The 56,907-nt window shown below is 66.3% G+C and carries 51 protein-coding genes (1 of these 51 only partly in view); 22 read left to right on the top strand and 29 right to left on the bottom strand.

The genetic code is table 11. The annotated features are described in order from the left end of the window. Positions 1-120: 120 nt before the first annotated feature. Positions 121-519 carry a rhodanese-like domain-containing protein gene (locus ACQR1X_RS04990; RefSeq protein ID WP_434893229.1) on the bottom strand — a complete coding sequence of 133 codons (399 nt, stop codon included), beginning with the start codon at positions 517-519 and terminating at the stop codon, positions 121-123. A 96-nt stretch (positions 520-615) separates the two neighbouring features. Here ACQR1X_RS04990 and ftrA point away from each other — a divergent pair, with 96 nt between their 5' ends. After that, positions 616-1,647 carry a transcriptional regulator FtrA gene (gene ftrA / locus ACQR1X_RS04985; protein ID WP_434893230.1) on the top strand — a complete coding sequence of 344 codons (1,032 nt, stop codon included), beginning with the start codon at positions 616-618 and terminating at the stop codon, positions 1,645-1,647. On the opposite strand, the gene ACQR1X_RS04980 is transcribed toward ftrA, so the two are convergent. Further along, positions 1,621-3,834, bottom strand: a complete 2,214-nt coding sequence (locus ACQR1X_RS04980; RefSeq protein ID WP_434893231.1) for a putative bifunctional diguanylate cyclase/phosphodiesterase — start codon at positions 3,832-3,834, stop codon at positions 1,621-1,623. The genes ftrA and ACQR1X_RS04980 overlap by 27 nt on opposite strands. A gap of 394 nt (positions 3,835-4,228) precedes the next feature. Here ACQR1X_RS04980 and mepA point away from each other — a divergent pair, with 394 nt between their 5' ends. Both mepA and ACQR1X_RS04970 read left to right on the top strand, forming a co-directional pair. After that, the gene (gene mepA, locus ACQR1X_RS04975; RefSeq protein ID WP_316216777.1) at positions 4,229-5,170 is read left to right on the top strand and encodes a penicillin-insensitive murein endopeptidase; all 942 of its coding nucleotides are present in this window, start codon (positions 4,229-4,231) and stop codon (positions 5,168-5,170) included. Between the two features lie 189 nt (positions 5,171-5,359). Next, on the top strand, positions 5,360-5,878 hold the full coding sequence (locus tag ACQR1X_RS04970) for a hypothetical protein (protein WP_315800512.1): 519 nt from the start codon (positions 5,360-5,362) through the stop codon (positions 5,876-5,878). A gap of 3 nt (positions 5,879-5,881) precedes the next feature. Here the strand turns inward: ACQR1X_RS04970 and ACQR1X_RS04965 are convergent, their stop codons facing one another. Further along, the gene (locus ACQR1X_RS04965; protein WP_434893232.1) at positions 5,882-7,675 is read right to left on the bottom strand and encodes a potassium/proton antiporter; all 1,794 of its coding nucleotides are present in this window, start codon (positions 7,673-7,675) and stop codon (positions 5,882-5,884) included. A 209-nt stretch (positions 7,676-7,884) separates the two neighbouring features. Between ACQR1X_RS04965 and ACQR1X_RS04960 the strand changes: the two genes are divergently transcribed. The 3 genes from ACQR1X_RS04960 to ACQR1X_RS04950 all read left to right on the top strand — a co-directional run bounded on the left by ACQR1X_RS04960 (position 7,885) and on the right by ACQR1X_RS04950 (position 11,028). Beyond that, positions 7,885-9,204: a mechanosensitive ion channel family protein gene (locus ACQR1X_RS04960; RefSeq protein WP_315800514.1), complete on the top strand. Its 1,320-nt coding sequence runs from the start codon at positions 7,885-7,887 to the stop codon at positions 9,202-9,204. Positions 9,205-9,302: 98 nt separating this feature from the next. Further along, positions 9,303-10,127: a type I methionyl aminopeptidase gene (gene map / locus ACQR1X_RS04955; protein WP_315800515.1), complete on the top strand. Its 825-nt coding sequence runs from the start codon at positions 9,303-9,305 to the stop codon at positions 10,125-10,127. A gap of 97 nt (positions 10,128-10,224) precedes the next feature. Continuing rightward, on the top strand, positions 10,225-11,028 hold the full coding sequence (locus tag ACQR1X_RS04950; RefSeq protein ID WP_434893273.1) for an intradiol ring-cleavage dioxygenase: 804 nt from the start codon (positions 10,225-10,227) through the stop codon (positions 11,026-11,028). On the opposite strand, the gene ACQR1X_RS04945 is transcribed toward ACQR1X_RS04950, so the two are convergent. Together ACQR1X_RS04945 and mddA are read right to left on the bottom strand one after the other, a co-directional pair. Next, positions 11,029-12,219, bottom strand: a complete 1,191-nt coding sequence (locus tag ACQR1X_RS04945) for an MFS transporter (protein WP_434893233.1) — start codon at positions 12,217-12,219, stop codon at positions 11,029-11,031. A 213-nt stretch (positions 12,220-12,432) separates the two neighbouring features. Beyond that, a complete protein-coding gene (gene mddA, locus ACQR1X_RS04940; RefSeq protein ID WP_434898438.1) occupies positions 12,433-13,212 on the bottom strand; it encodes a methanethiol S-methyltransferase in 780 nt (259 codons plus the stop codon). 147 nt (positions 13,213-13,359) lie between these two features. Here mddA and ACQR1X_RS04935 point away from each other — a divergent pair, with 147 nt between their 5' ends. From ACQR1X_RS04935 to radC, 3 genes are all read left to right on the top strand, one after another. Then, positions 13,360-14,913, top strand: coding sequence for an alpha/beta fold hydrolase (locus ACQR1X_RS04935; RefSeq protein WP_434898437.1), 1,554 nt, complete (start codon positions 13,360-13,362; stop codon positions 14,911-14,913). 60 nt (positions 14,914-14,973) lie between these two features. Beyond that, positions 14,974-15,513 (top strand): MAPEG family protein, encoded by a 540-nt coding sequence (locus ACQR1X_RS04930; protein WP_315800519.1) that lies wholly within the window; start codon positions 14,974-14,976, stop codon positions 15,511-15,513. Positions 15,514-15,583: 70 nt separating this feature from the next. After that, positions 15,584-16,297 carry a RadC family protein gene (gene radC / locus ACQR1X_RS04925; RefSeq protein WP_315800904.1) on the top strand — a complete coding sequence of 238 codons (714 nt, stop codon included), beginning with the start codon at positions 15,584-15,586 and terminating at the stop codon, positions 16,295-16,297. Positions 16,298-16,386: 89 nt separating this feature from the next. Here the strand turns inward: radC and ACQR1X_RS04920 are convergent, their stop codons facing one another. Next, positions 16,387-16,872: a Crp/Fnr family transcriptional regulator gene (locus ACQR1X_RS04920; RefSeq protein WP_434898436.1), complete on the bottom strand. Its 486-nt coding sequence runs from the start codon at positions 16,870-16,872 to the stop codon at positions 16,387-16,389. 560 nt (positions 16,873-17,432) lie between these two features. Here ACQR1X_RS04920 and ACQR1X_RS04915 point away from each other — a divergent pair. Both ACQR1X_RS04915 and ACQR1X_RS04910 read left to right on the top strand, forming a co-directional pair. After that, complete coding sequence (locus ACQR1X_RS04915; protein WP_316239339.1) at positions 17,433-19,106, top strand: methyl-accepting chemotaxis protein; 1,674 nt, start codon at positions 17,433-17,435, stop codon at positions 19,104-19,106. Between the two features lie 90 nt (positions 19,107-19,196). Then, positions 19,197-19,910 (top strand): hypothetical protein, encoded by a 714-nt coding sequence (locus ACQR1X_RS04910; RefSeq protein ID WP_434898435.1) that lies wholly within the window; start codon positions 19,197-19,199, stop codon positions 19,908-19,910. Between the two features lie 11 nt (positions 19,911-19,921). On the opposite strand, the gene ACQR1X_RS04905 is transcribed toward ACQR1X_RS04910, so the two are convergent. Continuing rightward, positions 19,922-20,782, bottom strand: coding sequence for a DMT family transporter (locus ACQR1X_RS04905; protein WP_316183135.1), 861 nt, complete (start codon positions 20,780-20,782; stop codon positions 19,922-19,924). Positions 20,783-20,885: 103 nt separating this feature from the next. Between ACQR1X_RS04905 and ACQR1X_RS04900 the strand changes: the two genes are divergently transcribed. Then, on the top strand, positions 20,886-22,343 hold the full coding sequence (locus ACQR1X_RS04900) for a PLP-dependent aminotransferase family protein (RefSeq protein ID WP_434898434.1): 1,458 nt from the start codon (positions 20,886-20,888) through the stop codon (positions 22,341-22,343). A gap of 3 nt (positions 22,344-22,346) precedes the next feature. On the opposite strand, the gene ACQR1X_RS04895 is transcribed toward ACQR1X_RS04900, so the two are convergent. The 7 genes from ACQR1X_RS04895 to ACQR1X_RS04865 all read right to left on the bottom strand — a co-directional run bounded on the left by ACQR1X_RS04895 (position 22,347) and on the right by ACQR1X_RS04865 (position 28,884). After that, entirely contained in the window at positions 22,347-22,676 is a 330-nt protein-coding gene (locus ACQR1X_RS04895) for a hypothetical protein (RefSeq protein WP_316183137.1), read from the bottom strand. A gap of 106 nt (positions 22,677-22,782) precedes the next feature. Beyond that, positions 22,783-24,435 (bottom strand): PAS-domain containing protein, encoded by a 1,653-nt coding sequence (locus ACQR1X_RS04890; protein ID WP_316183138.1) that lies wholly within the window; start codon positions 24,433-24,435, stop codon positions 22,783-22,785. 158 nt (positions 24,436-24,593) lie between these two features. Beyond that, complete coding sequence (locus ACQR1X_RS04885; protein ID WP_315800906.1) at positions 24,594-25,190, bottom strand: AprI/Inh family metalloprotease inhibitor; 597 nt, start codon at positions 25,188-25,190, stop codon at positions 24,594-24,596. 86 nt (positions 25,191-25,276) lie between these two features. Further along, positions 25,277-26,263, bottom strand: coding sequence for a 2-hydroxyacid dehydrogenase (locus tag ACQR1X_RS04880; protein ID WP_315800526.1), 987 nt, complete (start codon positions 26,261-26,263; stop codon positions 25,277-25,279). Then, positions 26,263-27,069 carry an ABC transporter permease gene (locus tag ACQR1X_RS04875; protein WP_315800527.1) on the bottom strand — a complete coding sequence of 269 codons (807 nt, stop codon included), beginning with the start codon at positions 27,067-27,069 and terminating at the stop codon, positions 26,263-26,265. The genes ACQR1X_RS04880 and ACQR1X_RS04875 overlap by 1 nt, the downstream gene beginning before the upstream one ends. A gap of 2 nt (positions 27,070-27,071) precedes the next feature. Continuing rightward, a complete protein-coding gene (locus tag ACQR1X_RS04870; protein WP_315800528.1) occupies positions 27,072-27,869 on the bottom strand; it encodes an ABC transporter ATP-binding protein in 798 nt (265 codons plus the stop codon). 25 nt (positions 27,870-27,894) lie between these two features. Further along, positions 27,895-28,884, bottom strand: a complete 990-nt coding sequence (locus ACQR1X_RS04865; RefSeq protein WP_434898599.1) for an ABC transporter substrate-binding protein — start codon at positions 28,882-28,884, stop codon at positions 27,895-27,897. 109 nt (positions 28,885-28,993) lie between these two features. Here ACQR1X_RS04865 and ACQR1X_RS04860 point away from each other — a divergent pair, with 109 nt between their 5' ends. The 6 genes from ACQR1X_RS04860 (at position 28,994) to ACQR1X_RS04835 (ending at position 37,817) form a co-directional block, all read left to right on the top strand. Continuing rightward, on the top strand, positions 28,994-29,836 hold the full coding sequence (locus ACQR1X_RS04860; RefSeq protein ID WP_410053196.1) for a creatininase family protein: 843 nt from the start codon (positions 28,994-28,996) through the stop codon (positions 29,834-29,836). A 147-nt stretch (positions 29,837-29,983) separates the two neighbouring features. Then, positions 29,984-30,265 (top strand): hypothetical protein, encoded by a 282-nt coding sequence (locus ACQR1X_RS04855; protein ID WP_315752260.1) that lies wholly within the window; start codon positions 29,984-29,986, stop codon positions 30,263-30,265. 349 nt (positions 30,266-30,614) lie between these two features. Next, a complete protein-coding gene (locus ACQR1X_RS04850; RefSeq protein WP_316183141.1) occupies positions 30,615-32,600 on the top strand; it encodes a carbohydrate porin in 1,986 nt (661 codons plus the stop codon). 396 nt (positions 32,601-32,996) lie between these two features. Beyond that, entirely contained in the window at positions 32,997-34,307 is a 1,311-nt protein-coding gene (locus ACQR1X_RS04845; protein ID WP_315800530.1) for a hemolysin family protein, read from the top strand. 460 nt (positions 34,308-34,767) lie between these two features. Next, complete coding sequence (locus tag ACQR1X_RS04840; RefSeq protein ID WP_315800909.1) at positions 34,768-36,501, top strand: ABC transporter permease; 1,734 nt, start codon at positions 34,768-34,770, stop codon at positions 36,499-36,501. Positions 36,502-36,515: 14 nt separating this feature from the next. After that, complete coding sequence (locus tag ACQR1X_RS04835) at positions 36,516-37,817, top strand: ABC transporter ATP-binding protein (protein WP_434898433.1); 1,302 nt, start codon at positions 36,516-36,518, stop codon at positions 37,815-37,817. A gap of 11 nt (positions 37,818-37,828) precedes the next feature. Here ACQR1X_RS04835 and ACQR1X_RS04830 read toward each other — a convergent pair whose 3' ends face one another. From ACQR1X_RS04830 to ACQR1X_RS04805, 6 genes are all read right to left on the bottom strand, one after another. Then, positions 37,829-38,146, bottom strand: coding sequence for a cupredoxin domain-containing protein (locus tag ACQR1X_RS04830; RefSeq protein ID WP_434898432.1), 318 nt, complete (start codon positions 38,144-38,146; stop codon positions 37,829-37,831). Positions 38,147-38,155: 9 nt separating this feature from the next. Continuing rightward, positions 38,156-38,677, bottom strand: a complete 522-nt coding sequence (locus tag ACQR1X_RS04825) for a DUF4142 domain-containing protein (protein WP_315800533.1) — start codon at positions 38,675-38,677, stop codon at positions 38,156-38,158. 96 nt (positions 38,678-38,773) lie between these two features. Continuing rightward, positions 38,774-39,460: an RNA polymerase sigma factor gene (locus ACQR1X_RS04820; protein ID WP_434898431.1), complete on the bottom strand. Its 687-nt coding sequence runs from the start codon at positions 39,458-39,460 to the stop codon at positions 38,774-38,776. An 81-nt stretch (positions 39,461-39,541) separates the two neighbouring features. After that, positions 39,542-41,167, bottom strand: coding sequence for an FMN-binding glutamate synthase family protein (locus tag ACQR1X_RS04815; RefSeq protein ID WP_316183146.1), 1,626 nt, complete (start codon positions 41,165-41,167; stop codon positions 39,542-39,544). A gap of 213 nt (positions 41,168-41,380) precedes the next feature. Further along, on the bottom strand, positions 41,381-42,946 hold the full coding sequence (locus ACQR1X_RS04810; RefSeq protein ID WP_434898430.1) for an acyl-CoA synthetase: 1,566 nt from the start codon (positions 42,944-42,946) through the stop codon (positions 41,381-41,383). 210 nt (positions 42,947-43,156) lie between these two features. Further along, positions 43,157-43,930 carry a ferredoxin--NADP reductase gene (locus ACQR1X_RS04805; protein ID WP_434898429.1) on the bottom strand — a complete coding sequence of 258 codons (774 nt, stop codon included), beginning with the start codon at positions 43,928-43,930 and terminating at the stop codon, positions 43,157-43,159. A 288-nt stretch (positions 43,931-44,218) separates the two neighbouring features. Here ACQR1X_RS04805 and ACQR1X_RS04800 point away from each other — a divergent pair, with 288 nt between their 5' ends. The 3 genes from ACQR1X_RS04800 (at position 44,219) to ACQR1X_RS04790 (ending at position 48,034) form a co-directional block, all read left to right on the top strand. Next, complete coding sequence (locus ACQR1X_RS04800; protein ID WP_434898428.1) at positions 44,219-45,172, top strand: ATP-grasp domain-containing protein; 954 nt, start codon at positions 44,219-44,221, stop codon at positions 45,170-45,172. Positions 45,173-45,284: 112 nt separating this feature from the next. Next, positions 45,285-46,424, top strand: coding sequence for an FAD-dependent monooxygenase (locus ACQR1X_RS04795; protein WP_434898427.1), 1,140 nt, complete (start codon positions 45,285-45,287; stop codon positions 46,422-46,424). Next, on the top strand, positions 46,421-48,034 hold the full coding sequence (locus tag ACQR1X_RS04790; RefSeq protein ID WP_434898426.1) for a benzoate-CoA ligase family protein: 1,614 nt from the start codon (positions 46,421-46,423) through the stop codon (positions 48,032-48,034). The genes ACQR1X_RS04795 and ACQR1X_RS04790 overlap by 4 nt, the downstream gene beginning before the upstream one ends. Positions 48,035-48,072: 38 nt before the next feature. Here the strand turns inward: ACQR1X_RS04790 and ACQR1X_RS04785 are convergent, their stop codons facing one another. Together ACQR1X_RS04785 and maiA are read right to left on the bottom strand one after the other, a co-directional pair. Further along, positions 48,073-48,582, bottom strand: coding sequence for a MarR family winged helix-turn-helix transcriptional regulator (locus ACQR1X_RS04785; RefSeq protein WP_434898425.1), 510 nt, complete (start codon positions 48,580-48,582; stop codon positions 48,073-48,075). Next, on the bottom strand, positions 48,572-49,204 hold the full coding sequence (gene maiA / locus ACQR1X_RS04780; protein WP_315800910.1) for a maleylacetoacetate isomerase: 633 nt from the start codon (positions 49,202-49,204) through the stop codon (positions 48,572-48,574). Before maiA ends, ACQR1X_RS04785 begins: the two co-directional genes overlap by 11 nt. A gap of 102 nt (positions 49,205-49,306) precedes the next feature. On the opposite strand from maiA, the gene gtdA reads away from it, so the two are divergent. Beyond that, the gene (gene gtdA, locus ACQR1X_RS04775) at positions 49,307-50,344 is read left to right on the top strand and encodes a gentisate 1,2-dioxygenase (RefSeq protein ID WP_434898424.1); all 1,038 of its coding nucleotides are present in this window, start codon (positions 49,307-49,309) and stop codon (positions 50,342-50,344) included. A gap of 10 nt (positions 50,345-50,354) precedes the next feature. Here gtdA and ACQR1X_RS04770 read toward each other — a convergent pair whose 3' ends face one another. The 7 genes from ACQR1X_RS04770 to ACQR1X_RS04740 all read right to left on the bottom strand — a co-directional run. Further along, positions 50,355-51,182, bottom strand: coding sequence for an ABC transporter permease (locus ACQR1X_RS04770; RefSeq protein WP_316216798.1), 828 nt, complete (start codon positions 51,180-51,182; stop codon positions 50,355-50,357). Continuing rightward, complete coding sequence (locus ACQR1X_RS04765) at positions 51,175-51,948, bottom strand: ABC transporter ATP-binding protein (RefSeq protein ID WP_434898423.1); 774 nt, start codon at positions 51,946-51,948, stop codon at positions 51,175-51,177. Before ACQR1X_RS04765 ends, ACQR1X_RS04770 begins: the two co-directional genes overlap by 8 nt. Before the next feature lie 42 nt (positions 51,949-51,990). Beyond that, positions 51,991-52,992 carry an ABC transporter substrate-binding protein gene (locus tag ACQR1X_RS04760; protein WP_316239352.1) on the bottom strand — a complete coding sequence of 334 codons (1,002 nt, stop codon included), beginning with the start codon at positions 52,990-52,992 and terminating at the stop codon, positions 51,991-51,993. Positions 52,993-53,099: 107 nt separating this feature from the next. Beyond that, entirely contained in the window at positions 53,100-53,561 is a 462-nt protein-coding gene (locus ACQR1X_RS04755; protein WP_316183155.1) for a hypothetical protein, read from the bottom strand. A 25-nt stretch (positions 53,562-53,586) separates the two neighbouring features. Further along, positions 53,587-54,069, bottom strand: a complete 483-nt coding sequence (locus ACQR1X_RS04750; RefSeq protein WP_316183156.1) for a hypothetical protein — start codon at positions 54,067-54,069, stop codon at positions 53,587-53,589. A 109-nt stretch (positions 54,070-54,178) separates the two neighbouring features. Further along, the gene (locus tag ACQR1X_RS04745) at positions 54,179-54,871 is read right to left on the bottom strand and encodes an alpha/beta hydrolase family protein (RefSeq protein WP_434846517.1); all 693 of its coding nucleotides are present in this window, start codon (positions 54,869-54,871) and stop codon (positions 54,179-54,181) included. A 59-nt stretch (positions 54,872-54,930) separates the two neighbouring features. Continuing rightward, positions 54,931-56,907, bottom strand: the 3' portion of a protein-coding gene (locus ACQR1X_RS04740) for a methyl-accepting chemotaxis protein (RefSeq protein ID WP_434893274.1). Its footprint extends 39 nt past the window's final position; only the last 1,977 of its 2,016 coding nucleotides appear in the window; its start codon lies off the right edge, out of view; it ends in the stop codon at positions 54,931-54,933.

Below are 56,907 nucleotides of genomic sequence, written 5' to 3'. Positions count from 1 at the left end.
GCCACCGGCTGGCGTGAGGCAGACAACTGCCAGCCCCCGTCCCTCGATAGCTCCCGCGGTATGGATCCCGGCGTTCGCCGGGACGACACGGAGGATGGCGTAAGAACCGGGTGCTCAGGTTCAATCGCCGGCCGTGAGCGCAAAGCCCTCGTCGAGCCAGCCGGTGATGCCGCCGATCATCATCTTCACGGGCCGTCCCTGCCGCGCAAGCCGGATCGCGGCGCGGTTGGCGCCGTTGCAGTGCGGGCCGGCGCAGTAGACCACGAACAGCCTGTGGTTCGCGTACTCGGCCATCCGCTCCGCGGTCATGGTCCGGTGCGGGATGTTGATGGCGCCGGGGATATGCCCCCTGGCAAACGAGGCCGGGCCCCTGACATCCACCAGGATGAAGTCCGGAGCTGCTGCATGCAGACTCTCGTGCACGTCCCAGCAATCGGTCTCGAAGGAGAGCATCGCCTCGAAATGGGCGAGCGCCTGGGCTGACGGGGCTGCGGGCACCTCGGTGACATGGGTCGTCATCGTCTCTCTCCTGCGACGTTGCGTGAGCTCCAATCTCGCGCGCTACGCCGGGCGACCCAAGTGACGGATCGGACAAAGTCCGGTAGGTTTCCGCCAATGCAGTCAGCCGCAGCCAGCAGCCCTCCGCACGATCCCGGCCTCGTCGCGGTCATCGCCTATGACGGGCTGTGCACGTTCGAGTTCGGCATCGCGGTCGAAGTCTTCGGGCTGCCACGGCCAGAGTTCGATTTCCCGTGGTACCGGTTCAAGGTGGTTTCGGCCGAGGGACGAAGGTCACGCGCCATCGGCGGCATCGTGGTGGAGGCCGGCGCGCCGCTTGCGCGGCTGAAGGATGCCAGCACGATCATCGTGCCGGGGTGGCGCGATCGCAATGAGCGGCCGCTGGAGCGCCTGCTGCGCGCCATCGCGCAGGCGGCGGCGCGCGGGGCGCGGTGCCTGTCGATCTGCTCGGGCGTGTTCGTTCTGGCGGCGGCAGGGCTGCTCGACGGCAGGCGCGCCACCACGCATTGGCGGCACATCCCCGACCTGAAGCGACTCTATCCGAATATTCGCATCGAGGAGGACACGCTCTACGTCGACGAGGGCAATGTCGTCACCTCGGCCGGCAGCGCGGCGGGCATCGACGCCTGCCTGCATCTGGTCCGGCGCGACTTCGGCAGCAAGGTTGCGAACAGCGTTGCCCGGCGGCTGGTGATGCCGCCGCACCGGGACGGCGGGCAGGCGCAATACGTCGTCGCCCCGATCCAGATCCGCCCGGGACGGACGATCGGCGACGTCATGGATTGGGCACGCGCGCGACTGGCGCAGCCGATCGCGATCAGTGCGATGGCCAAGCGCGCCGGGATGAGCGAGCGATCCTTGCTACGATCTTTCAAGGACAGCACGGGCGCCGGCCCCGCGGCCTGGCTGCAGCAGGAGCGCATGGCGCGGGCGCGGGAGCTGCTGGAGAACGCGACGCTTTCCCTGGCGGACGTCGCGGCGCAGTGCGGCTACCGGTCGCTCGAAACCTTTCGCGTCGCTTTCCGGCGCATCGTCGGAACATCACCCGCGGCTTATCGGCGGCGCTTCGAGGCGCGTCCAACTGCGGCCAGCGTCGCTCGCTCAAGCCACCAGCGCGTTGCCGGGTGAGGCGCCGTCCATGGCGTCCCGCTGCGCCTGCAACAGCCGGACGATGTCGGCATTGGGCCGGGGCCGGCTGAACAGATAGCCCTGCCCTTCATGGCAGCCCTCGGCGCGCAGACAGCGCAGCTCCGCCTCCGTCTCGACGCCCTCGGCCGTGATCGTCACGCCGAGCCCCTTGCCGAGGCTGACGATCGAGCGGACGATCGCCTGCGCCTCGCGATTGGCGGCGAGACCGCGGATGAAGGACTGATCGACCTTGATCTTGTCGAACGGAAAGCTGCGCAGATAGCTCAGGCTGGAATAGCCGGTGCCGAAATCGTCCATCGAAATGCGGACGCCCAGCGCGCGCAACGCATGCAGGGTGGCCAGCACCTGGCCGCTCTTCTCCAGCACCAGCGTCTCGGTGATCTCGAGCTCGAGCCGGCTCGCCGGCAGGCCCGACTGCTTGAGCACGTCCATCACCAGCGACAGCACATTGCCGACGCGGAACTGCAGCGGCGACATGTTCACGGCGACACGGACGTCGTCCGGCCATTTCGCCGCGTCGTTGCAGGCCTGGCGCAACATCGCGCGGCCAAGCGCCGAGATCAGGCCGGTCTCCTCGGCGACCGGGATGAACTCCGACGGCGGGATCATGCCGCGCTCGGGATGCGGCCAGCGCGCCAGCGCCTCGAAGCCGGTGATGCGTCCGGTCGAGAGGTCGATCAGCGGCTGATAATGCGGCTGTAGCACGTCGCGCTGGATGGCCTCGCGCAGCTCGGATTCGATCTTGCGCCGGCTCTGCGCCCGCGCATCCATGCCGGATTCGAAATAGCTGAAGGTGCCGCGCGTCTCGTTCTTGGCGCGCGACAGCGCCATGTCGGCATTCTTGAGCAGCTTCTCGGCGTCGTCGCCGTCGTTCGGCGCCATGGCGATGCCGATCGTGGCGCCGATCGTCACCGAGCTGCCGTCGATGAGATAGGGATCGGCGATCGCCTCCAGCAGCCGGCGGCAGAGCTGGGCCGCATCCTCCGGCCGCGCCTGCCCTCCCTGCACCACCGCGAACTCGTCGGAGTTCAGTCGCGCGACGATGTCCTCCTGACGCAGGACCGAGCGCAGCCGCTTGCCGACCCCGCGCAACAGCCGGTCGCCGACCGCGTGGCCGAGGGTATCGTTGATCGACTTGAAATTATCGAGGCCAAGCACCAGCACAGCGATCTTCTCGGAGCCGCGCCGCATCTGGGAAAGCTTGTCATCGATCTTCTGGCGCAGCAGGTTGCGGCTCGGCAGGCCGGTCAGTGCGTCGTGCTGGGCGAGGAAGGCGAGCCGCGCCTCGGCGCGCTTGCGCTCGGTGATGTCCATCAGCGCCAGCAGCACCGCGGGCTGGGCGTTGTGGACAAGATGGCGCGAATAGATCGCGAGATCGATCAGGGCGCCATCGGCGCGGACATGCTTCCAGGTGCGCGCCGCCTGCTCCTCGCTGGACTGCTCGCCTGCCCAGGGCGGCTCGCTGTCATAGGCCTGCAGGCTGCGGATGCTGAGCCGCTCGAAGGCGTCCCGGCTATAGCCGTAATGCTGGGCCGCCGCTTCGTTGACGCCGAGCACGCGCCCATCATCCGTCGCGCAGACGATCATCGGCACCGGATTGCCGTCGAACAGCAGGCGGAACGACTCCTCGCGCTGCTTCAATTCGGTAATGTCGACGCGCAGGCCAACGATGCCGCCATCGCCGGTCAGACGCTCCTCGATCAGGATGGTGCGGCCGTCCGACAGCTTCTGCTCGTGGCGGCCGCTCGGATGAAACAGCTTTTCGAGCCGTTCGGCGATCCACTCCTCCTCGCGGCCGGCGGCTTCCGGATAGTCGCCGCGGGCAACGCCGATCCGGATCGTGTCCTGCAGCCGGGCGCCGGATTCGAACAGGTCCGAGCTGCGGTTGTAGATTTCGGCGTATTTCTTGTTCCAGAGGATGTAACGGCCGTCGGCGTCGAGGAACACGATCCCCTCGGGAAGAAGGTCGATCGCTTCGATCAGCCGATCATGCGCCTTCTTCGCCTCCGCCATCGCCATTTCGGCGCACTTGCTCCCATCGCCAGGGCCAAGCTTGCGCAGGTTGTGCCGCCGCAATTTCGGGCTTGGCTTGACCGGGTGAACTGCATCGCGGGCGCTTGGCACGCGATTGCGCTTTTTTGCCGTGGGTGGCCGAACGGGCCGCATCGCGTGCCTCACTCTCCTTCTCAAAAGGCAGTTTTCAGCCACGTTTCTGAAAAAATGGTATCTTGATGCAGAACACGACAGCCATTGGTTACGGGAATAGGGAGATGCACTCGCGTATTTGGAGAGTTGAGCCTTGCGCCGAGGATCAACCAAGGGCTGCGGTACAACCAGCGATATGTGACGTCGGTTGCCACCGGCCAGAAAAGACCCGCATACCGTGCAGTGGCCTTGCGCTTATTGTTCATTTACCGAACGAACTCACGCAATTGAACCGAGTTCAGCCAGTTCCGCCAATCCGGCAGCAGGGTTAGAGCCAGGTTAAAATAGCTTGAATGACCTGCTGTTGACGTAGAATTGGGCAACTCGGCCGGTCGGCAAACGCTACACTGGCTTCATGCATGTCCGCCTGATTCTGGTCGCCATCATCAGTTCGGCCGTCATTGCCGCGGCGACCCCGGCCCATGCCCAGGACAAGGGCAGCGTCGAGCCAAAGGCCCTGCCGCCATTGGCGCATCCGGACGATCCGAATACGCCGGCCAAGGAGCTGTTCGCTCGCAGGATCCTGCCGTCGGCGCAACCGACCAAGGTGATTGGAACCTACAATCGCGGCTGCATCGCCGGCGCCGAGCGAATGCCGATCAATGGCGAGGGCTGGCAGGTGATGCGGCTGTCGCGCAACCGCAATTTCGGCCATCCCAACCTGATCGCGCTGCTGAAGCGGCTGGCGACCCGCGCGCACAAGGATGCTGGCTGGCCCGGCATCCTGGTCGGCGATATCGGCCAGCCGCGCGGCGGTCCGGCGCTGAGCGGCCATGCCAGCCATCAGATCGGGCTCGACGCCGACATCTGGCTGACGCCGATGCCCGACCACAGGCTGTCGCGCAACGAGCGCGAGGAGATGTCGGCGGTCATGATGGTTCGGCCCGATCGCCTCGATGTCGATCCGCGCGTGTTCACGAAGGGCCACCTCGCCGTGATCCGGGCCGCCGCCCAGGAGCCGTCGGTGCAGCGCATCTTCGTCAACGCCGCGATCAAGAAGGCGCTGTGCCGGGACGCCAGGGGCGACCGCAGCTGGCTCACCAAGGTGCGGCCGTGGTGGGGACACGACTATCACTTCCACATCCGCATGGTGTGCCCGCCGGGCAACCCGGACTGCCACGGCCAGACCAACCAGGAGGGCGGCGATGGCTGCGGCGACCTCGACTATTGGTTCTCGGACGCGGTGCTGCATCCGCTGCCGCCGAAAGAGCCACCCAAGCCGCCGCAACCGATTACGATGGCGCAACTGCCGCCTGGCTGCCGAGCGGTGCTGCATGCGCCGGACGCCAAGAATTGATTCAGCGACGGCTGACGCGGCGCAGGAATCGCAGTAAGGCTGAATCGCAGTAAGGCTGGATTGCTTTAGAATGACATCGTTCGCGCCGTGAGCGCGACGATCGAAGGGGATGACGGTCCCTCCACCTCCTGTTATCGCGGTATCGAAATGCCGCGCGCCGCTGCGCGGCGCAACAGTCGCGAGTCCGTCATGATCCTGATCCGTCCCGCCACGACTGCCTTCCTCCTCACGCTGGCCGCGAGCTCGGCTGCGGTTGCCGCCGAACCGAGCGGCTGCGACAAATTCAAATGGGACATCGCGCGCGAGCGTGCCGCTCTGACCGCGGCCAACCGCGAGAAGCTGGTATCGGGCGCCGAGATCGCCGCCATCCCGGCCACCGGCATGGTGCTGGAGCTGCGTCCGACGGCCGAGGCCAGGCTGGCGATGCCACCGGAACGCGCGCCCAAGGACGGCACCTTCGCCGGCCTCACGCGGATCACCGCAGCGCCCAAGGCGGGCGTGTACACGATCAGCCTGTCGGCCGCGGCCTGGATCGACGTCGTGCAGGACGGCAAGATCCTCAAACCCGCCGGCTTCAGCGGCGCCACCGATTGCGACGGCATCCGCAAGACCCTGAAGTACGAGCTGGGATCGCATCCCCTGGTGTTGCAGGTCAGCGGCGCGCCGGACAATGCGATTTCGATCGCGGTCCTGCCCGCGGCAGAGTGACGCTCACACTCCCGCAACCGACGACCAGACTTCGGCCAGTCTGCGCTTCATCCGCTCTTTGCGCGTCAGCACCGGCACCTCTTCTTCGTCCTCCGGCAGGCGCAGGCCGACCACGTTGACGCGGCCGCCGGAGATCGAGCGGGCGACCAGCACGATGGTGTCGAGCGCCACGGTCGCGCCTTCCTTCGGCGCGTTGTCGAGGTGAATGTCGAAATAGTCGGCCAGCGTCAGCTTGTCCTCGCCCTCGCCGAGCTTGACGCCATAGATGCCGGCGACCTCGTCGAGCGTATGCTCGGCCGAGACCATGAAGTCGCCGAGCAGATGCGGGTCGGGCGCCGCCGACGGCGGCATGTCGACGAAGAAGCGGTCGAGCGACTCGGCCTTTTCCGGCGGCGCCAGCAGATAGAGGTAGTCACCCGGCGCGATCGGCTCGGCCTCGGGCGGCGACAGGATCTGCTGGTTGCGGATCACCAGGGTCGGCTTCGACCAGGACGGGATCAGGCCGCGGCGGAAGTACAGGCTCTTGGAGCGGATCGAATAGCCGACCAATTGCTGCTCGAGCTGGCCGGGCAGATCGAGCTCGATGCGGCGCGGGCCGCGATCGGTGCGCGGCAGCGCCACGTGCAGCTTGCGCGCGGCAATGCCGAGCGTCCAGCCCTGCGCCAGCAGCGAGATGATCACCACCACGAACGCGACGTCGAAATAGAGATAGGCGTTGGACAGGCCGACCAGCAGCGGGATCGAGGCCAGGAAGATCGCGACCGCGCCGCGCAGGCCGGTCCAGGCGATGAACGCCTTCTCCCGCCAGTTGAACCGGAACGGATAGAGGCAGAGAAACACCGCGACGGGTCGCGCCACCAGCATCAGCATCAGCGCGACGGCAATCGCCGGCAGCAGGCTGTCGAGCAGCCGCTGCGGCGACACCAGCAGCCCAAGCAGCACGAACATCACGATCTGGGCAAGCCAGGTCGCGGCATCGAGGAAGGTGACGACAGAGTTGTGCGCCCGCGTCGGCCGGTTGCCGACGATCAGGCCGGCGAGATAGACCGCGAGGAAGCCGGAGCCGTGGGCGATCTGCGCCATGCCGAAGATGACCAGCGCAGCGGTGGTCACGAACGGCGCGTGCAGCCCCTGCGGCAGCGAGACCCGGTTGAGGCCGATGACGACGAGGCGGCCGCCGACGATGCCGAACAGCGTGCCGAGCACGGCCTCGCGGACCAGCTCGAACACGAAATGTCCGATACTGCCGTGGCCGACCGAGATCAGCTCGACCAGCATCAGGGTCAGGAACACCGCGAACGGATCGTTGCTGCCGGATTCCGCCTCCAGCGTGGCGCCGACGCGCGGGCGCAGCCGCAGGCCCTGGGCGTGGACCAGCAGGAACACGGCCGCCGCATCCGTCGAGGCAATGACGGCGCCGACCAGCGTCGCCTCGGTCCAGCCGAGGTCGAGGGCATATTTCGCCACCGGTGCGGTGATGAAGGCGGTCATCAGCACGCCGACGGTCGCAAGCATCATCGAGGGCGCCAGCACGGTGCGGATGCTCTGGAAACGCGTGCGCAGGCCGCCGTCGAACAGGATCAGCGCCAGCGCGACGGATCCCACCAGATAGGTGGTACGGACGTCCTGAAACTCGATATGACCAGGGCCGGAATCGCCCGCCAGCATGCCGATCACCAGGAACACCAGCAGCAGCGGTGCGCCAAAGCGCAGCGCCAGCAGGCTCGACAGGATGCCGGCCATGACGAGGACCGCACCGAGGAGGATTGCAATGCTGACGGCGTCGAGGGATGTCATGAAAAAACGTTGATGAATCCGAGTTTTACATCCTTATCGTCGCCACACTTGCACGCCAACCGGATTTGCTCTTATCGCGGCGATATGCCCATTTTTCCATCCTTGCCCGCGTTCGGGGTATATTTCGCGGCAATCGCCCGTGACGAAAACGAACTAAATCCCGCTGATCCGGCCAACCCGCGCCCCTGTTCCCCTCCGAGACCCCGCTGATGGACCTCGACCTGAAAGACGTTCTCGAATTCCTGCAGACCGTTGGCCGCTCGATCGGCGCCGAGGTCACTTCGCCGTGGTTCTATCTTCAGCTCGGGCTGGTGCTGAGCGGCGCCGGCATCGCCTTTGCCGCCAGCGCTGCCGTGCGCGCCCGCATCGACATGACCTCGCTGGCGATGGGCTGGCCGGGCCCGCTGCGCCAGCTGCTGCGGGTGCTGCTGGAAAGCGTCACCACGGTCGTGTTCGTGATCCTGATGCGGATCGCCCGCACCGGCATGTTGCTGTGGACCTGGCCGAGCCGCAGCTACCTGCTCGCCGTCGCGCTCAAGCTGGCGCTGGCCTGGCTGGTGATCCGGCTGATCACTTCGGTGATCCGCAGCACCTTCATCGTGCAGATCGTGTCGATCTCGGCCTGGCTGGTCGCCGCGCTCAGCATCATCGGCCAGCTCGACAATGTGGTCGACGCGCTCGATTCCATCTCGGTCGTGCTCGGCGGCCTCAGGCTGACGCCGCTGCTGGTGATCAAGCTCGGCGTGCTGCTGCTCGCGGTGCTGTGGCTGACCAACGTCGCCAGCAATTTCGTCGAGAGCCGTATCACGCGTTCGACCGACCTGACACCGTCGATCCAGGTGCTCCTGATCAAGATGGTCCGCATGGGCCTGATGATCCTCGGTGTTGCGATTGCGATCAGTGCGGTCGGCATCAACCTGTCGGCGCTCGCGATCTTCTCCGGCGCCGCCGGTGTCGGTATCGGCCTCGGCCTGCAGCGCATCGTCGCCAATTTCGTCGCGGGCATCATCCTGCTGGCTGACAAATCGGTGAAGCCGGGCGATCTCGTAACCATCGGCGACAGCTCGGGGCGCATCAGCGCGATGAACACGCGCTACATCTCTGTCGCCGCCGGCGACGGCCGCGAGTTCCTGATCCCGAACGAGGATCTTGTCACCCAGAAGGTGACCAACTGGACCTACACCGACAAGAACACGCTCGTGAAGGTCAATTTCGGCACCAACTACGACGCCGATCCCCGCGTCGTCTGCAAGCTCGCCACCGAGATCGCGGCCGAGACGCCGCGCACCTTGAAATCGAAGGCGCCGAACTGCCTGCTGACCGAGTTCACCGAGGCCGGCATGAAGTTCTCGCTGACCACATGGATCGCCGATCCCAGCTACATGGACAGCGTCAAGAGCGAGGTGATGCTGGCGCTGTGGGAGGCCTTCAAGCGCGAGGGCATCAGGGTGCCGTATCCGGTGCGAGAGCTTCGCGTTCGCGGCGGCGCGCTGCCGGTCGAGACCACGCTCGAGGTGCCGACCGGCTAGGGCGGCAGATTCAACCGTACAGACCCGGCTTGCACCGGGCGGCACGATCATTAAATTAGACGATCACCCCGCGACATGTTCGAGAACGAAACAGGCCCATGAACTATATCGAAGCGACCGACGCCGCTGCGCGCAAGAACGGCCAGATCAAGCTGCACGGCCCGAGCGGCTTTGCCGGCATGCGCAAGGCCGGCGCGCTGGTGTCGAAGTGCCTCGATGCGCTCACCGACATCGTCAAGCCGGGCGTGCCGACCTCTCGGATCGACGATTTCGTTCGCGACTTCGCCTTCAGCCATGGCGCCTATCCGGCGACGCTGATGTATCGGGGCTATCGCTACTCGACCTGCACGTCGATCAACCACGTGGTCTGCCACGGCATGCCGAACGACCGGCCGCTGAAGGAAGGCGACATCATCAATGTCGACGTCACCTTCATCGTCGACGGCTGGTACGGCGATTCGAGCCGCATGTATGCGATCGGGCCGATCGCGCGCAAGGCCGAGCGGCTGATCGAGGTGACCTACGAATCGATGATGCGCGGCATCGCCGCGGTGAAGCCCGGCGCCACCACCGGCGACATCGGCCATGCGATCCAGAGCTTCGTCGAGCCGCAGGGCATGAGCGTGGTGCGTGACTTCTGCGGCCATGGCCTCGGCCGGCTGTTCCACGACGAGCCGAACATCATCCATGTCGGCCGTCCCGGCGAGGGCGTGCTGCTGAAGCCCGGCATGTTCTTCACCATCGAGCCGATGATCAATCTCGGCAAGCCGCATGTGAAGATCCTGTCCGACGGCTGGACCGCCGTCACGCGCGACCGCTCGCTGTCGGCACAGTTCGAGCACTCGGTCGGCGTCACCAATGACGGCGTCGAGATCTTCACGCTCTCGGAGCGCCATGGCGAGAAGCCGCTGACGCAGGTGTGAGCGGGCTGCCTGGCCCAATGGTCGCCGGGCGTCCGATTGTTGCCATGCCGGGCTGATCGACTGCCGCTTCCATCGCATGCGACCGCGGGAGGCTGCTCTGACCAACGCAACACGCCGTGGCGTTCTCGGCCTGCTCTCGGCGGGCGCAGCGCTGCTGACGCCGCCGGCCCGCGCAGCGTCGGAGACGGCTCCCGCGTCGGCGAATGCCGACGAGGCCTGCTTCCTGACGCCGCAGTCGGAATCCGGTCCCTATTATCTCGATCCCAAGCTGGTGCGCGCCGAGATCGCCGAGGACCGGCCGGGCGTGCCGCTCAGGCTGCGCCTTCGCGTCATCGAGGCCGGCACCTGCGCGCCGGTACCAGGCGCGCGCGTCGACATCTGGCACTGCGACGCCCGCGGCATCTATTCGGGCTATCCCGGCCAGAGCGACACCCACAAGCTCGACCAGAGCGGCAAGACGTATCTGCGCGGCACCCAGATGGCCGATGCCGCCGGCTGGGCCGGCTTCAGGACGATTTATCCCGGCTGGTATGCCGGCCGCGCCACCCACATCCACTTCAGGGTGTTTGTCGACGAGACCACGGTGCTGACCGGACAGACGTTCTTTCCCGAGGCGCTGAACGAGTTCATCTACACCAACGTGCCCGACTACGCCGGACGGCCGAAGCAGCGGCTCGTCATCAATGCCAATGACCGCGTCGCGACCGAAGCCGATCCCGAACACCGCGCGCATTGCGCGGTGAAGGAGGAGCGCGACCATTATCTCGCGACCCTGAGGCTCGCCGTGAGCCGCAAGCCGGCCGCCGCGGTCGAGATGCCCACCGGAAAGCTGCCGCCGGCGCCATGGATCAAGGACCGGCTCGCGGCGCTGGTGCCCGGGCTCAAGCGCAGCCCGTTCTGATCATTTCGGCTCGGTGAACTGATAGGCCAAAGCGGCGAGCGGCAGCGCCGTGCCGAGCGCGGCGGCGGCTGTCCAGCCGCCATGGGCGTATGCCCAGGCACCGAGGCCGGAGCCGGCGGCGCCGGCGACGAAGAAGGTGGTCATATAGAGCCCGTTCAGCCGGCTGCGCTGGCTGGCGCCGAGCACGAACAGCACGCGATAGCCGAGGATCAGGCTGAGCTGCGCGCCGCAATCGATCGCGATGGCGGCGATCACCAAAGTCGCCAGCGACCAAGGGGTTCCGAGCGGTGCCGCCAATGTCAGCGCGAAGCCGAGCGCGCACATCAGCATCGAGGCGATCGTCGCCGGCCGGGTCCAGCCGCGGTCGGCGATGCGGCCCGCGACCGGCGCCATGATCGCGCCGGCGACGCCGGCCAGCGCGAACAGCGCGATGCCGGTCTGCGACATCCGGAAATCGGGCCCGGCCAGCAGCAGCGGGGACGTGGTCCAGAACACGCTGAAGCCGCCGAACAGCGCGGCCTGGTACAGCGCACGGCGGCGCAGCGCCGGCGTGTCGCGATAGAGCTCGACCATCGAGCCGAGCAGCTGGCCGTAGCTCAGCCGCGCCTGCGGCTCGCGCGGCGGCAGGGCAAGGCGCAGCACGACGGCCAGGATCAGCATGGCGAGCGCCGAGGCGGCATAGATGACGTGCCAGGATGCATGCGCCGCGACGAAGCTCGCCAGCGGCCTCGCCAGCATGATGCCGAGCATCAGGCCGGTGGTGACGTTGCCGACGGCGCGGCCGCGGATCGCCTCCGGCGCCATGTGCCCGGCATAGGGGATCAGGATCTGCACCGCGACCGAGCCGAAGCCGATCAGCAGCGCCGAGAGCAGGAACGTCGACGGGCTCGTCGCCAGCGCCGCGCAGCCGAGCGCGGCCGCGCCAACGATGATGGTCGTGATGACGAGCTTGCGGTTCTCGATGAGATCGCCGAGCGGCACCACGAACAACAGACCCGCGCCGTAGCCGATCTGGCTCATCGTCACCAGCAGTCCCGCGAGCTGCGGCCGCAGCCCGAGGTCGGCGCTGATCGGCCCGATCAGCGGCTGCGCGTAATAGATGTTGGCGACGATCAGCCCGCAGGAAAAGGCCAATAGCAGCGTGATCCAGGCCGACAGCGAGTCGCCGGAATCGGACGTGATGGTGGTCAACGTGGATCTCTCTCGGGGAGGAACGGCAGGGCCATAGGGCCCGATGAGAACGGAGGCTGTCGATCTGCGATTTTGCATCGCAGCATTCAAGCCCGACATAGGTGCTGAGGTCCCCCGCTCCAATTCACGTCTGCGTGGGCGCTGCATCGAGCAAGTCCGCAATCAAAGGCGAGCGCGCTCGACGAGGCCCTGGCGACGTCGAGCCCGCGCCGGTTACTGCGCGCCGTGCGCCTCCGTCTCGGTCTCCGCGGTCCGCCGGCCGCCGATCAGCCGCGGCAGCAGCATCGGCACCTGCCGGCGATAGCGCTGGTAGGTGTCACCGAACTGGGCGACCAGATCGCGCTCCTCGAGCTGCAGCCCGACCAGGATGTAGGCCGTGCTGAGGGCGGCGAATAGCAGGTGGCCGACCGACATCTCCGGCGTGGCCCAGAAGGCGAGCAGGAAGCCCAGCATCAGCGGGTGGCGCACCAGCCGATACAGCAGCGGCGTTCTGAAAGGCTGCGCTGTCCCGGCGCTGCCGCGGAGGGCGAGCACGGCCTGGCGCAGGCCGAACAGGTCGAAATGATCGATCATGTAGGTCGAGGACAGCGCGATGATCCAGCCGAGCCAGTGGAGGCCGGTCAGCACGCCCGCGGCGGCACCCTCGACGTGCCAGACCTGATTCGGGATCGGACGCCATTGCCAGAACAGCAGCAGCAGGATCAGGCTGGACAGCAGCACATAGGTGCTGCGCTCGGCGGCGGCCGGAATGATGCGCGTCAATGCGCGCTTGAAGGCCGGCCGCGCCATCACGCTGTGCTGGATCGCGAACAGCGCGAGCAGCAGCACGTCGACGACGACGGCCTCGGTCACGGCGCTGGACACGCCGACGTCGATCGACTTGGTCGTGAGATAGTTGTAATTGCCGACGAAACCGACCGCCCATACGAACGACCCAAGAAAGACGGCATAGCTCGTGATGGCGTAGAGCATGATGAGGAGGCGTCCGGACATGAATGTTTCCTTGTTGCATCGAGGACGGCATGGCCGTGATCGAGACGCCCGATCCTGGGATCGGTCACGTCTCGTGCGAGCCTGAGCCCTTACCAATCGACTGTCCCCCGAGCGTCCCCCGGACGCAGCCATGCAGGTCGCATCCCGATGGTTCAGTTCCGCGTCCGGACATTTGGCTTCCCCGAGCTGCATCGCGACGGTCAGCCATGCACGCTGGCGCTGCGCAAGGGCCTCGCCCTGCTGGTCTATCTGGCGGAAGCCAAAGGCCCCGTCGCGCGGGACGTGCTGGCGACGATGCTCTGGCCCGAGAGTTCGGAAGAGGTGGCGCGCGCAAGGCTGCGCCGCCTGCTGCACCGGCTCCAGCTCACGCTCGGCGACGGCTGCCTCACCATCGATCGCGCGACGGTTCGATGGGCCGCCGCGGTCGAGCTGGAGGTCGACTCGGGGTTGTTCGAAACGGCCTGCGACCGCGGCGAATTCGAGCTGGCCTGCCGCCTCTATTCCGGCGACTTCCTGGACGGCTTCACGCCCGGCGACTGTCCGCAGTTCGAGGAATGGGCGTTCTTCCGGCGTGAAGCCCTGCGCGGCCGGGCAGTCCAGGCGCTGGAGCGCGTGGTGCAGGACCGAAGCGCGGCCGGTGATCATGGCGCCGCCACGGTCGTCCATGCCGCACGCCTCGTCGCGTTCGATCCGCTCAGCGAGGTCTATGGCCGCGCCCTGATCCGCAGCCTGCTGCTGGCCGGCGACCGCGCCGCCGCCGAGCGCCATCTCGGCGCCCTGACACAGCGGCTGCGCGACGAGCTCGGCGTGCCCCCCGAGGCGGAGACGCTGGCGCTGCTGGCGCAGGGCGTCGCGGCCCACGGCGAAAGCGCGCCGCCGACGCGCTATGTCCTCGGCGACGGCGTTCATCTCGCCTATCAGACCTACGGCGCCGGTCCGCTGGACATTCTGCTGCTGCCCGGCTTCGTCTCGCATGTCGAACGGATCTGGGAGGAGCCGCGCTGCCGGGCCTTGCTGTCCGCGCTCGCCAGAATCGGCCGTCTGATCCTGTTCGACCGCCGCGGCATCGGGCTCTCCGACCGGGTCGGTTTCAGCCCGAGCGTCGAGGCGACCGCGCGCGACATCGCGACCGTGCTCGACGCCGCCGGCAGCCGGCGCACGGTGCTGCTCGGCGCCTCCGAAGGCGGACCGGCCTGCATCACCTTCGCGGCCGACCATCCCGAACGTGTCGCCGGGCTGATCCTGTTCGCCTCGCTCGCCAAGGGCAGCGCTGCGGCCGACTATCCGCATGCGCTGCAGGCCGGCCAGTACGGCATCTGGCTGCGGCAGCTCGTGGCCGGATGGGGCGGACCGGCCGGCATCGAGACGTTCGCGCCGAGCCTGGCCGGCGATCCCCAGGCGCGCGCCTGGTGGGCCGGACTGCTTCGCGCAGCATCCAGCCCCGGCGCCATCAAGGGCCTGCTCGAAGCCTTCAGCGATATGGACGTGCGCCACCTGCTCGCACGGATATCCGCACCGACCCTGGTGCTGCACCGTCGCCACGATCGCGCGGTGGTCGTCGGGGCCGGGCGGCATCTCGCCGGCCAGATCCGCCACGCACGTTTCGTCGAGCTCGACGGCGCCGACCATTGGATGTTCGCCGGCGACCAGAGGCCCGTCCTCGCCAGCATCGAAGCCTTCCTCCGCGGTCTGCCATTGTAAGCAGGATCGCCGGACTGGCAAAATGGACGTCGTCCGGTGCCCCAGGAGGACTCGATCGCCATGGCCGAGGATGCAGCATTCCATCGCGAGCAGACCCAGGTCGCCGCCGGCATGGCCGCAGCCGCGCTGATCGCGATCGCGGCCATCGGCGTCGCGCTGTGGCGAGGCGACGGCCCTGCGGAGCCCGCCGCAGAGCGCCTCGCCATCGCGCTGCGGCTCGATCTGTTCGTGATCGTCTGGCTGCTCGCCGCGATCGGCAATGTCGCCCGGCTGCGCTTCTTCTCGGCCCAGGACATCGCCGGCAGCGCGACCACGGTCGCGAGCGATGCGGTCCGCAGGGGAAATGCGATTCTGCAGAACACGCTGGAGCAGGCCGCGCTCGCGGTCACGGTGCATCTCGGCCTGGCGGCGACGCTGCCTCATCCCGCGCCGCTGCTGCTCACGCTCGTGATCCTGTTCGGCCTCGGGCGGCTGCTGTTCTGGCTCGGCTATGCCTGGGGCGCGGCGGGCCGCGCCTTCGGCTTTGCGCTCACCTTCTATCCCACAGCGTTTTCGCTCATCGTCGGCCTCGCCGTCGTGCTGACGGGACGCGCGGCCTAGCAAGGCGCGCCCCATGGCGCGCGAGCACTTCGAGGTTGCAAAAATGCGGCATCACGGCATGCTGACGCCGATGCCCGAGAAAGCCCCTCCTTCCAACGATACGCCGCCGGACACGCCGCACTATCACGGCCACCGGCAGCGGCTGCGCGAGCGCTTTCACAGCGCCGGCCCCGACGCGCTCAACGACTACGAGCTGCTGGAGATGGTGCTGTTCGCCGCGCTGCCGCGGCGCGACGTCAAGCCGCTGGCGAAGGCGCTCCTGAAGACGTTCGGATCGTTCGCCGAGGTGATCCACGCGCCGGAGCCGCGGCTGCGCGAGATCGACGGCGTCGGCGACGCCTCGATCACCCAGCTCAAGCTGATCGCCGCCGCCGCGCACCGCATCGCCAGGGGCGAGGTGCGGCAGAAGCACGCGCTGGCGTCCTGGCAGGACGTCATCACCTATTGCCGCACCAGCATGGCGTTCGCCGACAAGGAGCAGTTCAGGCTGTTGTTTCTCGACAAGCGCAATCAGCTGATCGCCGACGAGGTGCAGCAGACCGGCACCGTCGATCATACGCCGGTCTATCCACGCGAGGTGATCAAGCGGGCGCTCGAATTGTCGGCCACCGCGATCATCCTGGTGCACAACCATCCCTCGGGCGATCCGACGCCGTCACAGGCCGACATCCGGATGACCAAGACGATCGTGGAGATCGCCAAGCCGCTGGGAATCACGGTTCACGACCACATCATCGTCGGCAAGAACGGCCACACCAGCCTGAAGAGCATCGGGGTGATGTGAAGGCTACGCGGATGCGATGACCTCCTGCCCGACGGCGGCGCAGCTCCGAGCGGCATTTGCGATGCCTCGTACGGCGAAGGCGGCTCAGGCTATGTCAGCGCACCCGCGTCCTCGAGCGCCGGCAGGTCGTGCACGATGATGCTGCCCTCGCTGATCGTCAGCATGCCACGATCGCGAAACTGCGCCAGGATGCGGCTGACGTGAACGGTGGTAAGGCCGACCGTGTCGGCGATGTGCTGCTGGCGCAGCGGCAGCGAATATCTTCGAGATTGATCGAGCCGGCCCGCGTTAGCCCGTCTCATCAGGCTGAGAATGAGAAAGGCGATCCGGCCTTCGGCGGGGCGCTGTCCCAGAACGCTCGCGAGCTCATACGCGTCCGACCTCTCCTGCAAGAGCAGCTCGAACCCGAGCGCCACCAGGGAGGGATCAGTCAGGCACTTCCTGCGCAAGGCGCCGACGTGGAAAGCGCAAACTTGGACATCCGAGAGCGACTTGACGGAAAAATCCGCACGCGACGGCACGTTCGAGAAGATCATCCGGACGGACGCAAAATCTCCCGTGAACAGGAACTTCACGATCTGCCGCCTGCCGTCGCTGAACGGCAGATAGCGGAACGCCCATCCACTGCAGAGGACGATGATGTCCGAGTCGGTTCCTACGGGATGGCCGGCCGCGACCGTGAAGAAGCGTTGATCCAGCTCCTTGAAAGCCGCTCGATCGCCGCACGACGCAAAGATAGCTCCGCAAAATCCCTTGTCGCTGGCAGGACAAGAGGCACATCTCGTCGGCGGTCCGATGTCCTGTCTCCCCATCAGGGGCGCTTCTCTGTGCGCATCACGGCAGCATTAAATCAGGAACGATCCCGAGCACAAGTGCATAACATTCGTTAAACGCCGAAGCGCAAATCTTAAGAAGATTTCGCCACTTTCGTCGATGTTAGCTGGCTCGCGAACGACGCGAATCTCCCCTGCTAAGAGCCGAGATGCTGTCGGCTGAATTAGTTCAGTGTGCCGGAAGGTTCGACGGCAGGTCGTTCGTTCGGGCCGTCCCCTTCTCTGCCGCCGGTAGATGCGTACAGCTAACAACCCGCAAATACCATCATCGAATTCGCTCCCATCTGGAAGGACTCCGCTCGATGTTCGCTCGCAAGACCGCTGGAGGCGCAGAGGCTCAACTCGCTGCCATCAGCCGCTCCCAAGCCATGATCGAATTCGACATGGACGGCACTATCCGAACGGCGAACAAGAACTTTCTCGACGCACTTGGCTACCGCCTCGAGGAGATTCAGGGCAAGCATCATTCGATGTTCGTGCCCGCGGATCAGCGCGAGAGCGCGGACTATCGCGCGTTCTGGGCCGCGTTGAACAAGGGAGACTTCCAGGCTGCGGAATTCAAGCGGATCGGCAAGGGCGGCCGCGAGGTTTGGATCGAAGCCTCGTACAATCCGGTTCTCGACGCCAAGGGCAAGCCCTGCAAGATCGTCAAGATCGCCATCGACATCACGGCCAAGAAGATCGCCCACCTCAAGGACAGTGGCAAGATCGCCGCGCTCGACCGCTCTCAGGCCGTGATCGAGTTCAACATGGACGGCACGGTCACCACGGCCAACGAAAACTTCCTGAAGGTCATGGGTTATGAGTTGCGGGAAATCCAGGGCAAGCACCACAGCATGTTCGTCGAGCCCGCCGAGCGCGACAGCGCGGCCTATCGCGACTTCTGGGCCAAGCTCAATCGCGGCGAATACCAGGCGGCCGAGTACAAGCGGCTCGGCAAGAACGGCAAGGAGGTCTGGATTCTCGCGTCCTACAATCCGATCCTCGACGAGCGGGGCAAGCCGTTCGCGGTGGTCAAGTTCGCGACTGACGTCACGGCCGCAAAGCTGAAGACCGCCGATCTGGCCGGCCAGATTGCGGCGATCGGAAAGTCGCAGGCGGTGATCGAGTTCAACATGGACGGCACGGTGATCACGGCGAACGACAATTTCCTGGCCGCGCTCGGCTATGCACTCGGCGAAATCAGCGGCAAGCACCACAGCATGTTCGTCGAGCCAATCGAGCGCGACGGCGCCGGCTATCGCGACTTCTGGGCCAAGCTCAACCGAGGCGAATATCAGGCCGGCGAATACAAGCGGATCGGAAAGGGCGGCAGGGAGGTCTACATCCAGGCGTCGTACAATCCGATCCTCGATCTGAACGGCAGGCCGTTCAAGGTCGTCAAATACGCGACCGACGTCACGAAGCAGGTTCTGGTGCGAATGGGCAACGAGCGCGTGCGCGGCATGATGGAATCGGTTGCGGCCGGCGCCGAGGAGCTCAACGCCTCCGTGCGCGAGATCTCCGAGGCCATGACCAAGTCGCGGGAAACCGCGATGGGCGCAGTCGATCGCGTCGGGGCGGCGGACACCCAGGCGCAGCATCTCTCCGCCGCGACGCAAGCGATGAGCGGCATCGTCGAGATGATCGACAACATCACCGGGCAGATCAATCTGCTGGCACTGAACGCGACGATCGAATCCGCCCGCGCCGGCGAGGCCGGACGCGGCTTCGCCGTCGTGGCCTCCGAGGTGAAGAGCCTCGCCAATCAGGCCAAGCACGCCACCGACAAGATCGGGCAGGAGATCGAAGGTCTCAACAACATCTCGGGCGAGGTGGTGCTGGCGCTCGGCGAGATCAAGCAGGCCATTCACAATGTGAGCGAGTATGTGACCTCGACGGCGGCAGCCGTCGAGGAGCAGAGCACGGTGACGACCGAGATGTCGAACAGCATGCAGCGCGCGGCGAGCGAAGCCGCCAAGATCGCCGCGGGATAGACGAGCGGGATAGACGAAACGTCGGGCCGGTTTGAACCGGCCGTCTTCCCGCGCCGGCTAATGCTGGCGAAGCGTGGAGAGGAACGACGGATGCGCGCGGCCTTCATCGGACTGATCCTGGGCGTCCTGCCCCTCACGGCGGCCGCCGCCTACGACGCCAACGATCCCGCCAATTGCAATGGCGTCGGCTGGGATGATGCGCGGCCGCTCGTCGTGGCCAAAGTGAGCGGCCAGCCGCGGGTGAACTTCGTCAAGAGCCCCTATGACGACGACTTCAAGGCCGCCAGCTGTCCCGCTGCGACCGACGCCTGCCGGAAGAAGGCTTACCTCGTCCGCGACGACCTCGTGCTGGTCGACAGGACCCGCGGCGCTTTCGTCTGCGTCAGCTACCAGCAGCCGCATGCGAAGGCACAGATCTGGACCACCGGCTGGTTGCCGCGCGCTGCCCTCACCGCCGTCGAGCCGATGGCCGCGCCGACGACAGCCGACTGGACCGGAAGCTGGGAGCACCCTGGAGGGGGGCTGACGATCAGGAAAGAGGCCGGCAACCGGCTCCGGATCGAAGGCGATCAGGTGCTGCCGGCCGGGCGCGAGTTGCGCAACGGATCGCTCGGCGCCACGGCAGAGCCGAAGGGCGGCCTCATTGCCTTTGTCGACGACGGCAGCACGCCGTTCGAGCGGCCGAATGCCGGCGACGAGTGCCGCGTGCGCCTGCAGCGAATCGGCGCGCTTCTGCTGGTCGAGGACAACAATGATTGCGGCGGCGCCGGCGTCAGCTTCACCGGACTCTATCATCGCAGATAGCCGCCGACGGCTTACGCCCAGCGGCGCGCCATCGCCACGCAGACGACGACGATTCCGGCTGCGGCAATCATCGTTGCCGACACCGGCTCATGCAGCAGCAGGCTCGCGAAACCGAGGCCAAGGAAGGGCTGCAGCAGTTGCAGTTGGCCCACCGTCGCAGTGCCGCCACGGGCGAGCCCGCGGTACCAGAAGGCGAAGCCGACGAACATGCTGAAGACGGAGACATAGGCGAGGCCCAGCCACGCCGCGGCCGTGATGTCACGGGATGCGGCAGGCAGCGTCAGCACCGCCATCAGCAGCATCAGCGGCGCGGACAACAGCAGCGCCCACGAGATCACCTGCCAGCCGCCGAGCCTGCGCGTGAGCATGGCGCCCTCGGCATAGCCCAGGCCGCAGACGATGATCGCGGCGATCATCGCGAGATCGCCGATCGGCGACGCGACGCCATCCTGCGACAGGGCGAAGCCCGAGACCGCCGCAGCCCCGAGCGCAGCGAACAGCCAGAACAACGGCCGCGGCCGCTCGCCGCCGCGCAGCACGCCGAACAAGGCGGTCGACAGCGGCAGCAGACCGACGAACACGATCGCGTGGGCCGAGGTGATGTGCTGGAGCGCCAGGGCGGTGAGCAGCGGAAAACCGATGACGACACCGAGCGACACGACTGCCAGCGACACCAGATCGCGCCGGCCGGGGAGCGGCTGACGCAGCAGCATGAGACAAAGCGCGGCCAGCACGGCCGCGAGCGTCGCGCGTGCGCCCGTCAGGAACAGCGGCGAAAAACCCTCCAGTGCCGCCCGCGTCGCCGGCAGCGAGCCGCTGAAGATCGTCATGCCGACGATGCCGCTCCCCCAGCCTTCGATCGATCCCTTCATGCACGGCTCCTCCTCGCAGATCCCATAGCCCGACCAGGCTTGTTGCGGCAGCGACAGACCGATACAATTTCCACAATCTGTATTGGTGCAAAGGGCGACACACTTGGGAGAAGTGACGCGCGATTTCCGCCGGGGCGGCACGCGGACCATCGCCGTGGTCGATGCGATCCGGCAGCGCTTGGCGACGCGCGCGCTCAGCGCCGGCCAGCGTCTGCCCTCGATCCGCGCCTTCGCCGCGGCGATGGGGGTCTCGCCAGCCACCGTCGTCGAGGCCTATGACCGACTTGCCGCGGAAGGCGTGATCCGCGCCCGGCGCGGCTCCGGCTTCTATGTCGCCGATACGGCGCTGCCGCCGCTGGCCCTCGGCGATCGCGAGCCGCGCCGTCCGCGCGCGGTCGACCCGTTTTGGGTGTCGCGGCAGTCGCTCGACGCCGGGCCGGGAACGCTGACGCCCGGCTGCGGCTGGCTGCCGGCCGAGTGGATGCCGCAGGACGCGCTGCGGCGCGCGGTCCGCGCGCTGGCGCGCGGCGGCGGGCGGGTGCTGAGCGACTACGGCGCTGCACGCGGATCGGCGGCGCTACGGCGGTTGCTGCAGGGCCGCCTTGCCGCTATCGGCATCGACGCGTTCAGCGAGCAGTTGGTGCTGACCTCGTCCGGTACGCAGGCGATCGACCTGATCTGCCGCATGCTGCTGCGTCCCGGCGACGCCGTGCTGGTCGACGATCCCTGCTACTTCAACTTCCTCGCCCTGCTGCGCGCGCATCAGGCGCGGATCGTCAGCGTGCCGATGACGCCGGGCGGACCCGACATCGCCCGGTTCGAGGCAGTGCTCGCGGCCGAGCGCCCGAGGCTCTACATCACCAATTCCGGTCTGCACAATCCGACCGGGGCGACGCTGTCGCTGCAGACGGCGCACCGGCTGCTCAACGCCGCGTCAGCGCATGACACGATCATCGTCGAGGACGACATCTACGGCGATTTCGAACCCGCGCCGTCGCCGCGGCTCGCCGCGCTCGACGGGTTTGCGCGGGTGATCCTGGTCGGCAGCTTCTCCAAGACACTGTCGGCCTCGGTGCGCTGCGGCTACATCGCGGCGCGCGCGGACTGGATCGAGCCGCTGATCGACCTGCAGATCGCGACCGGCTTCGGCGGTCCCGGACAATTCGCCGCGGAGACGTTGACCCAGGTGCTGACCAGCGGCAGCTACCGCAAGCACGTCGAGGACCTGCGGGCACGGCTTGCGCGAGCGCGGCCGCGGGTGGCGGCACGGCTGCAGCGCATCGGTATCGCCCCATGGCTGATGCCACGCGGCGGCTTTCATCTGTGGTGCAGGTTGCCGGACGGCTGTACGGCGATCGAGGTGGCCCAGGCCGCGCTCGAGGAGCACGTGGTGCTCGCGCCCGGCGACGTCTTCAGCGCGGCGCAATCCGCCGCGACGATGATGCGCTTCAACGTCGCGCATTGCGAGGATCCGCGCGTCATCCAGGTGCTGGAGCGCGCAACCAAGTCGCCGGCCGCGCGTTCATCGCGCGGCCAAGCGGCCAATTCGGCCGACGGATAAGGCTTAGTAGCAGTAGCGCGGATGCGCGCGAACCCAGGAGCCGTCGCCGCGTTGCAGATAGCAGCCGTTGCGATAGGAATAATAACCGCCACGACGGCGCTCGCCGTCGGCCGCGATGGCAGCTCCGGTGCCGGCCCCGATCACCGCGCCGATCGCAGCACCACGGCCGCCGCCGATCGCGCCGCCCAGAATCGCGCCGCCGGCGCCGCCGAGGATGGCGCCACCCAGCGCGTCCTGCGCGGCAGCCTGATGCAGCGGCGCTGCGACCGAAAGCATGAGCAGCGCGGCAGCGCCAAGGCGGGTGGCGAAAGGAATCCCCAGACGTCGGATCATGAACAGGTCTCCGTTTCGGGCACGGTATTCCACCCGGCGAGGCCGTTCTTGATGCAGATCAAGGCGACGTCAAGGCGGGGGAATCCCGGACGTTGCCAGTGACGCATCATGCTGCCGCGCGCTGATCCTGCGTGCGGTCCTCGATGATGCTGAGCAGATATTTCGGCTCGCCCTCACCGATCGAGACTGGCAGCCGGCGCACGACGATGTCGCGCGGACCGTTTCCGGGCGTGAGAATGCTATGGGCTCGCGGCTCATCGTCGCCGCGCCCTGCGAGCTGTTCGCGGGCGGCTTCCTCGAGGATCGCGCCGGTCGGCGGGGAGAACAGCTCGGCCGGCGTGCGGCCGATGATGTCCGTGCGTGGCACGCCGAACAGACGCTCGGCGGCGCGATTGACGAACATGTAACGCAGCGACTGCGCCTCCTTGGCCAGCACCGCCTGCGGGATGTTCTCGAGCAGTGCGGCGAGGAAGTATTCGGCGCGCGCGAGCTTGCGCTCGGCCCGGCGCTGCGCGGTGAAGTCCTCGTGCGTGGCGATCCAGCCGCCGCCATCCACAGGGCGTTCCGAGATGCGGATGATGCGGCCGTCGGCGAGCTCGACCTCGAAGATCTCGGCCCGGCGCTCCTTCATGCGCTCGCGGAGCGCGGCGAGATATTCCGACGGCTTCTCCCGCAGCAGACCGACCTTGGCGCGATGCGCGAGGATCTCGCGCACATGTGCACCGGGTTTTGCGATCGAAGCTGGAACGTTGTACAGCCTGCGGAACTGGTCGTTGACCATCAGCACGTAGCCGAAGCTGTCGAGCATGATCAGGCCCTGGGGCATGTTGGCGACCGCCGCATCGAGCCGCTGCTGGCTGCTGATCGCGCCCTGCTCGAGCTGCTCGTGCTGGCGCAGGATGTCGGTGTACTGGCGCTCGATCTCGACCTCGTGCTGCTCGAGCTCATGCAGGCGGAATGCACCGTCCTGATAGGTCGCGACGGCCTGCGCGACCCGTCCGATCTCGTCATGGCGCCGCGCGTGCGGAATCTTGAGCTTGATGCGGCCGGCGGCGATGCGGTCGGTGACGCGGGCGATGTCGAGCAGCGGCATCAGCACGCCCCAGCGCAGCGCCAGCGCCGCGGCCGCGATCAGCGTGATGATCACCGCTCCGAGCGCCCCCAGATAGAACGCGGCCATGCCGCGCGCATCGGCCGTCTCGCCGAGCTCGCGGGTGCGGTCGGCATAGAGCCGCGACAATTTCTCGAGGTCCTCGTTGAGCGCGGTGCGCACCGCGCGATTCTCGTCATTGTCGCCGAGCTCGCGCGCCGCGGACGATCCGACCGAAATCGTCTGCCGCGCCATCTCGGTGCGGAATGCGACGAATTGTTCGATCCGCTTCTTGAATGGGGCGAACAGCGCGGCGTCACCGTCGGCGACCTGGGCTTCCCACTCCTCCACCACCTTGCTCAGCTGCGCCAGCTTCACGAGCTGCGCATCGGCATAGCGCCGCGCGACGGTGCGGTCCGCCGACATGTAGATGCCGCGCGATTCCATCACGACCGCGTAGATCAGCGCGTTGGTCCGCTCGGTGTTGCGGGACGCCGCGGCAAGCGCTTCGAGTCGGTCGTAGAACAGGCGCTGCTCGCGCAGCGCCGACAGCGCGCCCAAAGTGGACAGCATCACCAGGACGGCGAATGCGGCCGCAGCCGCCGAGATCTTGTCGTTCAGGCTGAACGACGGCAGCGACCTGTTGAACCGGCGCAATAGCTCACGCATGGCGGGCTCCCTCGATGAAGCGCAACCATCAGACGCAAGATGCGTAAACAACAAGTTCCGATTGGTGGAACACGCACGCAACCAATCGTTAACCAAGTCCGATGCCGGACGAGGCCTGACTGCCGCGGGGCAGGGACGCTCAGCAGCGCGCGTGTCGTCTACTGCCTGAGCATGATCAGCGGATTGGCGCTGTCGGGCACGAGCCGCCACTGCGCATTGTCGTCCGCTTCGAACCGCCAGGTCTCGCCACGGTCCGACATCAGCATCATCTGGCCATGCTCGAGCCGCCATTGGCTCGGTGCGAACGCCGCGACGGCGGGATCGCATTTCGGCTTCACGAACACCTGGAAATTATCATTGCCGGCGTCGTTGTTGGTCAGCACCAGGCTGCAGATCGTGGCGCCGTTGCCGCGGACCATGGCCCAGTCGCCGATCATCTGGTCCATGGATTTCGCCAGCGACCGCGCCGCCGCCAGGTTCTGCAGGATGTAGACGCCCTCGCCCTGACGCAGGCCTTCGAAGATGCCGGCCTCGACCTCGGTGAAATCGATCACCGCCTCGCCATTGGCGGCCTGGAGGCTGACGATGTCGAGGCCCTTCACGTTCCAGCCGGCGATGTCCTTGGTGAAGGGCAGCGCCGTGGCGCAGCTCGGCTCCAGCTCGAGCTTCTGCCCGCGCGGCGCGACGTCCGGCTTCAGGGTCACGACGCAGGTCTTGCTGCGCTCGGTGGTCGCGAGCTCCCACTGCCCGATCATCGCCTTCTTCAGGCTGGCGGCGTCTTGTGCGACGACAGGGACGCCCGCCACCGACAGCAGCGCGATCAGCAATGGGAGCGGACGTTTCATCGGCGACCTTTCACCGGCGTTTCCGGAACGGGCGTCAGCGGCGGCTTGCCGGCAAACCAGACCTTGAGGTTGTCGACCACCAGCTGATCCATTGCGTTGCGGGTTACGATGGCAGCCGAGCCGATGTGTGGCAGCAGCACGACATTGTCCATCGCCTTGAGCGCGTCCGGCACCGCCGGCTCCTTCTCGAACACGTCGAGGCCGGCGGCGAGAATCGTGCCGGACTTCAGCGCTTCGACCAGAGCCTGCTCGTCGATGACCGAGCCGCGGGCGACGTTGACGACGACGCCGCGCGGTCCGAGCGCCTTCAGCACCTCGGCGTTGACGATTTTGTTGGTGCCGGCACCGCCAGGCACGATGACGACCAGCGTGTCGACGTCCTTGGCCATCGCGAGCAGGTCGGGATAGTGTTTGTTGGCGACGCCCGCCGCCGGGTTGCGCGAGTGATAGACGACGGGGACGAGCGACGCTTCGAGCCGGCGCGCGATCGCCTGGCCGATGCGGCCCATGCCGACCATGCCAACGGTGCGGTCGCGCAGCGAGCCGACGCTGAGCGGATAGGGCTTCTCGCTCCACTCCCCCGAACGAACGAAGCGATCGGCCTTGATGAATTCGCGGCACGTCGCGATCAGGAGCCCGAGCGCCACGTCGGCGACCTCCTCGGTCAGCACGTCCGGTGTGTTGGTGACGATGATGCCGTGCTGTCCGGCATGCGCGGCTGCGATGTGATCGTAGCCGACGCCGAAGCTTGCGATCATCTCGAGCTTCGGCAGCATCGCCATCACGGCGGCGTCGGTCTTCACGGTGTGGAAGGTCACGGCGATGCCGCGGATCCGGCCCTTCACGTCCGCCGGCAGCGCTTCGAGATCGGCCTGCGTCGTCGCATGGTGCACGTTGAAGCTGTCCGGGAATCCTTTTTCCAGGATCGGCCGCAGCGGCCCATAGACCAGAACATCGATCTTGTCAGACGAAGTCGCCGCCATCAGTTGTCCTTTCCAAGCGCGCTCTCATGCCAGCGCCGTAAAACGAGGTGCGAAACTAGCGCCAGCAAGCCATAAATGACAATCCCGGCGACCGACAGCAGCACCAGCGCTGCGAACATGCGGGGTATGTTGAGACGATAGCCGGATTCCGCGATGCGATAGGCGAGACCGGATCCGGCACCAGCGCTGCCCGCCGCGATCTCGGCGACGACCGCGCCGATCAGCGACAGGCCGCCGGCGATGCGCAGGCCGCCGAGAATGTAAGGCAGCGCCGCCGGCAGCTTCAGATAGCGCAAGGTCTGCCAGCGCGAGGCGCCATAGAGCTGGAACAGCCCGGCGAGATTGCGATCGACCGAGTTGAGGCCGAGCGCGGTGTTGGACAGCACCGGGAAGAAGCCGACGATCCAGGCGCACACGACCACCGCCGTTTGCTGCGGCAGATAGATCAGGAGCATCGGCGCAATCGCGATGACCGGTGTCACCTGCAGCACGACGGCATAGGGAAACAACGCCCATTCCAGCCATTTCGACTGGTTGAACAACAGCGCCAGCGCGATGCCGCCGAGCGCTGCGGCGATGAAGCCTTCGAATGTCGTGATCAGGGTCGTCAGCAGCGATTGCGCGAGAATGTCCCAATCGGCGACAAGCGTCTTCAGCACCAGCAGCGGCCCGGGCAACACATAGGGCTGGATGCCGTTGAGGCGCACAACCAGCTCCCACGCCGTCATCGCAGCGACGAACACGATCGCGGGAAAGGCGAGGCTCGCAAGCCGCGCGCCCGAGAGGGACGATTCTCGACCCTGCATGCTCACAGCGCATGCACTCCGGTATAGGCCGGTGCGAGCGCGTCAGAGACCCGGCGGCAATCATCGGCATAAGCCGGCGAGGCACGGAACGCATCATCGCGCTGGTCAGCGTCGATCCTGATCTCGGCACTGAGCCGGCCGGGTCGCGCCGTCATCACCAGCACGCGCTGCGACAGATAGACCGACTCGAACACCGAATGGGTGACGAACACGACCGTCATGTTCAGCCTGCGCCACAGCTCCAGCAGATCATTGTTGAGGCGGAAGCGCGTGATCTCGTCGAGGGCAGCGAACGGCTCGTCCATCAGCAGGATGCCGGGGTGCGTGACGAGCGCGCGCGCCAGCGAGGCGCGCATCTTCATGCCGCCGGATAGTTCGCGCGGAAAGGCGTCGGCAAAATCAGCGAGACCGACCTGCTCGAGCGCCGCATCGATCCTTGGACGCGCCTGGCTCGCCGGCACCCGCGCAAGCTTCAACGGCAGGCCGACATTGTCGCGCACGCTGGTCCAGGGCATCAGGGTCGGCTCCTGGAACACGAAGCCGACGCGATCGCCGGGATGCGCCTCTGACGAGGCGGCGACATCCACCGTCCCGGCGCTTGGCGCCACCAGACCCGCAATCAGGCGCAGCGCCGTCGACTTGCCACAGCCGGAGGGGCCGAGCAGCGAGACGAATTCGCCTTTGGCGATGGTCAGATCGATCGGCCCCAGCGCGGCGACGCCGGACTCGTACACCTTGGTGACGCCGCGCAGGCATACCGCGGTCGCAACGGCGCGCTCGGACGAAGGGGGTGAGCTCATTTGCTGAAAGCGCCGCTCGAGCGTCCTACTTCTTCGGCCGGAGATCGATGCCGACGCCCTTGTTGACGAAACGCAGCGTATACGACTTGCGATAGTCGATCGTCGACTTGACGACGCCGGCCCGCACCATCTTGTCGAAGAAGCTGGCGACGCGCTCGTCCGTCACGGCGCCGATGCCCTTCTCCACGCTGTCGCCGGAATCGACGATGCCGTACTCCTTCATCTTGGCGACCGAATAGGCAAGGAGATCATCGGTCATCTCCGGGTTCATCTTCTTGATCAGCGCGTTGCCCGCGGAATTGTCGCCGTAGATGTAATTGTACCAGCCGATGATCGAAGCATCGACGAAACGCTGCACCAGGTCCGGCTTGCTCTCGATGAGGTCGCGCCGCGTCTCGATCAGGGTCGAATAGGTGTTGAAGCCGTTGTCCGCGAGCAGGATCACGCCGGGCTTGAAGCCGGCGGCGCGCTCGACCGCGAACGGCTCCGACGTGACATACCCCTGCATTGCGCTCTGCGGCGTAGCGATGAAGGGCTGCGGATTGAACGTGTAGGGGCGGACATTCTTCTCGGAGAAGCCGTATTCCGATTTCAGCCATTGATAGTAGCTGGAGATGCCTTCCTTGGAGACGAACAGGGTCAGCGGCTTCAGCTCCTCGAGCTTGGTGATCCTGGACTCCGGATGGGTCAGGAACACCTGCGGATCCTTCTGGAACATCGCCGCGATCGACACCACCGGCACGTTGTTGGCGACGGCGTCGAACGACATCAGCGTATTTGCGGCCATGAAGAACTCGATCTTGCCGGAGATCAGCAGCATGCGGTTGTTCTCGTTCGGACCGCCCGGCACGATCGTCACGTCCAGTCCGTAGCGCTTGTAGGTGCCGTCGGCGACCGCCTGGAAGAAGCCGCCATGCTCGGCCTCGGCAACCCAGTTGGTGCCGAACGAGACCTTGTCCAGCATCTGGGCCTGAGCCGCCGAGATCAGTCCGGCTACGACCAGCGATGCCGCCATTAACGTTCGCGACAGAAGCGCCTGCGCCATGTCTGGTCTCCCCGGTTCTTTCTGGCTGAACATGCTAAGATCAATCGGTGATAACTACCCTGCCCGACGGACGAAGGAAATGGCCCGCGCGATGACCGTGCCGCCCCGCGACTGGACCGAGCTGCACTGGCCGGATTTTGGAGCGCCCGACTCGGGAACGCCCGAGACCGCGCGCTGGATCGCGGTGCTGCCGCTCGCCGCCACCGAGCAGCATGGGCCGCACCTGCCTCTCGGCACTGACGTCTACATTGCCGAGGCTTATCTCGCGCGCGTCCGCGCGCTGCTGCCGCCGGCGCTGCCGGTGACGGTGCTGCCGGTGCAGCCCGTGGGGATCTCGACCGAGCATATCGACTATCCGGGCACGCTGACCGTGCCGACGGAGGTCGCGCTGCGGAGCTGGCGTGCTCTCGGCGACAGCGTCGCGCGCGCTGGACTCAGGAAGCTCGTGATCGTCACCAGCCATGGCGGCAACAGCGCTGCGATGACCCTGGTCGCGCAGGATCTGCGCGCTGATCACCGCATGCTGGTGGTGACGACGTCATGGTCGCGCTTCGGTGCGCCCGATGGGTTGTTCTCGGCCGATGAGCTGCGGCACGGCATCCACGGCGGCGCCGTCGAGACCTCGATCATGCTGGCCTGCCATCCCACGCTGGTGCGCACCGATGCCATCGCCGCTTTCCCCTCGCGCGGCGCTGAAATGGAAACCACCTGCAAGGTGCTCTCGACGCAGCGGCCGGCGCCGATGGCCTGGCAGACGCAGGACCTGAATGCGAGCGGTGCGGTCGGCGATGCCACGCAGGCGTCGGCGGAGAAGGGCGAGCGCGTGCTGGACCACGGCGCGCGGGCGTTCTGCGCGCTGCTGGAGGACGTCGATAACTTCGACGTGAACACGCTTCGCCGCGGCCCGTTGCCGGGCTGCTGAACCGAGGCCAAGCCCCTGTATCAACGAACGAATTTTCAGGGCGCCGGGCACCTCATCCGGCGATTCGAACCGGTTTCGAAAAGGCTCCGTCCAATTTGGCAAGCGGCCGACGCCGGCCGCCCCGATAGCAAACAGGAGCCTTCGACCATGTCGATCAAGACCAAGATTGCCGCCCTCGCACTGACCGCGCTCGCCGTCACCGGCAGCATCGCGGCGACGTCGACGCCCGCTGCGGCCAACGGCTTCCACCATCATCACTGGGGCTGGGGCGTCGGTGCCGGCCTCGTCGGAGCCGCCGTCGTCGGCAGCGCCATCGCCGCCAGCAACGACGGCTACTATTACGGCGGTGGCTATCGGTACTGCCGCTGGGTGCCGCAGTACAACGTCTACGGCCAGTATGTCGGCCGCGTCAGGGCCTGCGGCTATTGATGCTGGGCGCTCGCCTCGCCCCGCCCAATCACGGCCAAGGCCCGCCTCGCCCCATCCGCCACGGCCGGGCTTCCACCTGCCCCGATCCGCGATCTCGACAACCCGCCCGGCCGCCCCGGGCGGGTTTTTTGTTGCGCAGGCGCCACACCCGCAATCAGAAACCGAATGAACCAGCCCTGCGCTTGCTGTTGCGAATTAATCGCAATATAAATCATCCCTAAATCGCCGCAGCTCATCCACACTTCCGATCGAACATCATCTACTCCGTAATCTTCTCGTGACTGTGCGCGGGCAATCAGGTGTGACGTTGCCGGTGTCGTCGTGTGCCTCGCCTTGGGAATCTGCTGCCATGATCCGTTCGAACTGCACCCGGGAGACGATCGCGACCGCCGCCATGATCGCCGCGCTCGCCGCCCCCGCTGCTGCCGCCGACCTGCCGGTCAAGGCCCGGATGGCACAGACGGTGTTCGACTGGACCGGCCTCTATGTCGGCGTCCATGCCGGCTATACCCGTGACCATGCCCGAGCGACCCTGACCGACCCGAGCGGGACGGCCAGCGCCGGCAGCCCGTTCAGCGGCCTCACCGGTGGCGCGCAGGCCGGCTACAACTGGGTCACCCGCTCCGGCCTGCTGCTCGGGCTCGAGGGCGATTTCAGCTTTCCGAACTATCTCACCTCCAACCACACCGTCGCGATGCTGGGCACACCCGGCTCGAACGTCTCCGAGCTGTGGGACTATGTCGCCACCGCCCGCGGCCGGGTCGGCTACGTCAGGGGCGACTGGCTGGTCTATGCCACCGGCGGCCTGGCCTGGACCGGCGGCCGCTTCATCAACACCACTGCGGCCGGCGACACCGAGAAGCTGCTGACGACGCGGCTCGGCTGGGCCGCCGGCGCCGGCATCGAGCGCAGCTTTGCGCCGCATTGGAGCTGGCGCCTCGAATATCTCTACAGCCATTTCGAGAACGCCGGCGTCCGCTTCTCCAACGGTGCCAGCTACAATTCCGCGCTCGAATTCCAGACCCTGCGGGTTGGGCTCAACCGCAAGCTGGACTTCGCCGGCGGTCCCGATCTGAAGCTCAAGAGCGATCCGTCCGATCCCGAATCCGACCGCTGGGAGATCCACGGCCAAGCGACCGTGATCGGCCAGGGCTATCCGGCGTTCCGCGCCGCCTACACCGGCGCCAACAGCCTGACGCCCGCGCGCCAGTTCCAGGAGACCTGGAGCAACAGCCTGTACATCAACGCGCGGCTGTGGGATGGCGGCGAGGTCTATTACAATCCCGAGCTGCTGCAGGGCTTCGGCCTCAGCAACACCGTCGGCCTTGGCGGCTTCTCGAATGGCGAAGCGCAGAAGTCCGACTTCCCCTATCCGCATTACAACACCTCGCGCCTGTTCCTGCGCCAGACCTTCGGCTTCGGCGGCGAGCAGGAGCTGCTCGGCAGCGGCCAGTTGCAGCTATCGGGCAAGCAGGACGTCTCGCGGCTCACCGTGCAGGTCGGCAAATTCCCCGTGCTCGACGTGTTCGATGGCAATGCCTACGCCAAGGACGCGCGCAAGGACTTCATGAACTGGTCGGTGTGGGCGCCCGGCGCCTTCGACTACGCCGCCGACAAGCTCGGCCTGACCTACGGCGCGACAGCCGAGCTCAACCAGAAGAGCTGGGCGCTGCGCGCCGGTTATTTTCTGGTCGACGCGACCTCGAACTCGAACAATTTCGACATGAAGGTGTTCAAGCGCGGCAGCTACGTCGTCGAGCTGGAGACGCGCTATCAACTGTTCTCGCAGCCCGGCCATCTGCGCACCATCGGCTTCTTCAACAATACCTTCTCCGGCAGCTACCGCGAGACGCTCGACAATCCCGCGCTCAACGCCGACATTACCCAGACCCGTCGCGGCCGCAGCAAATACGGCTATGTCGTCAGCTTCGACCAGGCGGTGACGGACGATGTCGGCCTGTTCGGGCGCTGGAGCTGGAACGACGGCAAGACCGAGATCATGGCGTTCACCGACATCGACAACAGCCTGTCGCTGGGCACCTCGATCAAGGGCACCCGCTGGGGCCGTCCCGACGACACGATCGGCCTCGCCGGCGTGACCAACGGCTTGTCGCGCGACCACCGCGCCTTCCTCGCCGCCGGCGGCCTCGGCCCCTTGATCGGCGACGGCGCGCTGAACTACCGGCGCGAGAGCATCATCGAGGCCTACTACGCCTATTCCATCAACAAATACCTGACCTTCACCGCCGACTACCAGTTCGTCAACAACCCCGCCTACAACGCCGACCGCGGCCCGGTGTCGATCTTCTCGGGGCGCTTGCACGGGGATTTCTGAGGAGCGGTCGCGCAGGCGTTGCGCCCTGCGGCCTGACGCCAGTGAGAGCCGAAACTGGCGCTCCACAACAGGTGTCGTCCCGGCGAACGCCGGGACCCATACCGCGGACGCCATCGAGGGACCTCGCTGGCAGTTGTCCTGCCTGATCGTCAGCGCCCGTGGTGGCGGCAATTCGTCGCCGTTCCGAGTGCCTTCGACAGATCGCGCGGTATGGGTCCCGGCGTTCGCCGGGACCACACCGGAGGTTCAGGAGCTGCCCGTGCCTCAAGCGAACCAGCCTCCCACTTTCAGCCCTCCCATGCACGCCACCTCCGCACACCGGCATTGGGCGCTTGCCGTCCCCATATGCTAGGACCTGTCCCCATCCTGCCCCTCCGGGCGCCAGACAAGGTCGAAATGCTCTCCGTCGAACTCGCCATCATCGTCGTCCTCATCGTCGTCAACGGACTGTTATCCATGTCCGAGCTCGCGATCGTGTCGTCGCGTCCCGCGCGGCTGGCGCTGCTGGCGGAAAAGGGCGTTTCCGGCGCCCGTCGGGCGCTCGCGCTGGCGTCCGATCCCGGCCGGTTCCTCTCGACGGTGCAAATCGGCATCACCCTGGTCGGGGTGCTCTCCGGCGCATTCTCCGGCGCCACGCTCGGCCAGCGCCTGACGCAGTCGCTGCTGGAGCTCGGCCTGTCGGCTTCCGTCGCCGACATCGTCGGCGTCGGCCTCGTCGTCACCATTATCACCTATGCCACGCTGATCGTCGGCGAGCTGGTGCCGAAACAGCTCGCGCTGCGTGATCCCGAGGCGATTGCCGTCCGCGTCGCGCCGGCCATGCAGTTGCTCGCCAAGGTGTCGCTGCCGCTGGTGGTGCTGCTCGACCTTTCCGGCAAGCTGATCCTGACGCTGCTCGGCCGCTCCGGCGAGGCCGAGGAGAAAGTTTCCGAAGAGGAGATCCACCATCTGGTGCGCGAGGCCGAGACCGCCGGCGTGCTCGAGCCAGGCGAGAAGGAGATGATCGCCGGCGTGATGCGGCTCGGCGACCGTCCGGTCGGCGCCATCATGACGCCGCGGCCCGAGGTCGACGTCGTCGACCTCAACGACGACCCCAAGGCCATTCGCGAACTGCTCGCCAAGAGCCCGCATTCGCGCCTGCCGGTGTCGGACGGCGAGCGCGACCGTCCGATCGGCGTGCTGCAAGCCAAGGACCTGCTGGCGGCGTATCTGCGCGATGAGACGCCGGACCTGCGCAGCCTGGTGCGCGAGGTGCCGATCATTCCGTCCACCGTCGATGCGCGCGACGTGATCGCCATCCTGAAGGTGGCGCCCGTGCATATGGGGCTGGTGCACGACGAATACGGCGCGTTCGAAGGCGTGGTGACCGCGGCGGATATCCTGGAGTCGATCGTTGGCGCGTTCTCCTCCGAGGAGGGCCCGCCCGAGCCGGCCTGCGTCCGCCGTGACGACGGCTCGCTGCTGGTCTCCGGCTGGATGCAACTCGACGAGTTCGCCGACGTGCTGGCGATCGAGGTGCCGCCGCATCGCGGCTATCACACCGTCGCAGGCCTCGTGCTGCAGCACTTCGGCAGCGTGCCCGAGGTCGGCCAGAGCTTCGAGCTGCAAGGCTGGCGCTTCGAGATCATCGACCTCGACGGCCGCCGCATCGACAAGATCCTGGCGACGAGGCTCGCGCCGGACGGCGGCGAGCCGAACGTGGGGTGATTGAGCCCCACTGCTGCGGCCCGACCAGTGCGCTCCCTCTCCCGCTTGCGGGGGGAGGGTTGGGGTGGGGGCGCCACAGCGGCAGTCGCTCCCGGAGCATTCCCTACCCGCATCGCACCTGACGATGCGATGCGACCTCCCCCGCAAGCGGGGGAGGCGCTGACCGTCGTCGGCGCGACAGATGTGACCCGGCGTCTCCGTACCGATGGAGCCCCAAGCCAAGCCGCATCTGCGTTCGACTAGCCTCGTCGCGGGAACGTGAAGAGGCTGCCTGCGTATCCTTTGATAGGCCGGACCGAGAGGCCGGATCCCGACCGCTCCGCTTGATATCAAACCATCACACAGGGCACTTAGGGTGCGGATTCGGCCGGCACTGTCCGGCCGACCAGCCCTCAAGCCATGACACGGCCACGTCCGCAGCCTCCGCCGATGGTTGCGGCCGACCAGACGAGACATGCCGATGCTGCTCCGGGACATCAGGACGACCGTGCTGCGCGAAACCGTGCGCCCCAATATCTGGGACGTCGTCGCGCTGATCATCGTGGTCGGCGCGATGGTGCTGATCGTCTATGGCGGCGAGCAGACCACCCAGCCCTTGTCCGCGCTCGACACCGCCCCTGTCTCGCTCGATCCGTCCAACCTGCCGCTCTACGCGCTGCGCACCACCTTGCGCATGCTGCTCGCCATCGCGTGCTCGCTCGTCTTCACCTTCGTCTATGCGGCGCTCGCGGCCAAGAGCCGGCGCGCCGAGATCGTGCTGATCCCGCTGCTCGACATCCTGCAGTCGGTACCGATCCTCGGCTTCCTGACCTTCACCGTCGTGTTCTTCATGAACCTGTTTCCGGGCCAGGTGCTGGGCGCCGAGCTCGCCTGCGTGTTCGCGATCTTCACCAGCCAGGCCTGGAACATGACCTTCAGCATGTACCAATCGATGCGCAACGTGCCGAAGGACCTGGAGGAGGCGACGCGCAGCTTCCACCTCTCCGGCTGGCAGCGCTTCTGGCGGCTCGACGTGCCCTATGCGATGCCCGGCCTGATCTGGAATGCGATGATGTCGATGTCCGGCGGCTGGTTCTTCGTCGTGGCGTCGGAGGCGATCACGGTCGGCAACACCACCGTCACCCTGCCCGGCATCGGCTCCTATGTCGCGCTCGCCATTCAGCAGAAGGATCTGGCGGCGATCGGCGCCGCGCTGCTGACCATGCTGCTCGTCATCACCGCCTATGACCAGCTGCTGTTCCGCCCGATCGTGGCCTGGGCCGACAAATTCCGCTTCGAGCAGACCGCCTCCGGCAATCCGCCCACCTCCTGGATGCTCGATCTGTTCCGGCGCACCCGCGCCCTGCGCTCGCTGTCGATGCCGTTCGCTGCGCTCAACCGCACCTTCTCGAACCTGCGGATCAACTGGCCGAAAGCCTGGAGCGGCCCCGTGCGCCACGCGCCGCCGTCGCAGATGGTCGACGGTCTCTGGCTTGCCGTGGTCATCCTCGGCTGCGTCTATGCCGGCTGGAAGACCTATCTCTATCTCTCGGCGACGCTGGCGCTCACCGACGTCCTCACCGCGATCGGCTACGGCCTGATCACGCTGATCCGCGTCGCGGTGCTGATCGCGCTGGCGTCGCTGATGTGGGTGCCCGTCGGCGTCTGGATCGGGCTGCGGCCGAAGCTCGCCGAGCGCATCCAGCCGCTGGCGCAATTCCTCGCCGCCTTCCCGGCCAACCTCGCCTTCCCGGTGTTCGTCGTGCTCATCGTGCGCTTTCGCCTCGACGCCAATGTCTGGTTGAGCCCGCTGATGATCCTGGGCACGCAGTGGTACATCCTGTTCAACGTCATCGCCGGGGCCAGCGCCTTCCCGACCGACCTGCGCGAGGCCGCCGCGAGCCTGCATCTCACCGGCTGGCGCTGGTGGTTCAAGGTCGTGCTGCCCGGAATCTTCCCCTATTACATCACCGGCGCCATTACCGCCTCGGGCGGCTCGTGGAACGCGGCGATCGTCGCCGAGGTCGCGAGCTGGGGTGATACCCATCTCACCGCAAGCGGGCTCGGCGCCTACATCGCTGCGGCCACCGAGCACGGCGACTTTCCGCGCGTCGTGCTCGGCATTGCCGTGATGTGCATTCTCGTCACTCTGTTCAACCGGCTGCTGTGGCGGCCGCTCTATGCCTTCGGCGAACGCCGGCTGCGGCTCGGCTGACCGGGAGAATTGTCATGCGCGACCAGGTCAAGGACTCATCGCTGATCGAGATCAAGAGCGTCAGCCGGCTGTTTCCCAAGGGCAGCGGCGAGGATCTCGTCGTGCTGGAGAAGGTTGACCTCACGATCCGCGCCGGCGAGATCGTCGGCCTGCTCGGACGCTCCGGCTCCGGCAAGTCGACGCTTCTGCGGATCATCGCCGGCCTGGTGTCGCCATCCTCGGGCGAAGCGCGCTGCCGCGGCGAGATCATCGCCGGCCCGCCCGTTGGTGTCGCCATGGTGTTCCAGTCGTTCGCACTGTTTCCCTGGCTGACCGTGCTGCAGAACGTCGAGCTCGGCCTCGAGGCGCTCGGTGTCGACAGCGCCGAGCGGCGCAAGCGCGCGCTGGCCGCGATCGACCTGATCGGTCTCGACGGTTTCGAATCCGCTTTTCCAAAGGAGCTCTCCGGCGGCATGCGCCAGCGCGTCGGCTTCGCCCGCGCGCTGGTGGTGCATCCCGACCTGCTGCTGATGGACGAGCCGTTTTCGGCCCTGGACGTGCTGACCGCCGAGACACTTCGTACCGACCTCGTCGATCTCTGGACCGACGGGCGGCTGCCGATCAAGTCGGTGCTGATGGTGACGCACAACATCGAGGAAGCGGTGCTGATGTGCGACCGCATCCTGGTGTTCTCGTCCAATCCCGGCCGCGTCGCCGCCGAGTTCAAGGTCGACCTGCTGCATCCGCGCAACCGGCTCGATCCGGCGTTCCGCCAACTCGTCGACAGTCTCTATGCCCGCATGACGCAGCGGCCCGAGCCGAAGCTGCCGAGCACCGCCAGCGCCGGCGTCGGCATGGTGCTCAGCCACGTGTCGTCGAACTCGATCTCGGGCCTGATTGAGACGCTCGCCGGCGAACCTTATAATGGGCATGCCGACCTGCCGGTGCTGGCGGGCCATCTGCAGCTCGAGGTCGACGAGATCTTTCCCTTGGCCGAGGCGCTGCAGCTCCTGCGCTTCGCCCAGCTCAGCGAAGGCGATCTGACCCTGACCGAGGCCGGGCGGCGGTTCGCGCATCAAGAGACCGACGAGCGCAAGAAGCTGTTCGCGCAGCATCTGATGGAGAACGTGCCGCTGATGGGGCTGATCCGCCGCGTGCTCGACGACCGCCCCTCGCACGCCGCGCCGGCCGCGCGCTTCCGCATCGAGCTCGAGGACTACATGTCCGAGCACTATGCCGACGAGACGCTGCACACCATCGTATCATGGGGCCGCTACGCCGAGCTGTTTGCCTATGACGAGCAATCCGAGACCTTCAGCCTGGAAAACCCGCATTGAGGCCAGCGGCGTCACGGCGCGATCGTCAGGGTCGCCTTCATGTTGGGGTGAAAGCGGCAGTAGTAGTCGACCGTGCCCGCCTTCTTGAGGACCGAACTCACCGTCTTGCTCGGCGGCAAAATGACATCGAATGCGCCATCCCGCGCCGTCGCCGTATGAGCCAGCGCATCCTTGTTGACCCATTCGACGGTGTCGCCGACCTTGGCCGAAGCCGCGGCCGGCGAGAATTCGAGCTTGTCCACCACGATCCGGATCGTGGCCGCGCGCGCCGGAACGCTCACGGCGGCGAGCACAACCACACTCGCGAGAGTGATGCGTCCCGAAAGCATCGGATCGTCCTACTTCAGATCCGCCGCGACATGCTCGGCGTGCTGCTCGTGGCCCTGGAAGAGCTTGAGGCCGGTCTGAAGCAACTCCTTCAGCTCGGCGTTGGTCGCGGACGGAATGAGCTGCGTCTCCAGCGCGCCGTTCACCGTCTTGTGGTAGGCGACCTCGTTGGCGATATAGGCCTTGTCGAAGGCTGCGCCCTTGAGCTTGCCGAGCTCGTCGAGCTTCTCGCTCGCCTGCTTCGACAGTGCGCGGCTGGTGTCGTTATCCTCAGGCGTGACTTTCAACTTCTTGACGAGGGCGAGGGCCTGCTTGTTGACCGCCTCGTGGTCACGCACCATGCCTTGGGCGAACTCCTTGACTTCCTTGCTCCCGGATTTGTCCAAGGCCTGCTTCGCCGCCTTGATGTCGATTTCGCCGGCTGTGTAGGCGATATGCGCGATCTGCGGATCGCTGAGCTTGGCGCCCTGCGACAGGGCGGCGCTGCTCGTGACGCAGAGCGCGACGGCGATCGTGCCGATATGCTTGAACATGGTTCTCATCTCCTGTGGCGCCGGACCTCGTGGCCGGCGGGTGAATGGCTGCACAGGGATTGGATGAAAAGCGGGAGCCGACGTTCCCGGGAATCTTCACGCCGGACGTCGAAGACGATCGAGCACGGCGTCGGTCAGCCGCTCGCAACGCGGGCCGGCGAAGGGAAACGCGTCCAGAAGGACGGGACCGACCTCCTTTTCGACGTTCTCGCGCAACATGCCGCGGGCGCGATGCAAGCGCGTCTTCACGGTCTCGGGCTTCAATCCGAGCAAGTCCGCCGTCTCGTCGATGCTCATCTCCTCGATCACGCGGGCGATGAACACCAGGCGAAACGGCTCGGACAGGTCATCGATCGCCCGTTCGACGACGGCCTGGATCTGGCGCTGCGCCACAGACTTCTCCGGATCGCTCGACGTAGCGGGAAATTGGATCACCTCGGCCCCTGGCCTGTCTTGGTGCTGCACATCCAGTTGCAGTGCGGGCCGTTGTCCGCGCAGGCGTCCCATCGCCTCGTTCATTGCGATGCGGACCAACCAGGTCGACAGGCTGGACTGGCCGCGAAACTCGTCGAGATGGGTGAGCGCCCGGACATAGGTCTCCTGCACGACGTCCTCCGCCTCACTGTCATTGCGCAGGATGCCGCGGGCGATCCGGAACAGGCGACGGTTGTTGGCCTGGAGGATGGCCCGGATGGCGGTCTCGTCCCGGGCTTTTGCCCGTCGGATCAGGTCATCCTCGCCGCTCGTCGCCGCGGAGACTGTGGTCGCTGTGGTCCAAGGCATTGTCGATCATCCAAGCTGAGCACGCGTGGCTTAGATGGAATTGGAGCCGGAAGGTTCCCAAGAACAATCACGCAAGGCGTTTTACTGCACCGCCGCGAACGTATCGGCTCGCGCCATCGCCCAGGCGTCGCGGAAGCGGACGTCCTGGGTGCCGTCGAGCAGCTCGCCAGGACGCAGCGCCGGATACAGCTTGGCAAACGAGGACACCTCAGTGGTCGACGTCCGCTGTGAGAAGTGGATCGGCCGCAGGTCCTGCGGATGTTCAAGACCGGCGGCGGCGAGCAGCTCGGCCAGCGCATGCAGGGTCGCGTGATGATAGTTGTAGACGCGGTCGAGCTTGTGCGGGACGACCAGCGCGCGAGCGCGCGTCGGATCCTGGGTGGCGACACCGGTCGGGCATCTGTCGGTATGGCAGCTCAAGGACTGGATGCAGCCGAGCGAGAACATGAAGCCGCGCGCCGCGTTGCACCAGTCGGCGCCGATCGACATCGCGCGCGCCATGTCGAACGCGGTGGCGATTTTGCCGGAGGCGCCGATCTTGATGCGGTCGCGGATGCCAAGGCCGACCAGCGCATTGTGCACGAAGCTGACGCCCTCGCGCATCGGCATGCCCAGATGGTCCATGAACTCGAGCGGCGCGGCACCGGTGCCGCCTTCATTGCCGTCGACCACGATGAAGTCGGGATAGATGCCGGTCTCCAGCATGGCCTTGCAGATCGCGAGGAATTCCCAGGGGTGGCCGATGCACAGCTTGAAGCCGGCCGGCTTGCCGCCCGACAGTCGCCGCATCTCGCTGATGAACTGCATCATGCCGATGGGCGTCGAGAACGCGCGATGCGCCGGCGGCGAGATGCAATCCTCGCCCATTGAGACACCGCGGATCTTCGAGATCTCCTCGGACACCTTGGCGGCCGGCAGCACCCCGCCATGGCCGGGCTTGGCGCCCTGGCTGATCTTGAGCTCCACCATCTTGATCTGGTCGTGGCTCGCGACCCGCGTGAACGCCTCGGGATCGAACGTGCCATCATGACGCCGGCAGCCGAAATAGCCGGAGCCGATCTCCCAGATGATGTCGCCGCCCATTTCGGCGTGATAGGGACTGAAGCCACCTTCGCCGGTGTCGTGGGCGAAGCCGCCCTTCTTCGCCCCGCCATTGAGGGCACGCACCGCATTCGGGCTCAGCGCGCCGAAGCTCATGGCGGAGATGTTGAACACCGAGGCCGAATACGGCTTGGTGCAATCCGGACCACCAATGGTGATGCGGAACTTCTCCTCCGCTTGCGGCTTGGGAGCGATCGAATGGTGCATCCATTCGTAGCCCTCGCGGTAGACGTCCTCCTGGGTACCGAACGGGCGCTTGTCGAGCTCCATCTTGGCGCGCTGATAGACCACCGCGCGGGTGTCGCGCGAGAACGGCATGCCGTCCTTTTCGCTCTCGAAGAAATACTGCCGCATCTCGGGCCGGATCTCTTCGAGCAAGAACCGCATATGTGCCGAGATCGGATAATTGCGCAGCACTGCGTGGCTCTTCTGCACGAGATCGCGGATGCCGAGCAGGGTGAGCGCACCGAAGATCAGCAGCGGGATCAGGACGAGATCGAAGATCTTGCGGTCGTAGATGCCGAGGATCAGCAGCAAAGCGGTCGCCGTGGCGCAGATCGTCAGCACGATGAAGCGCGGCGAAAACGGGAGCAGCAGCGTATCCATGGGAGGCCTCGGGGCAGCTCGTGGAAGATCCGGTGTCACGATAGTACTGATATCGCGAAGCAATCGTTACACAAGCGCGCGCAATCGGCCATCGATGATATCACAACGTCGATAGCCCTAGGCTATCGGCTGCGGCACTGCGAGATCGGTCCGCAGCGCCGTAGCGGCCTCGGCGCCTCCCCGCCGAGACACGCGATCGCCAAAGGCAGCGGCTTACCCCTCCGCGAACAGCCCCGAATGCGCCTCGCGCAACTGCCGCTTCAAGAGCTTGCCGCTGGGGTTCTTGGGCAGCGCATCGACAAACACGATCCGCTTCGGCGTCTTGAAGGTGGCGAGCCGCGCCGAGGCCTGCTTGAGCACCGCCTCCTCGGTCAGCTCGCAGCCGGACTTGACCACGACCATCGCCACGACCGCCTCGACCCAGCGTGGATGCGGCAGGCCGACGACGGCGACCTCCGACACTTCCGGAATCAGATACAGCGCCTCCTCGACCTCGCGGCTGGCGACGTTCTCACCGCCGGTCTTGATCATGTCCTTCTTGCGGTCGACGATGGTGATGTAGCCTTCGTCGTCGATGGTCGCGAGATCGCCGGAATGAAACCAGTCGCCCTGGAAGGCGGCGGCGGTGCGCTCGACGTCGTGGAAGTAGCCGAGCATCAGATGCGGCGAGCGGTGCACGACCTCGCCGACCTGTCCCGGCGCAACATCATTCATCTCATCATCGACGACCCGGGTCTCGACGTTGAGCACGGCGCGGCCGCAACTGCCCGGCTTGCGCAATTGATCGTCGGGTCCGAGCATCGTCGCCAGCGGCGCGATCTCGGTCTGGCCATACAGGTTCCACAGACGCACCTTCGGCAGCCGCTGCGCCAGCTCGCGCAGCACCTCGACCGGCATGATCGAGGCGCCGTAATAGCCCTTGCGCAAAGTGGACACGTCGGTGGTCTCGAACAGCGGCGAGCGCAGAATCGAGATCCACACCGTCGGCGGCGCGAAGAACGAGGTGATGCGATATTTCGCGATCAGCGGCAGCAGATTGTCCGGCGTCGGAAACGCGGTGATGATGTTGGTGGCGCCGACATAGATCGACGGCCCGAAGAACACGTCGAGCTGCGCGCAGTGATACAGCGGCAGCGCGTGGAGGGTGACATCGTCGGCGGAAATGCCGGCATCGACGATACAGCTGACATACTGCCAAATGACGGCGTCATGGGTCAGCATCGCGCCCTTCGGCAGCGACTCCGTGCCGGAAGTGTAGACGATCTGCGCGACGTCGCCTCCGGCGATCTCGACGGCAGGCACCGTCGCCGTCGAGGCCGCGAGCTCGGCAAAATCGATCATGTCGGCCTGCCGCTCGCTCGAACCTTCCGACGGCAGCCAGATCAATTGCTCGACCGCCGGCACCAGCGCCTTGGCAGCACGTGCCACGCCGGCAAAGCCGCTGTCGGTCGCGAGCAGCCGCGCGCCCGCATGCTTGAGGATGTAGGCGACCTCCTCCGGCTTGAGCATGAAATTGATCGGCACCAGGACAGCGCCGAGCCGCGCCAGCGCGAAGCGCAGGGCGGCAAAGGCATGAGAGTTGCGCGCGAGGATGGCGACCCGCTCGCCCTTGCCGACGCCGCGCGCGGCGAGGCCGGCCGCGAGGCGGTCGACGATGGCGTTGAACTCGGCGTAGGTCCAACGCGTATCGCCGCAGATCACCGCCGTCTTGCCTGGCGTGCGCGCCGCGCTCCGCCGCAGGAGGTCACCGAGCGTCTGTCTGCGAACGATGGAATCCATGGCCGTACCCCTCATTGTATCGGGGATGGCCGCCGCTCGGGCAATCCAAGTCCCCTCCCTGTGTCGCGCCGGACGTCTGCAGGTCCGGTCTTGCTGCCGAAAATCGCACGGCCGCTTCGAAACGCGCAAGGAGGATATTGCCAACGAAAAGAGCGCCCCGATTGCGTCGAGGCGCTCTTTCGAAAGTGTCAAAGTCGGAAGCTTGGCGGCTCAGCGCTCGACGAACGCTTTCTCGATCACGAAATGGCCGGGTTCGTTGCCGCTGCCTTCGAGGAAGCCGCGGGATTCGAACATGGTCTTGAGCTCCTCCAGCATCGCCGGGCTGCCGCACATCATGATGCGGTCCTTGGCGATATCGAGCTCGTGCTGGCCGATATCGTTGAACAGCTGCTGCGACGAGATGAGGTCGGTGATGCGGCCGCGGTTGCGGAACGGCTCGCGGGTGACGGTCGGATAATACTGCAGCTTGCCTTCGAGCAGCTCCCCGAACAGCTCGTCCTCACGCAGCTTGGCGACGACGCTCTCGCCATAGGCAAGCTCGGCGACCTGGCGGCAGCCGTGGACCAGCACGATGCTCTCGAACCGCTCGTAGACGTCGGGGTCCTTGATCAGGCTGGCGAACGGCGCGAGACCGGTCCCGGTCGACAGCAGCAGCAGCCGGCTGCCGGGCAGCAGGTTGTCGGGGATCAGCGTGCCGGTCGCCTTGCGGCCGACCAGGATGGTGTCGCCTTCCTTGATCTTCTGTAGCCGGGAGGTCAGCGGACCGTCCTGCACCTTGATGCTGAAGAACTCGAGTTCCTCCTCGTGATTGGCGCTCGCCATGCTGTAGGCGCGCAGCAGCGGCCGGCCCTCGACCTCAAGGCCGATCATCGCGAACTGACCATTCTGGAAGCGGAAGCCCGCATCGCGGGTGGCTCGGAAGGAGAACAGGGTGTCCGTCCAGTGGTGAACGGAAAGAACTTTCTCTTTATAGAACGCGCTCATGTCGTTTGTTTTTTCACGTGGGCTGAAGTTGGAAGAAACAAGTCGTGACGGAGGCAGGACCGCAAAAACCCTATAGATCCAGCGATTTCGGCGCCTGATGTACGTGAAAACAGCGAATAATCAACCCGCGTGGACGCACCATTGATCACGATCAAATGCATGCCGGCGGATGCCCGGAATCGCCTCGATCGGCCGTTCATTCGTACACAAACGATGTGGGTAATTTACTTGCCGAGATTCCGATTTTCCAGCACTTTAATTCCGCATCTCCGGCCCAATCCTTGAGCAATGATTAACCATCCGCAGACCCAGCTCGCCGCCATCACCCGCTATTGCGTCGAACGAGGCATCGCGCTCGACGTGCGGGAGGACGGCTGGTTGCTGGTGCTCGAGGATGCCACCCGGCGTCACCTGATCTTCGGCTATGATCTCGGCCTGAACAGTGCGGTGGCGCACAGACTGGCATGTGACAAGGCGGCGACCTCGGCGCTGCTGAGAGCCGACGGGATTGCCGCGGTTCCACACGCATTCTTTCTGGCGCCGGTCCTTGGCGGCCAGTCCGGCCAGACGGCCGAGGCCGTGCTGGCGCTGCTCGAAACGCATCCGCGCGGGCTGGTGGTCAAGCCCAACGAGGGCACCTCGGGGCGGTCGGTGGTCCGCGTCACGGCGAAGGATGACCTGCTGCGCGCAGTGAACGGCATCTTCGAGACCGGCGCGAACGTCGCGATCGCGCCGCTCATGGACATCATCGACGAAGTCCGGGTCGTGCAGCTCGATGACGCAGCCATGATCGTCTATCGCAAGCAGCGCCCCATCGTGATGGGCGATGGCGTCAAGTCGCTCCGCGACCTCGCGCTGGCGGCCACTCCGGCCGCGGGACACGCGCAACTCCTGCGGCGCCTCGACGCGGAATTCGGCGCGTCTGCGCTGCGCGCCGTCGTGCCGCGTGGCGAGCAGCGCCTGCTGAGCTGGCGCCACAATCTCGAATTCGGGGCTCAACCCGAGCTGCTCGAACCCGGCGCGCAACGGGACCTCGGTGCTGCCCTCGCCACCGCGGCGGCGCGCGTCATCGGCATCCGCTACGCATCGGTCGACCTCGTGCTGGCCGATGGACGCTGGCAGGTGCTCGAAATCAATTCGGGCGTGAAGATGGAGGCGCTCGGCCGGCATGCGCCGGAGCTGGTCGAGAGCACTTATTTCGCCGCGCTCGACACCATCTTCGGCAGAGGCCCACCGAAATGACGCGCGGCCGGCGGCCCGATCTCCAGCAATAAGATTTCTCTGGCCTCGATCAGGATGAGGGATTAGTCTCCGGTCCAAAATAAACAGTATACTGTCAATATGGAGGACGTCCTTGCGCATCGCCGTGCTCGGCGGCGGCCCTGGCGGGCTGTATTTCGCCTATCTCTGGAAGAAGCGGCACCCCGCCGCCGTGGTCGATCTGTTCGAGCAGAATCCGGCTGGAGCGACCTGGGGCTTTGGCGTCGTGTTCTCCGACCAGGCGCTTGAATTCCTGCGCGCCGACGATCCCGACACCGTGGACGCGATCGCGCCGCGCATGGAGAGCTGGCGCAACATCACGCTCAATCTGCGCGGCGAGACCGTCGAGATCGATGGCGTCGGCTTTTCCGCGATCGGCCGGCTCGAACTGCTGAAGCTGCTGCAGGCCCGCGCCGAGAGCGTCGGCGTCGTCGCCCGCTACGGCACGACCGTCCAGTCGCTGGACCAGCTCGCAGGCTACGATCTGATCGTCGCTGCCGACGGGCTGAACTCGCTGGTCCGCCGCAGCTTCGAAGGCGATTTCGGCTTGTCCGTGTCCTACTCCAGCAACAAGTTCGCCTGGTACGGCACGTCGAAGACATTCGCGACGCTGTCGCAGACCTTCGTCGCGACCGACCACGGCAGCTTCAACGCGCACCATTATCGCTATGCGCCGGACATGAGCACGTTCCTGGTGGAATGCGATCGCGCCACCTGGCACGCTTATGGCTTCGCCGAGATGTCGGTCGATGAATCCCGGCGCGTCTGCGAGCAGGTGTTTGCCGCCACGCTCGATGGTCACGCGCTGGTCTCCAACCGATCGGTATGGCGCAATTTCCCTTGGGTCTGGAACGAGCACTGGTGGCACCGGAACATGGTGCTGATCGGCGACGCGCTGCATACCGCGCACTTCTCGATCGGCTCCGGGACGCGGCTGGCGATCGAGGACGCGATCGCGCTCGCCAAGGCGCTCGATGCCGAGAGGAGTCTCTCCGACGGCCTCGCCCGCTATCAGGCCGAGCGGCAGCCAATCGTGAAGAAGCTGGTGACGGCGGCCCGGACCAGCAGCGACTGGTATGAATCCTTCCCGGCCCACATGACGCTCGGCCTGTTGGATTTCGCCTACAGCTATATCACCCGGTCCGGGCGCATCGATGATTCCAGGCTGCGGGCGATGGCCCCGCAATTCATGGCCCGCTACGAGGCATCTCGGAGCACGGGAGGGCGCGTATGAACCAAGAGATCGCCGACAAGGTTCCGCGCGACAGCGCCGGCGCGCGCGAGATCGGCTTCGCGATTCCCGCCCGCTACAATGCCAGCCGCGTGCTGTTCGACAATCTCGCCAGAGGCAACGCCGACAAGGCTGCGCTGATCGGTCCCGCCGGCCAGCGCAGCTATGCCGAGCTGTGTGCCGACGCCTGCCGTTGGGGCAACGGCTTCGCCGCGCTCGGGCTCAGCCGCGGCGATCGTGTCCTGCTGTTCCTCGACGATACACCGGCCTATCCGGCCGCGTTCTTCGGCGCAGTGCGCGCCGGCTTCGTGCCGCTGCTGATCAACACGCTGACGCCGCCGGATCTGCTGCAATTCTATCTGGCTGATTCCGGCGCCAAGGTCGCGGTCGCCGACGCCGAGTTTGCCGCACGATTCGACGCGCAGGCCTGCGCCGAGACCGCGTTGCGCACGCTGATCGTCGTCAATGGCGAGGCACCGGCCACCGCCGTCGCGACCACGGTCGCGGTCAATGCGTGGCTGCCCGATTTCACCGATCAATTGGCGGAGGCCGACACCCACCGCGACGAGATGGCATTCTGGATGTATTCGTCCGGCTCCACCGGTCGCCCCAAGGGCATCGTCCATCTGCAGCACGACATGGCCTATAGCGACCAGGCGTTCGCGCGCAACGTGCTGCGGCTGGGGCCGGACGACATCTGCTTCTCGGTGCCCAAGATCTTCTTCGCCTACGGCTTCGGCAACGCGATCACCTTTCCATTCTCGGCCGGAGCGACGACGCTGCTGCTGCCCGGCCAGCCGAAACCCGCTGCCATCTTCGATGCGATCAGCCGCTTCCGTCCCACCGTGTTCTTCGGCCTGCCGACGCTCTACACCGCGCTCACCAAGGCCGAGGGTGCGAAGCAGGCGGACTTCTCGTCACTGCGGCTCGCGGTCTCCGCGGCCGAGGTGCTCTCGGCCGAGGTCTTCAACGGCTGGAAGAGCCTGACCGGCCTGGAGATCGTCGAAGGCCTCGGCTCGACCGAGGTGCTGCACGTCTATCTCTCGAACCGCGAGGACCGCAAGAAGCTCGGCGCCGCCGGACTGCGCGTCCCCGGCTACGAGATCGCGCTGCGCGACGGCGAAGGACGCGAGGTCGCCACCGGCGAAGAGGGCATTCTCTGGGTACGCGGCGACTCGAACACGCCGCTCTACTGGAACCGTCCGGACAAGACCGCGGAGACGATCCGCGATGGCGGCTGGATCTACACCGGCGACCGTTTCGTGCGTGATGCCGACGGCTTCCATTTCTTCCGCGGCCGCGCCGACGATCTGGTCAAGATCTCCGGACAATGGGTCTATCCGCTCGAAGTCGAGCTCTGCCTCGCCGAGCATCCCGATATCCGGGAGTGCGCCGTGTTTGCGCACGAGTTGCCGGATCGTCGCATGAGCCTGAAGGCCGTGGTGGTCACCAACGGCAGATCCAGGGACGAGCCCGCAACCGTCAAGGCGCTGCAGGATTACGTGAAAACGAAGCTGCTGCCCTACAAATATCCGCGCGAGATCGTCTTCATCGACGAGTTGCCGAAGACGGGCACCGGCAAGATCGACCGTCAGGCGGTGATGCGGCTGTGAGCCCCCGCCTTGCGCCCCGCAACCGCGGCGTTCAGCGATCAGCCGACCTTGCCGAGATGCTCCAGCGCATCCTCGGCGCGCAGCGGCACCCGCGACACCTCGTTGTTGAGATCGACGAGCTGCGCCAGCAAAGCCATCAGCATCTTGCGATCCGCGGCCTTCAGCGGCGCCAGCATGCGGGCCTGGGCGCGATCAACCGCCGGCATGATCGCACGGAGCAGTGCGCCACCCCCTCTGGTCAGGTAAAGGAGCTTGACGCGCTTGTCCTCGGCCGACGGTTTGCGCTCGATATGGCCCTTGCTCTCCAGCCGCTCGATCACGCTGCCGAGCGTCGAACGGTCGAAGGCGATCACCGCCGACAACCGGGTGGCATCGATGCCCGGGTGCGTCTGGATCGCGACCAGCGCCGCGTATTGCACCGGCGTCAGGTCGAACTCCCGACACTCCTCGACGAAGATCGACACCGCAATCTGCTGCATCCGCCGGAACAGATAGCCCGGCTTGGTGTAGACTGCGTCCATCGTGATGTCGGGCGGCCTACTCGGCATCGGGCTGACGCTCCGGAGCAGCATCGGCGAAGGCCGGCAGCGCCTTCGCCGCGGCTTCGGCCTGCAGCAGGCGCGGGAACGCTGCGACATCGACGCCGAAGCGGCGTGCATTGCCGAGCTGCGGCACGAGACACAGATCCGCCAGGGTCGGCGCGGCACCGAAGCAGAATGGTCCGGGCTCATGCTTGATCAGCGCTTCGCAGGCAGCGAGCCCCTCGCGATTGGCCCAGCCGGCCCAGGCCGTGACCTTGTCCTCGGGCAGGCCGAGCTCCCGGAGCCGCGCCAGCACCTTCAGGTTCTGCACCGGATGGGTGTCGCAGGCGAGCACCTGCGCGAAGGCGCGGACCTGGGCGCGCCGCAACGGATCCTTCGGCAGCAGCGGTGGCTCAGGATGGGTCTCGTCGAGCCATTCGATGATCGCAAGCGACTGGATCAACGCGACGCCGCTGTCGTCCTCGAGCGCGGGGACCAAACCCTGCGGGTTGAGCGCGAGATAGGCGGGCGCGCGCTGCTCGCCCTTGCGGAGGTGATGCGGCAGATGCTCGGCCGTGAGACCCTTGAGGTTGAGCGCGATCCTGACTCGATAGGATGCGCTGCTGCGGAAATAGCCGTGCAGCTTCATCATGGCAGTCCTCCCGATGCGATGGCTCTGGTTGTATTTGACGGTAATCAAATTGGCAGTATACTGTCAATTAAGAACGACATCTGATCATGGGAGGGACGCATGGCCGCGGTTTCGACACCAGAGCGCGAGGCGTTCTACAAGAAGATCGACGGCGAAAACATGACGGCGCTGTGGACGGTGATGAGCGATCTCATCACGCCCGAGCCGAAGAGCGCCTGTCGCCCGCATCTGTGGCAGTTCGCGGCGATCCGCGACTATATGATCGAGGCCGGGCGGCTGATCACGGCGAAGGAGGCCGAGCGGCGCGTGCTCATCCTGGAGAATCCCGGGTTGCGCGGGCAATCCAAGATCACCACCTCGCTCTATGCCGGCGTTCAGATGGTGATCCCGGGCGACGTCGCCCCCGCCCATCGGCACAGCCAGTCCGCATTGCGCTTCGTGCTGGAAGGCAAGGGCGCCTTCACGACCGTCGAGGGCGAGCGCACCCTGATGGAGCCGGGCGACTTCATCATCACCCCGTCGATGACCTGGCACGATCACGGCAATGAGACCACCGAGCCGATGTTCTGGCTGGACGGCCTCGACATTCCGCTGGTGCAGTTTCTCGACGCATCGTTCGCGCAGGGCGCGCAGGAGGACCAGCAGAAGGTCGCGCGCCCCGCGGGCGACAGCTTCGCGCGCTACGGACATAACCTCCTGCCTGTCGACGCCAAGCGCAGATCCAGGACATCGCCGATCTTCAACTATCCCTACATCTATACGCGCGAGGCGCTGGAGAACGCGAAGCGCAGCGAGGAATGGGATGCCTGCCACGGGCTGAAGCTGAAATTCTCAAATCCCGAGACCGGCGATTTCGCGATGCCGACGATCGGCACCTTCATCCAGCTGCTGCCGAAGGGCTTCAAGACCGCGCGCTATCGCTCGACCGACGCGACCGTGTTCACCGCGATCGAGGGCAAGGGCCGCAGCCGCATCGGCGACCAGACCTTCGAATGGGGCCCGCGCGATCTGTTCGTCGTTCCGAGCTGGCAATGGGTCAGCCACGAGCCGGACGAGGATGCGGTGCTGTTCTCGTTCTCGGATCGCCCGGTGCAGGAGAAGCTCGACTTGTTCCGGGAAGACCGCGGCAACGCCTGACACCTCGGGATCAGCGCCAGCGCAGGAGCCGCGCTTCGAGCATGCTGATCAGCCGGCCAACGGCGAGACCGAACAGCGACAGGATCAGGATCCCCGCCATCAGCTGATCGGTCTGCATCAGATTGCCGGCCTGCAGCACGAAGGTGCCGATGCCGGTCTCGGCGCCGATCATCTCCGCCGAAACCACGAGCATCAGCGCGACCGACGCGGTGATGCGGAAACCGGCGAGGATCGACGGCAGCGCCCCGGGCCAGATCACGCGGCGGACGATGGTCGGGAACGGCACGTTGAAGCTCTGCGCCATGCGGATCAGGTTGCGCGGCACCGCATCGACGCCGCTATAGACCGAGATCGTGGTCGAGAAGAACACGCCCAGCGCGATCGTCGCGATCTTCGGCTGCTCGCCGATCCCGAGCCAAAGAATCAGCAGCGGCAGCACGGCGATCTTCGGAATCGGAAATAGCGCCGAGACGAAGGTGATGCCGATGCTGCGCGCAATGCGCCAGAGGCCGATCGCGAAGCCGACGACGATGCCGGTGGCGGTGCCGAGCGCCCAGCCGGCTACGATGCGCACGAACGAGGCCGAGACATGCTGCCAGAGCGCGCCGCTTTCGGCCAATCGATACAGGGCGCGCAGGATCGTCAGCGGCGCCGGCAGGAACAATGGGTTGACCAGTGCGAGGCTGCCGATCAATTGCCACAGGCCGAGCGCCGCCGCGAGCGCGAGCCAGCCGGCCCATCGGCTTGCGGCCGGCGTGAAGCCGCCGCCCCGGAACGGCACTTTCCGGCTCTGCTTGCCGACGACCTCAGGCGGTTCGGCCGGGGAGCGTTCAAGCATTCTGAACCTCGCGCTCGGCATCGATTGCCTCGCTCCGGATCAGGCCCCAGAGCTCGTTCTGCAGGTCCAGCAGTTGCGTGCGTACTCCGGCATCGCCGCGGCTGCGCCGCGTCGCCGGGACGCTGACGACCTTGCGGATGCGGCCGGGACGACGCGACAGCACGACGATGCGGTCGGCGAGCCGCACGGCCTCGTCGAGATTATGCGTGACATAGACCGCGCCCATGGTGCCGTCGGCCAGCAGATCGACGAAATCCTCCATCAAGAGCTCGCGGGTCTGCGAGTCCAGCGCCGACAACGGCTCATCCATCAGCAGGATTGCCGGGCGGACCGCCAGCGCCCGGGCAATGCCGACCCGCTGGCGCATGCCGCCCGACAACTGCTTGGGATAGACGGTCCGGAAGTCGGCCAGCCCGGTCCGCTGCAACGCATCGTCGACGGCGGCGGCGCGCTGCTGCGTCGACAGCGATGTATGGAGGAGCGGAAACGCGACGTTATCGGCGACGCTCGCCCACGGCAGCAGCGCGAAGTCTTGGAACACGAACGTCAAGGGATTGAGGCTGCCGGGCGGCGGGGCTCCGCGCAGCAGGGCCTGCCCCTTGCTCGGCTGCAACAACCCGCCGAGGATCGACAGCAGCGTGCTCTTGCCGCAGCCGGACGGTCCAACGATGGCCACCACCTCGCCGGCTCCCACCGTGAACGACACGCCATCGAGCACTTCGAGCGCGTCGAAACGGTGGCTGATGGCCTCGGCGATCAGGTCCATGTCAGACGATCCCGCTGCAGGTCCGCACCGTGCCTGCCTTCATCAATCCGGCTTCACGAGGTCTTTGGCGATGATCGCAGCCGCATCATAGCCCTGGTCCGCGAAACCCTGCGCCTGAAGCCATTTGATCTGGCTGTCGATGTTCTTCACGTCGAGCTTGCCGTCGGGATCGATATAGGCGCAATTGCCCACCACCTGCTCGACCGGCAGGTTGGTGTACTTGCCGATGATCTCCAGCAATGGCCTGGTTTTGTCGTCGATGGCGGCAGTGCCGTCCTTGACCGAGGCGAGCACGACATCATGATACTCGCGCTCGGCGCGCTGAAGCGATGCCAGCAACTTGCCGACCAGGGCCGTGTTGGCCAGCGTCTTCGGCCCGGCGAACACGCCGGAGACCTGCCACGGCGTCTCGTCGCCGACCCAGCCGAGATGTTTGACGGCACCCTCCTCCATCAGCTTGCGCGCGACGGAAACCGGCATCAGCGCCGCGTCGACGGTTTCGCCCTTGATCGCGGCCGACATGTTGGACATCGACTGAAGCGGCACGATCTTCACGTCGCCGAGCTTGAAGCCGTATTTGTCGGCCAGCAGCCCCACCGAGTAGTGAAAGCTCGACCCGACCTGGGTCATCGCCACGCGCTTGCCGGCAATGTCCTTCGGCGTCTTGAGACCTGCCTCATAGGCCTTGTTGCTGGCAAAGTAGCCGATCAGCGGAAAGCCCGGGCGGTCGCGGCTCATGCCGGCGATGATCTTCAACGCGCCCTTGCCTGCAAGGTTGTACAATCCCGCGGTGAAGGCGGTCACCCCGACATCGACGTCGCCCGTGGCCGTCGCCACGGCGATCGGTTGCGCTGCATCGAAAAACTTCAGCTCGACGTCGAGGCCGGCGTCGCGGAAGTAGCCCTTGTCCAGCGCGATGAACACCGGCGCGGACGAGGATAGCCGGAGAACGCCGATCCGGAGCTTGGCGTCGTCGGCCAGCGCAGTGCCGATTGCTACGAGGCTCCAGAGCAGCCCCAGGACGAAGCCAACGCATCGGAACATCACACTCTCCAAGATCTGGCGACCCGCACACCCGGCCCAACGATGACGCCGACTTGTTGCAATATTTCGAGCCTGATGTCGCGCCAAATTTTCAGGGGATCGCAGCCTCAGAGGCCGGGCATCTTGCTCCCAGCCGCCTTGGTGCCGGCTGCCTTGGACTCGGTTGGCGTGGTCTCGACTGCCTTGGTCTCAGCGGAAAACCCATCTTCGAACCGCCCAGCTTCACTGCCCGCCCGACAGGTCAAGCCCGACAGAGCGCCGGCCATATTTTTCGCGCGGCACATCCCCTTGGCCGTGAGCTTGCGGATGTCACCATCCACCTTGAAGATGATCATATCGACGGGATAGGCGCGCGCGTTCGCGGGCTGCCGTTGTTCGACATCGCCGGGGCTCGAGACGGTCATCATCCCTCCGTCGAGCATCACGAAATAGAAGCCGGCTCGTCCATCACTGTAGCGCGTATTGAGCAAGGCACCCTTGCAGTCGGCGGTCCGGTCCTTTGCCGCGAGTACCACACGGTGGCCGAATGACGATGGGCGACGTCGCGACGAAGCCTCCCGCTGGTTCATCCTGCTTGTGCACAGGGTGACGGCCTCAGAACGTCTGCATCACCGGCTTCTCGCCATTGGACAGAAACAGCCCTTCAAAGCGGCCGATCTCGCTGTCGGCCGCGCATTCGATCAGGTCGGGTCCCTTGAATGGATTGCCGTGGCGGCACTGCCCCTTGGCCATCACCCTGTTGATCGCCGTCCGACTTTGGCCAAAGATCATCATGTCGACCGGTGTGACGAACTTGTCGGGGCCAGGTTGCTCCTGCAGATCGCCACGATTCGAGAACGTGACGATGCTGCCGTCGAGCAAGGTGAAGTAGAAGCCGGTGCGCTGATCGTCATAGTCGGTATTGAGCAGCGCGCCCTTGCATTCCGAGCTGCGATCCTTTCCAGCGACGATGAGCTTCTGGCAAGTTCCCTTCACGGTCACCATGGCGGTCAACCGGGCATCGGCGAACGATGGAGTTGCAGATTGCATCAGCACGCCGAGCGCACACACCGACACTGCCAACACCGCTGACTTCATCGGACTCCCCTCCCATGCCCTTGAGTACGACTATGCCTCAACCTCTGACGACATGGAAGTTCTATTTTTGTTCTCATATCACTTTTTCAGAAACGGCCGCTGCGGGGCGTCAGCCGGCACGGGCTTCGAGCGCCTGAAGCCACACCGCAAATGCCCCCGTCAATTCGTCCATGACGGCCTGATCATTCCGGCCGGAGCGCGCAGGCACGTGGAAGGCGTGGTCGGCCTGATCGAGCCAATGCAACGTCGCGCGCGGTCCCAGCCGCCTCACGACGGGCGCGAGCAGCTCCATCTCCGCAAGCTTGTCGCGCGTCCCCTGCAGGAACAGCATCGGGACCTCGATCGCGTCGAGATGATCGGCGCGCGCAATGGAGGGCTTGCCGGCGGGGTGAAGTGGAAAGCCGAGAAAGGCGAGCCCGGCCACGCCCGGCAGCGGCGCTGCACTCTGCGCCTGCGACGTCATGCGCGCCCCGAACGACTTGCCGCCCGCGACGAGCGGCAGCCCCGGACAGAGCCGCGCGGCCTCCGCCACGGCCGCCCGCACCGCGGCGTGGGCGAGCGCGGGCGGATCAGGGCGCTTGCTTCCCTTCTCCATGTAGGGAAACTGAAAGCGCAGCGTCGCGATGCCGCGTGCGGCAAGGCTTGCGGCGGTCTGGCTCATGAAGACGTGGCTCATGCCGGCGCCCGCGCCGTGGGCGAACACGAAACAGGCGCGCGGCCGCGGCGGGGCCATGAACAGCGCGGACACGACGCCCGCGCCGTCGACGGGAAGCGCAAGGGAGCGCGGCTGGTGCTCGGTCATGCCCCAGAGTGCGAGCCGGCGTCCCCTGCGTCAACTCCAGTGACCACCGGCTTTGCGGCTCAGGCCGCGGTCCGGATCGTCTGCAGGAAGTCGGCGACATTGCTCCTCAGCGAAGCGGCCTGCTGCTGCAGCGCGGCGGCCGCCGCCAGCGCAGCTTCAGCGCCGGCATCGGTCTGCCCGGCCACGTTGCGCACGTCGCCGATCTCCTGCGTCACCGCCGCCGTGCCGCTGGCCGCCTGTTCGACGTTGCGGGCGATCTCGCTGGTTGCGGCCCCCTGCTGCTCCACCGCGGCGGCGATCGCATTGGAGATCTCGGCGATCTCCCGCACCGTGGTTCCGAACTGGGCGATCGCGCCGACCGTCTCCTGCGTCGCGCTCTGGATGGTCGCAATCTGGCTCGAGATCTGCTCCGTCGCCTGCGCGGTCTGCGACGCCAAATTCTTCACCTCGCTCGCGACGATCGCAAAGCCGCGGCCGGCCTCGCCGGCACGCGCCGCCTCGATGGTGGCGTTGAGCGCCAGCAGGTTGGTCTGGCTCGCGATCGCCTGAATCAGTTGCACGATGGTGCCGATCCTCTCCGCCGCGCTGGACAGCCCGTCGATCAGCTCGGACGTCCGCTGGGTCTCGTGCGTCGCCCGGGTCGACACCGTGACCGAGCGCTGCACCTGGGAGGATATCTCCCTGATCGAGGCCGCGAGCTCCTGGGTCGCCGAGGCCACGGTCTGCACATTGACGGACGCCTGCTCGGCCCGGCTGGCGACCGCTTCCGCAAGGCCGCGGCCGCGTTCGGCGACGCGTGCCAGCTCGCTGGCGCTCTCGCCCATCTCGGTCGCACGCCCGCCGACGCCGGTGATGACACCCTGCATGCCCTGCTCGAACCGGCCAGCCAGATCGGACATCATGCGGGCGCGCTCGGCCTCCGCAGCTTCACGCTGTGTCGCCGCTTCCTGCTCCATGCGGCGGACAGCAAGCGCATTGTCACGGAAAATCTCCACGGCGCGCGCCATCCGGCCGATCTCGTCGCGCTGTTCACCACCGGGAATCGGCTGATCCAATTCGCCGGCCGCCAGCGACTGCATGCGGTCGGTCATGCCGCGGATCGGCGCCGACACGCTGGCGCCGATCAGCCAGGCCAGCACCGCTCCGAATATCACCGCTGCGGCTGCCGTCACGACGACGGTCTGCTTGGTATCTTCGACCGCGACGCCGGTCCTCGCGGCCTGCTCTGCACGCGCGGTCCCAAGCTGCCGGTTGATCTGGCTGACCTGGGTATCGATCGAGGCGCTCGCCTTGGCGAGTTCCGCCTGCTTGGCGCGCAGGTCCGCGGCCACCTTGATCACTTCCTCGAGCGCAGCGGCATCCGCCGTCAGAGCCTCTTTCAGCGCAGCAACCAGCGCCTTCAGCTTGGCATCATCGACACCCGCGATCTCGGCTTCCGTATCGGCAATCGCGAGCTTCGCATAGACGAAGGTGAGCCTGGCATCGTCGGCATCGCCATTCGACAACGTGTTGGTATAGCGCATCACCGCGATGCGAACCGCGTCGACGACGCTGGCCAGACGCAACGGATTCATCAGCGGCTCGCTGCCAGCGCGATTGGCGAGGGCCACCTGGATGCCGCCGATGTTGATGCCGGCAACGGCGCCCAATGCGTCGGTCTTGGTGGTCGCCGCGCGCAGCCGGTCCACGGCCTCGGCCGCGGCAACGAACGATGCGCGATAGGCGGCCAGCGCGCTTCGCACCGGTCCCACGCCGTCAGCCAGCACCTTCAGACGGCCGGACTGCTTCTCGACCTGATCGGCGAGACCGCCGACGGCGTCGATCGCCTTGCTGGCCGCATCCTTGTCACCGACGTTCCAGGTGCGGATGAATCTCTCGACCGCGCCGTTGGCACCGAGCAGCGCGGCGCGCACCTGCGACATGCCGGCGTCCCCGGCCGCGCTGGTGACGAGCTCATCCACGGTGCCGCCGATGCGCCCGACCTGGATCATGGCGAAACCGCCGAGCAACACCAGGAAGCTCAGGATCAGGGCGAA

The sequence above is a fragment of the Bradyrhizobium sp. HKCCYLRH3073 genome (genome assembly GCF_051167995.1).
In the GTDB taxonomy this organism is placed as follows: Bacteria; Pseudomonadota; Alphaproteobacteria; order Rhizobiales; family Xanthobacteraceae; genus Bradyrhizobium.
The sequence above is the reverse complement of the archived record's forward strand: the minus strand, read 5'-3'. Positions and strand labels throughout refer to the sequence as shown.

Bases quoted from the DNA above. Each gene is read 5' to 3' on its own strand.
- ACQR1X_RS04770 (WP_316216798.1), bottom strand. From the start codon at position 51,182: ATGCTTGAACGCTCCCCGGCCGAACCGCCTGAGGTCGTCGGCAAGCAG.
- mepA (WP_316216777.1), top strand. From the start codon at position 4,229: ATGCATGTCCGCCTGATTCTGGTCGCCATCATCAGTTCGGCCGTCATT.
- ACQR1X_RS04815 (WP_316183146.1), bottom strand. From the start codon at position 41,167: ATGGATACGCTGCTGCTCCCGTTTTCGCCGCGCTTCATCGTGCTGACG.
- ACQR1X_RS04905 (WP_316183135.1), bottom strand. From the start codon at position 20,782: ATGAAGGGATCGATCGAAGGCTGGGGGAGCGGCATCGTCGGCATGACG.
- ACQR1X_RS04865 (WP_434898599.1), bottom strand. From the start codon at position 28,884: ATGGCGGCATCGCTGGTCGTAGCCGGACTGATCTCGGCGGCTCAGGCC.
- ACQR1X_RS04935 (WP_434898437.1), top strand. From the start codon at position 13,360: ATGGTTCAGTTCCGCGTCCGGACATTTGGCTTCCCCGAGCTGCATCGC.
- ACQR1X_RS04825 (WP_315800533.1), bottom strand. From the start codon at position 38,677: ATGTTCAAGCATATCGGCACGATCGCCGTCGCGCTCTGCGTCACGAGC.
- ftrA (WP_434893230.1), top strand. From the start codon at position 616: ATGCAGTCAGCCGCAGCCAGCAGCCCTCCGCACGATCCCGGCCTCGTC.
- gtdA (WP_434898424.1), top strand. From the start codon at position 49,307: ATGGCCGCGGTTTCGACACCAGAGCGCGAGGCGTTCTACAAGAAGATC.
- ACQR1X_RS04845 (WP_315800530.1), top strand. From the start codon at position 32,997: ATGCTCTCCGTCGAACTCGCCATCATCGTCGTCCTCATCGTCGTCAAC.
- ACQR1X_RS04810 (WP_434898430.1), bottom strand. From the start codon at position 42,946: ATGGATTCCATCGTTCGCAGACAGACGCTCGGTGACCTCCTGCGGCGG.
- ACQR1X_RS04870 (WP_315800528.1), bottom strand. From the start codon at position 27,869: ATGAGCTCACCCCCTTCGTCCGAGCGCGCCGTTGCGACCGCGGTATGC.
- ACQR1X_RS04910 (WP_434898435.1), top strand. From the start codon at position 19,197: ATGCGCGCGGCCTTCATCGGACTGATCCTGGGCGTCCTGCCCCTCACG.
- ACQR1X_RS04750 (WP_316183156.1), bottom strand. From the start codon at position 54,069: ATGAAGTCAGCGGTGTTGGCAGTGTCGGTGTGTGCGCTCGGCGTGCTG.
- ACQR1X_RS04765 (WP_434898423.1), bottom strand. From the start codon at position 51,948: ATGGACCTGATCGCCGAGGCCATCAGCCACCGTTTCGACGCGCTCGAA.
- ACQR1X_RS04885 (WP_315800906.1), bottom strand. From the start codon at position 25,190: ATGATCGGGCAGTGGGAGCTCGCGACCACCGAGCGCAGCAAGACCTGC.
- mddA (WP_434898438.1), bottom strand. From the start codon at position 13,212: ATGTCCGGACGCCTCCTCATCATGCTCTACGCCATCACGAGCTATGCC.
- ACQR1X_RS04915 (WP_316239339.1), top strand. From the start codon at position 17,433: ATGTTCGCTCGCAAGACCGCTGGAGGCGCAGAGGCTCAACTCGCTGCC.
- ACQR1X_RS04890 (WP_316183138.1), bottom strand. From the start codon at position 24,435: ATGCGTGAGCTATTGCGCCGGTTCAACAGGTCGCTGCCGTCGTTCAGC.
- ACQR1X_RS04965 (WP_434893232.1), bottom strand. From the start codon at position 7,675: ATGACATCCCTCGACGCCGTCAGCATTGCAATCCTCCTCGGTGCGGTC.
- ACQR1X_RS04895 (WP_316183137.1), bottom strand. From the start codon at position 22,676: ATGATCCGACGTCTGGGGATTCCTTTCGCCACCCGCCTTGGCGCTGCC.
- ACQR1X_RS04830 (WP_434898432.1), bottom strand. From the start codon at position 38,146: ATGCTTTCGGGACGCATCACTCTCGCGAGTGTGGTTGTGCTCGCCGCC.
- ACQR1X_RS04800 (WP_434898428.1), top strand. From the start codon at position 44,219: ATGATTAACCATCCGCAGACCCAGCTCGCCGCCATCACCCGCTATTGC.
- maiA (WP_315800910.1), bottom strand. From the start codon at position 49,204: ATGAAGCTGCACGGCTATTTCCGCAGCAGCGCATCCTATCGAGTCAGG.
- ACQR1X_RS04930 (WP_315800519.1), top strand. From the start codon at position 14,974: ATGGCCGAGGATGCAGCATTCCATCGCGAGCAGACCCAGGTCGCCGCC.
- ACQR1X_RS04805 (WP_434898429.1), bottom strand. From the start codon at position 43,930: ATGAGCGCGTTCTATAAAGAGAAAGTTCTTTCCGTTCACCACTGGACG.
- ACQR1X_RS04850 (WP_316183141.1), top strand. From the start codon at position 30,615: ATGATCCGTTCGAACTGCACCCGGGAGACGATCGCGACCGCCGCCATG.
- ACQR1X_RS04755 (WP_316183155.1), bottom strand. From the start codon at position 53,561: ATGAACCAGCGGGAGGCTTCGTCGCGACGTCGCCCATCGTCATTCGGC.
- ACQR1X_RS04760 (WP_316239352.1), bottom strand. From the start codon at position 52,992: ATGTTCCGATGCGTTGGCTTCGTCCTGGGGCTGCTCTGGAGCCTCGTA.
- ACQR1X_RS04875 (WP_315800527.1), bottom strand. From the start codon at position 27,069: ATGCAGGGTCGAGAATCGTCCCTCTCGGGCGCGCGGCTTGCGAGCCTC.
- ACQR1X_RS04790 (WP_434898426.1), top strand. From the start codon at position 46,421: ATGAACCAAGAGATCGCCGACAAGGTTCCGCGCGACAGCGCCGGCGCG.
- ACQR1X_RS04820 (WP_434898431.1), bottom strand. From the start codon at position 39,460: ATGCCTTGGACCACAGCGACCACAGTCTCCGCGGCGACGAGCGGCGAG.
- radC (WP_315800904.1), top strand. From the start codon at position 15,584: ATGCCCGAGAAAGCCCCTCCTTCCAACGATACGCCGCCGGACACGCCG.
- ACQR1X_RS04970 (WP_315800512.1), top strand. From the start codon at position 5,360: ATGATCCTGATCCGTCCCGCCACGACTGCCTTCCTCCTCACGCTGGCC.
- ACQR1X_RS04785 (WP_434898425.1), bottom strand. From the start codon at position 48,582: ATGCCGAGTAGGCCGCCCGACATCACGATGGACGCAGTCTACACCAAG.
- ACQR1X_RS04990 (WP_434893229.1), bottom strand. From the start codon at position 519: ATGACGACCCATGTCACCGAGGTGCCCGCAGCCCCGTCAGCCCAGGCG.
- ACQR1X_RS04745 (WP_434846517.1), bottom strand. From the start codon at position 54,871: ATGACCGAGCACCAGCCGCGCTCCCTTGCGCTTCCCGTCGACGGCGCG.
- ACQR1X_RS04840 (WP_315800909.1), top strand. From the start codon at position 34,768: ATGCTGCTCCGGGACATCAGGACGACCGTGCTGCGCGAAACCGTGCGC.
- ACQR1X_RS04980 (WP_434893231.1), bottom strand. From the start codon at position 3,834: ATGCGGCCCGTTCGGCCACCCACGGCAAAAAAGCGCAATCGCGTGCCA.
- ACQR1X_RS04960 (WP_315800514.1), top strand. From the start codon at position 7,885: ATGGACCTCGACCTGAAAGACGTTCTCGAATTCCTGCAGACCGTTGGC.
- ACQR1X_RS04835 (WP_434898433.1), top strand. From the start codon at position 36,516: ATGCGCGACCAGGTCAAGGACTCATCGCTGATCGAGATCAAGAGCGTC.
- ACQR1X_RS04860 (WP_410053196.1), top strand. From the start codon at position 28,994: ATGGCCCGCGCGATGACCGTGCCGCCCCGCGACTGGACCGAGCTGCAC.
- map (WP_315800515.1), top strand. From the start codon at position 9,303: ATGAACTATATCGAAGCGACCGACGCCGCTGCGCGCAAGAACGGCCAG.
- ACQR1X_RS04880 (WP_315800526.1), bottom strand. From the start codon at position 26,263: ATGGCGGCGACTTCGTCTGACAAGATCGATGTTCTGGTCTATGGGCCG.
- ACQR1X_RS04855 (WP_315752260.1), top strand. From the start codon at position 29,984: ATGTCGATCAAGACCAAGATTGCCGCCCTCGCACTGACCGCGCTCGCC.